The organism is Metapseudomonas phytobenefica (assembly GCF_043392685.1).
Classification (GTDB): Bacteria; Pseudomonadota; Gammaproteobacteria; order Pseudomonadales; family Pseudomonadaceae; genus Metapseudomonas.
The window spans coordinates 1-55,068 of sequence record NZ_JBHZGM010000021.1 but is presented as its reverse complement, the minus strand read 5'-3'; the positions used below and the strand labels follow the sequence as shown (position 1 = coordinate 55,068).

Sequence of the window (55,068 nt, the reverse complement as noted above, 5' to 3'; positions counted from 1 at the left end):
CGTGTTCGACGGTATCGATGCCTTGCTCGAACGCCTGCGCGAACAGGGCCGCACCCTGTTCATCGCCACCAGCAAGCCGACGGTCTTCGCCCGCGAAATCGCCCGGCACTTCGGCTTCGACCGGCACTTCAAGCACATCTACGGTAGCGAACTGGACGGTACCCGCACCAACAAGGTGGAGCTGATCGCCCACCTGCTGGAAGAGGAGCGCCTGGACCCTGCCGATACCCTGATGATCGGCGACCGCAAGCACGACCTGATCGGCGCGAGCCGCAATGGCGTGCACGGGGCGGGCGTGGGTTACGGCTTCGGCAGCCGCGAGGAATTGATGGGCGAAGCGCCGGCCTACTACTTCGCCAGCCTGGAAGAGCTGAGACGGGCGTTTGGGTGAAAAGGCCGACGACGAGAGGCCGCATTTTGTGGAAGCGATTTCAATCGCGATGCAGATCGAAGACCTGCCCAGGCAGATTTCAAGGAGGGGCCGCAACACGGCCTTTCGCGAATGAATTCGCTTCTACAAGGCGGTCCCCCGTGACGAATCAATCCCCATTGCGCTGGTAGATGATCTTTTTGGTGCCGTTCTCGCAGGAGCCGACCACCATGCTCTGGTCCTTCACTTCGGCGTTGGGGACTATCTCCAGGGTGTAGCTGGTGACCCCGGCGGCCTGGATCTTCACTTCGATTTCCTGCTTCAGCTCCTCGCAGGGCTTGGGTGCCGCCACGGCGGTGCCCGCCAACACGCCCAGCATCAGGACTACAGCCATTCTTCTCATCGCCGACTCCATTTCCTTGTTGTCCTGGCCGTTGGACTGACAGCCAGCCAGGCAAGTTCTAGCGGTTCGCCGCCAGGCTTTCCAGTGCTCGTGTGCGTTCCTGCTGAGGCATCTCCCCCAGCTCTGCAGCGCGCCGGTAGAAGGCTTGCCAGTTCCCACCCGCCTCGCGGAACAGCGCGGCGAAAGCCGGTATCCACTGGTCATAGAGCCCGAAGGGCAGCAGCTTGGCGTTGTTCATCGGCCCTTCCATCCAGGCATCGAAGCGGTTGTAGCCGCCCCAATCGCGGTCGCGCATGACGCGATAATCGCGGCGCAGGCGCTCGAATTCCTCGGCCTTGGCCTGGCGCATGCGCTCGGGCGGAAAGCCGCTGGCGTAAAGGCGTTGCAGGCGTTCGCGGGCGTCCAGCACCAGGCGGGTCAGGGCGTCCCGGCGCCGGGCATCCTCATCGCCCCGGGTAGCAAGACCACGGCTGGCGCGCCACTGGCTCAGGCCTTCACGCTCGACGAAGCTGGCGAAGGACTCGTTGAACGCCGTATCCCCCGGCACATAGAGCTGCTGGTGGGCCAGTTCGTGGAAGATCAGCGCCGCAAGGCGGTCGTCATTCCAGCGCAGCATGGTGTTGAGCAGCGGGTCGTCGAACCAGCCCAGGGTGGAATAGGCCTCGACGCCGCCGACCCAGGTCTCCAACCCTTGCTGCCGGAGCAAGGCGGCGGCGCCCCTGGCACGACCCAACTGGTAGTAGCCGCGATAGGCGACACAACCTGCAATGGGAAAGCAGTGGGTTTGCGGCTGCAGGGAGAACTCCGGCGTGGCGAACAGGTTCCACACCACGTAGGGCCGCTGGATATCGGCATAGACGCGGTAGCTGCCATTGTCCGGAAGCCCCAGCGAATCACTGGCGAAGGTCCGCGCCTGCTGGGTGAGTGCCAGGCGCTGACGCAGCACTTGCGGTTGCGCGGGATCGTCGATCAGCGCTTGCACCGGCTGGCGGGCGTGCAGCAGGGCGAGCTGCCCACGTGCCAACTGGCCGTAGTAATCCAGGCTGGAGCAACCGCTCAGCAGCGCGGCGCCCAGCAGGGGAACCCAGGGCCTGCGGATGCGGTCAAGCAGTTCGATAAGAAGGGTGGTCAGCATGCCGCGACACTAGCGCATCGGAGCCATCCACCACTACTGGCCTGTTGGAGCCTTCCATGCGCCCTCTGCTGCTTTTTCTGCCGCTTCTCAGCCTTGGCGGTTGCGCCCTGATGCTGCCCAGCCCCGACCCGAACCAGGCCTGGATCGCCCTGCACAAGCAGGAAGGCCAGAGCATCCAGGCCAGCCGGGTGGATGACAAGGCACTCTCCGACCCGCGCTACTTCCAGGTCACGCCGGGCCGGCACGAACTGGAGGTGCGCCTGGAGTTCGACGTGGGCGGCCACGACATCGGCCAGGGTAGTGAGAGTTATCGGCGCACCTGCCTGCTCAAGCTGGCCTTTACCGACTTCGCGGCAGGCGAACGCTATCTGCTGCATGCAGGTGGTATCGGTTTCCGCCCCTGGGCGCGGCTGTATGACGAACGCAACCAGGAAGTCGCCAAGGCACGGGAAAGTCGCTGCGGTGATGTCTGAACTCTCCGGCATGGGCGTATGCTGAACGCACCATACCCATCAGGAGTTTCTTCCATGCGCACGCTGTTGGCCCTGACGCTGCTGGCCAGCCTCTCCGCCTGCGCCAGCAAGCTGCCCGAACCCGATCCGCGGATGGCGTGGATCGACATCTCCCCCGAGCCCAGCGACACCCTCATGGCCAACCGCCTCGACGACAAGCGCTGGGGCGACGGCCGCTACTACCAGGTAATGCCCGGCAGGCATGAGCTGGAGCTGCGCTACCAGTTCGAGGCCGGTGGCGGCGGTGGCGGCTTGGGCATGAACGCCGAGCCCACCATCATCACCTGCTACATGGAGCTGCACTACGACAACTTCGAGGCCGGCAAGCGCTACCGCGTGGAAGCACGGAACGCCGCTAACCAGCCCAGGGCCTGGCTCTACGACGACCAGCGCAACGTGCTGGCGCGCCAGGAGATCTTCCCGCGCTGCGGCCCCTTCTGAATTGAACGCGGCTACCCTGGCCGCCAGCAGGTTTCAGTCGCGCAGGCTGGCGAGGATGTCGAATGCCCTGAGCCGGTGCTCGTGCTGGTAGAGGTCGCAGGTGAAGATCAGCTCGTCGGCATCGGTCTGCTCCAGCAGCACCTGCAGGCGCGCACGGATCTTCTCCGGACCGCCCACCATGGCCATGGCCAGGAAACTCCCCACCGCCTCCTTCTCATGGGGCAGCCAGCGACCCGCCATGCTTTCCACCGGCGGGCGCAATACCAGGCTTTCGCCGCGAATCAGCGCCAGGACCCGCTGGTACACCGTGGTGGCGAGGAATTCCGCCTCTTCGTCGGTGGGCGCCGCCACCAGCGGCACACCCAGCATCACATAGGGTTTATCCAGCACCGCCGAGGGGCGGAAGTGATTGCGGTAGACGCGAATCGCCTCATGCATGTAGCGCGGCGCGAAGTGCGAGGCGAAGGCGTACGGTAGGCCTTTCTGCCCGGCCAGCTGGGCACTGAACAGGCTGGAGCCGAGCAGCCAGATGGGCACATTGGTGTCCACGCCCGGCATGGCGATCACCTTCTGCTCCGGCTGGCGCGGGCCGAGGAGCATCTGCAGTTCTTCGACGTCCTGGGGGAAGTCGTCGGCGCTGCCCAGGCGGTCGCGGCGCAGGGCTCGGGCGGTGAGGTGGTCAGCCCCCGGCGCGCGACCAAGGCCCAACTCGATGCGGCCCGGATAGAGGCTGGCGAGGGTGCCGAACTGTTCGGCAACCACCAGTGGCGCATGGTTGGGCAGCATGATGCCCCCGGAACCCAGGCGGATGCGCGACGTACCACCGGCCAGGTAGGCGAGCAGCACGGCGGTCGCGGAACTGGCGATGCCTTCCATGTTGTGGTGCTCGGCCACCCAGAAGCGCGAGAAATCCAGGTTTTCGACGTGGCGCGCCAGCTCCAGGGAATTGTGCAGGGCCTGGGTGGCGCCGCCGTGGTCGCGCACGGGGGCCAGATCGAGGACGGAAAGGGGCAGCTTGGAGAGGACAGACATAAGCAAGACCTTGGCAGGGGAAAGGCGTGGAGCCTTATCCGAGTGAATCAGTAGGTCTTACTCTAGGGATTGGCGCCCAAGGCCGCCAGAAGGCACTTTTCGGTAACCAGGGCACCAGAAGGTAAGGATTGGGCCAGCCGGGAGCGAACGGCCAGGCCTGGCCGAATTCAGGAGCGGGAGAGCCGGCGTCACCTCGCTCTCCCGCGTGGGATCGGGCGACGCCTCAGCTGTCGCTGATGCGGAAGCCGATCTTCAGGGTCACCTGGAAGTGCGCCACCTTGCCGTTTTCGATATGTCCACGGGTGTCCACGACTTCGAACCAGTCCATGTTGCGGATCGTCCTCGACGCTTCGCCGATGGCATTGGTGATCGCGTCGTCGATGCTGGTGCGTGAGGAGCCGACTATCTCGATCTTCTTGTAGGTGCGGTGATCAGACATGGTGTATCTCCTGTGCCGGGCACGAGTGGGTTCCCCAGCAAGGCTAGCCAAGAATGCCGCTATCGGCCCGCCAACTCCTTGCGCAACCAGTCGGCCAGGCGTTCGGCGCGACGGTCCAGCTGCCGCGCCTGCACCCAGAGCGCCAGGCGCGCCGGGGTTTCGACGAAGCCCCAAGGCGCCACCAGGCGGCCGGAGGCGAGTTCGTCGGCGACCAGCTGCTGCGGGGCGATGGCCACGCCCAGTCCGGCCACAGCCGCCTCCAGCAGGTAGTAGAGATGCTCGAAGCCCTGGCCCAGGCGCAGGCGGGCCGGGTCCAGCCCCTGGGCAGCGGCCCACTGCGGCCACGCCTGGGGCCGCGACACCGTGTGCAGCACAGCCTCATCCAGCAACGCGGCAGGGGCGGCGCTGGCCAGCGCGTCGTAGTGGACATAGCGCGGGCTCAGCACCGGGCCGATGGATTCGGCGGCCAGCTCGAACACCCGCATGTCCGCGGGCCAGGGCGGCTCGGCGAAACACAGGGTGGCATCCACGCCAGGACGGCGCGGGTCCAGCTCGCCCTCGCTGGCCGAGAGCTGCAGACGCAGTTCGGGAAGTTCACGGTTGAGCCGGTCCAGGCGTGGAATGAACCAGCGCGCCAGCAGGCTGCCCGGGCAGCCGAGGACAAAGGGCGCCTCCTCGCTGCGTTTCTGCAGGTCGGCGTAGGCGCTGCGCAGACGCTCGAAGGCATCACCGGCGGCATCGCGCAGACGCTGGCCGGCATCCGTGAGTTTTACGCCGCGACCATCCTTGCTGAACAGGGCGATGCCCAGCTCTTCCTCGAGCATCCGCACCTGCCGGCTCACGGCGCCGTGGGTGACGTGCAGCTCTTCCGCAGCACGACTGATGCTCTGCAGTCGGGCGGCGGCCTCGAAGGCGCGAAGGGCATTCAATGGCGGCAGGTCGCGGCTCATGGTTATTTGTGAGTTTTTCTGACAGATAATGGCAATCTAATCGCTTTTCCGTCACCTCGCCAGGGGTAGAATGGCGCCATCAACCCTCTTCCCCAGCCCCTCGCCGAAGCGCGAAGGGTGCAGAAACAGGAGTCCAGCATGACCTCTCTGCGCACCGGCCCCGATACCAAGGGCCTCTTCGGCAGCTTCGGCGGGCAATACGTCGCCGAAACCCTGATGCCGCTGATCCACGACCTGGCCCGCGAATATGAAAAGGCCAAGGACGATCCGGAATTCCAGAAGGAGCTGGCCTACTTCCAGCGCGACTACGTCGGTCGCCCGAGCCCGCTGTACTTCGCCGAGCGCCTGACCGAGCACTTCGGCGGCGCGAAGATCTACCTCAAGCGCGAAGAGCTGAACCACACCGGCGCGCACAAGATCAACAACTGCATCGGCCAGATCCTCCTGGCCAAGCGCATGGGCAAGAAACGCATCATCGCCGAGACCGGCGCCGGCATGCACGGCGTGGCCACCGCCACCGTGGCCGCCCGCTTCGGCCTGCAGTGCGTGATCTACATGGGCACCACCGACATCGACCGCCAGCAGGCCAACGTCTTCCGCATGAAGCTGCTCGGCGCCGAAGTGATCCCGGTCACCGCCGGCACCGGCACCCTGAAGGACGCCATGAACGAAGCCCTGCGCGACTGGGTGACCAACGTCGACAGCACCTTCTACCTGATCGGCACCGTCGCCGGTCCGCACCCGTACCCGGCCATGGTCCGCGACTTCCAGGCGGTGATCGGCAAGGAAACCCGCGAGCAGCTGGCCGAGAAGGAAGGTCGCCTGCCCGATTCGCTGGTCGCCTGCATCGGCGGCGGCTCCAACGCCATGGGCCTGTTCCACCCGTTCCTCGATGACGCTTCGGTGAAGATCGTCGGCGTGGAAGCCGCCGGCCACGGCATCGAGACCGGCAAGCACGCGGCCAGCCTGAACGGCGGCGTACCGGGCGTGCTGCACGGCAACCGCACCTTCCTGCTGCAGGACGAAGACGGCCAGATCATCGACGCCCACTCCATCTCCGCCGGCCTGGACTACCCCGGCATCGGCCCGGAACACGCCTGGCTGCACGATATCGGCCGCGTCGAGTACACCTCGATCACCGACCACGAAGCCCTGGAAGCCTTCCACACCTGCTGCCGCCTGGAAGGCATCATCCCGGCGCTGGAGAGCTCCCACGCCCTGGCTGAAGTGTTCAAGCGCGCACCGAAGCTGCCGAAGGACCACCTGATGGTGGTGAACCTCTCCGGCCGAGGCGACAAGGACATGCAGACCGTTATGCACCACATGCAACAGGAGCAGAAAGCATGAGCCGCCTGCAGACCCGCTTTGCCGAACTGAAACAGCAGAACCGCGCCGCCCTGGTGACCTTCGTCACCGCCGGCGACCCGAACTACGACGCCTCCCTGGCCATCCTCAAGGGCCTGCCGGAAGCCGGTGCCGACGTCATCGAACTGGGCATGCCCTTCACCGACCCGATGGCCGATGGCCCGTCCATCCAACTGGCCAACATCCGTGCCCTGGCCGGCAAGCAGAACCTGGCCAGGACCCTGCAGATGGTTCGTGAATTCCGAGCCGGCAACCAGACCACTCCGCTGGTGCTGATGGGCTACTTCAACCCCATCCACTACTACGGCGTGGACCGCTTCATCAGCGACGCCAAGGAAGCCGGCGTCGACGGCCTGATCGTGGTCGACCTGCCGCCGGAGCACAACGAAGACCTCTGCCACCCGGCCCAGGCCGCCGGGCTGGACTTCATCCGCCTGACCACCCCGACCACCGACGACCAGCGCCTGCCCGTGGTGCTCGATGGCAGCTCCGGCTTCGTCTACTACGTCTCCGTGGCCGGCGTGACCGGTGCCGGCTCCGCCACCCTGGAACACGTGCAAGAAGCCGTCGCCCGCCTGCGTCGCCACACCGCGCTGCCGGTGGCCATCGGCTTCGGCATCCGCACCGCCGAACACGCCGCCAACATCGCCAAGCTGGCCGATGGCGTGGTGGTGGGCTCCGCCCTGGTGGACCGGATCGCCAATGCCGCAACCCCGGAACAGGCCGTGAACGACGTCCTCGGCCTCTGCAAAACCCTGGCCGAAGGCGTCCGCGGCGCCCGCGCCTGACGCCACCGAGCCAAGCTGAAGCCCCTCGTCGGGTGGGCTTCAGCCCACCTCAGCCGCACTCAGAGGTCGTACTCGATCTCGCCGTCTTCCAGGCAGGAAAGATCCAGCGGCCGCATCGCGCCCATCCACATGGGGTAGTCGCGGTGGTCGCGCAGGTCGCTGCCGGTGATGGGATGAACCAGCACCGTCAGACCGTTGCGGTGCAACGCCAGCCAGGGAATCACTTCACCGAACTGATCGGGTTTGAAGGCCAGCTGGCAGCTCCAGTCCGGATGCGGGCCAACGGGTTTTTCATGGACGCGCCCCATCTTCAGCGGAAAGCGCCTGGCGGCTTCCTCGCAGAGGGCGCGGGCCTGGTCGATGGTGCTGGCGTCGAAGTAGACGTGGGCGTGAAAGCCCTTGATGCGCGGCGTGGGCGTCTGGGTCATATGGCGACTCCTTCCCGATGCTTGATGAGCTGGGCCTGGCGCGCCTCATCGCCCAGCTCCTGCTGCAACCAGTCGACGAAGCAATTCATCAACCGCGCACGGCGCTTGCGCTCCGGCTGCACCAGGTAATAACCGAAATCCGAACGGACGCTGGTTTCCAGCACGGGCACCAGCAAGCCCTGGTCGAGCAGGTCGTCCACCAGGTAGCGCCAGCCGATGGCCACGCCCTGGCCGGCGATGGCGGCCTGGATCAGCAGGGTGTAGTTGTCGAAACGCAGCATCCCCGAGCCGGGCGGCTGGGCGATCCCCAGTTCGCGGAACAGCGCGTCCCAGTCGAACCAGCGGGTGCGCACTTCGGGTTTCAAGTGCAGCAGCGGCAGTTCCGTCAGGGCCGTCACCGGCAATGGCTTGTCGCGCCCGGCCAGCAGGCGCGGGCTGGCGATGGGGAAGACCTCTTCGCGGAACAGCAGCAGCGCCTCGCCGTGCTTGAAACGACCGTCACCGAAGGCGATGGCGATATCCACCTCCGAGCGCAGCATGTTCATGGTGCGATCGCTGGTGACGATGCTGACATCGATCTCGGGGTTCGCTTCATGGAAGCGGTGCAAGCGCGGCATCAGCCAGTAGGCGGCGAAGGCAAAATCGGTGGCCACCTGCAGCACCTCGTGCTGCGGCCGCGAGCCGATGGCTTCGAGCCCGGCGCTGATGGCCTGCAGGCCCTCCTGGACATGGAGGAACAGCAGCCGGCCGGCGTCGGTGAGTTCGATGCCGCGATAGATGCGGTCGAACAGGCGGGTTGCCAGTTGCTTCTCCAGGCGCTGGATCTGCTGGCTCACCGCCGGCTGGGTGGTACCCAGTTCCACAGCGGCAGCCGTGAAGCTGAGATGACGGGCGGCGGACTCGAACACCCGCAGCAGGTCCAGGGACAGCTCAGACTGTAGTTCTGCCATAAGTAACGCTTATCCGAGTCATGTTCCGCCATGCGGTTTACCGGGCTGATCGCTGGCGCAATCATCGTTCCCAGCACTTTCGCATAATTCGACAGTATGGATAAGCGAACGATGAAACGCCCCAACATCCTCTTCATCATGGCCGACCAGATGGCCGCGCCGCTGCTGCCCTTCTACGCGCCCTCGCCAATCAAGGTGCCGAACCTGTCGCGGCTCGCCGCCGAGGGCGTGGTATTCGATTCGGCCTACTGCAACAGCCCGCTCTGCGCGCCCTCGCGCTTCACTCTGGTGAGCGGGCAACTGCCGTCGAAGATCGGGGCCTACGACAACGCCGCCGACTTTCCCGCCGACGTGCCCACCTATGCCCATTACCTGCGCCGCCTCGGCTACCGCACGGCGCTGTCGGGCAAGATGCACTTCTGCGGCCCGGACCAGTTGCACGGCTACGAGGAGCGCCTGACCAGCGACATCTATCCGGCGGACTATGGCTGGGCGGTGAACTGGGACGAGCCGGACGTGCGCCCGAGCTGGTACCACAACATGTCCTCGGTGCTGCAGGCCGGACCCTGCGTGCGCACCAACCAGCTGGATTTCGACGAGGAAGTGGTGTTCAAGGCCCGCCAGTATCTCTACGACCATATACGCGAGAACACCGGCCAGCCCTTCTGCCTGACCGTGTCGCTGACCCACCCGCACGATCCCTACACCATTGCCGCGGAATACTGGGATCGTTACGAGGACGTGGACATTCCCCTGCCGCGCCAGCACTTCGCCGATGCCGAGCAGGACCCGCACAGCCAGCGCCTGCTCAAGGTCATCGACCTCTGGGGCAAACCGCTGCCGGACGAGAAGATCCGCGACGCCCGCCGCGCCTACTTCGGCGCCTGCAGTTACGTCGACGACCAGATCGGCCTACTGCTCAAGACCCTCGCCGACTGCCGCCTGGACCAGGACACCATAGTCGTGTTCTCCGGCGACCACGGCGACATGCTTGGCGAGCGTGGCCTCTGGTACAAGATGCACTGGTTCGAAATGGCCGCCCGCGTGCCGCTGCTGGTCCACGCCCCCGGGCGCTTCCAGGCGCACCGGGTGAGCCAGTCGGTATCCACCGTCGACCTGCTGCCCACCCTGGTGGAACTGGCCGGCGGCTCGCTGGAACGCAACCTGCCGCTGGATGGCCGCTCGCTGTTGCCACACCTGCGGGGTGAAGGCGGGCACGACGGCGTGCTGGGTGAATACATGGCCGAAGGCACCACCAGCCCGCTGATGATGATCCGCCGCGGCCCCTACAAGTTCATCTACTCGGAAGCAGACCCCTGCCTGCTCTTCGACCTGGCCAACGACCCGCAGGAACTGGAGAACCTGGCCGCCTCAGCGGACCACCAGGCACTGCTTGCGGCGTTCCTCGACGAAGCCCGCGTCCGCTGGGATATCCCGAAGATCGCCGAGGCCACCCTGGCCAGCCAGCGGCGGCGCCGCTTCGTCGCCGACGCCCTGGCCCAGGGCAGGCTGAAGAGCTGGGACCACCAGCCCTTCGTCGACGCCAGCCAGCAGTACATGCGCAATCACATCGACCTGGACGACCTGGAACGCCGCGCGCGCTTTCCCCAACCCTGACCCACTCTTGCGAGGATCCAAGGCATGAAGACGATCAATGCGGTGCTTGCCGGCGGCGTGCTGCTGACCGGCCTGACGTTCAACGTCAAGGCGGAGGACGCCAGTTGCGCGACGGTGAAGCTGGGTGATCCGGGCTGGAGCGATATCGCCGTGACCAACGGCGTGGCGCGCGTCCTGCTCGAAGGGCTGGGTTATCGCACGGAAACCCCGACCCTGGCGGTGCCGATCATCTTCGCCGGCCTGCACAAGGGACAGATCGACGCCTTCCTCGGCAACTGGATGCCGGCGCAACAGAGCAACTACGACAAGTTCGTCGCCGCCGGCAGCGTCGACAAGGTGGCGCAGAACCTCAGCGGCACCGAATACACCCTGGCAGTGCCGCGCTACGCCTTCGACGCGGGCGTGAAGACCTTCGCCGACCTGGACCGCTTCGCCGACAGGTTCGACAGGAAGCTCTACGGCATTGCCTCCGGCTCGCCGGCCAACGAGTCGATCCGGCAGATGATCGCCAAGGACGAATTCGGCCTTGGCGACTGGAAGCTGGTGGAGTCCAGCGAGCAGGCGATGCTGGTGCAGGTGGGCCGGGCAGTGAAACGCGAGCAGTTCGTGGTCTTCCTCGGCTGGACGCCGCACCCGATGAACGTGCAGTACGACATGGCCTACCTCAAGGGCGGCGAGCAGTACTTCGGCGCCAGCGGCAGCGTGAACACCCTGGCGCGCAAGGGTTACGCCGCGCAATGCCCGAACGTGGGCAAGCTGCTGGCCAACCTGCAGTTCACCCAGGACATGGAGAACTCGATCATGGATCAGGTACTCAACGGCAACACCAACAACGACGCGGCGGTGAAGGCCTGGCTCAAGGCCAATCCGGCAGTGGTCCAGGGCTGGCTGCAAGGCGTGACCACCCGCGACGGCGGCGATGCCGTGGCGGCGGTGCAGGCTAGGCTCTGACGGTTCGCACTCTGGGTACACATCCCTGTGGGGGCGAATTCATTCGCTAAGCAGGCCGTAGGCCTGCCCACAAATTTCCATGGGGCTGCGTCGCAGCCCTTAGCGAATGAATTTCCCCCCACAAGGCAGTAACAGCCCCATCGCCAGGCCCGAGATGAAAGCCGCCAACCTCTTCCCCTTCCTCTCCTGGCTACCCGCCGTCCGTCCCCGCAGCCTCGGCCGCGACGCGCTGGTGGGGTTGACCGGCGCCATTCTCGCCCTGCCGCAGTCCATCGCCTATGCACTGATCGCCGGGCTGCCGGCGGAGTATGGGCTCTATGCAGCCGTGGTGCCGGTGATTGTCGCCTGCCTCTGGGGGTCGTCGCGGCACCTGATCTGCGGGCCGACGGCGGCCATCTCGGTGGTGCTGTTCGCCAGTGTCAGCCCGCTGGCCCTGCCGGGCAGCCAGGACTACATCGGCCTGGTGCTGCTGCTGACCTTCCTCGCCGGCGCCTTCCAGTGGCTGCTGGGCGCCCTGCGCTTCGGCGCGCTGGCCAACTTCGTCTCGCAATCGGTGGTGCTCGGCTTCACCCTGGGCGCCACGCTGGTGATCGCCCTCGGCCAGGTACCGAACCTGCTGGGCCTGGCCCATCTGGAAGGGCGTGCAACGGCCTGGCAGAGTGCCCTGGAACTGGCGCGGCATGTGCGCGAAGTGCACTGGCCGTCGCTGCTGGTAGCAACCGTCACCCTGGGCCTGTCGATCCTGGTGCGCAACCTGTGGCCGCGGATGCCGGCCCTGCTGATCGGCATCATCGGCGGCAGCCTGCTGGTGCTCGCGCTGCCCGGCGCCTTCGCCGGGGTCCCGCTGGTGCAGCCGTTCAGCGGAAGCCTGCCGCCACTGGCCGCGATGCGCTTCGATGCCGAAGACATCCTGCGCCTGCTGCCGTCAGCGGTCGCCTGCGGCCTGCTCGGCCTGGTCACCAGCCTGTCCATCGCCCGCGCCCTGGCCTGCCAGTCGGGCCAGGTGCTGGATGCAGACCAGGAATGCCGTGGCCAGGGCCTGTCCAACCTGATCGGTGCCTGGTTCTCCGGCTACCTCTCCGCCGGCTCCTTTACCCGTTCCGGGCTGAATCTCCAGGCCGGCGCGCGGTCGCCCCTGTCGGGGGTCTTCTCGGCGCTCTGGGTAGCGTTGTTCGCCCTGCTGGGGGCCAGCCTGATCGCCCACATTCCGCTGCCCGCCATGGCGGCGAGCATTCTGCTGATCTGCTGGGGCTTGCTCGATGGGCGCGGCGTGCGCCAGCTCTGGCGGGTCAGCCGCGCGGAGTTCGTGGTGATGGCGCTGACCTGCGTCGCCACTCTGCTGCTGGAGCTGCAAACCGCCATCTACGCCGGGGTGCTGGCGTCGCTGTTCTTCTACCTCAAGCGCACCTCGCAGCCACGGGTGCTGCAGGCAACGGAAGAGGATGCCGAGGTCCTGCGCATCGAGGGGTCGATCTTCTTCGGCGCCTGTCCCTATCTGCAGAAGCTGATCCAGTGCAGCCGCGCCGGACGCCTGGTGCTGGATGCGCACCATGTGAACTTCATCGACTACGCTGGGGTGAGCATGCTTCACGAGGAGGCGCGGCGCCTGGGCGGGGAAGGGCGCAGTCTGGTGCTCCGCCGCGCCCGGCCACAGGTAGCGCGGGAGCTGCGCAAGCTGGAGGGCGAGGGCAGCCGGTTAGTTATCGAGGGATAAGTGGGAGCGAGTTCATTCGCGATCGAAATCGCTCCCACCGGGGAGGGAAGGATCAGCCCTGCGCCAGCTGGCGGCGCAGCTCGGCCAGCACCGGAGCGCTGTCCGGCAGCACGCCGCGCCACAGCAGGAAGGCTTCGGCAGCCTGCTCCACCAACATCCCCAGGCCATCGAGGGTGCGTGCGGCACCGTGCTCGGCAGCCCAGCGGTTGAAGGCAGTCATTTCCTTGCCGTACATCATGTCGTAGCAGACGGTGTAGCCCGGCTTGATCAGGCTCGGCGAGATGGGCGGCAGGTCGCCGGCAAGGCTGGCCGAGGTACCGTTGATGATCAGGTCCACCGGCTCTTCCAGCCAGTCGAAGCCACTGGCGGACACCGGGCCCAGATCGGCGAACAACCGGGCCAGGGCTTCGGCCTTTTCCACGGTGCGGTTGGCGATCACCAGGGCGGCCGGCTTCTCGGCCAGCAGCGGCTCGATCACCCCACGAGCGGCGCCACCAGCCCCCAGCAGCAGGATGCGCTTGCCGGCCAGCTCCAGCCCGGCGTTGCGGGTGAGGTCGCGCACCAGGCCGGCGCCGTCGGTGTTGTCGCCGAGCAGGCTGCCGTCATCCAGCTTCTTCAGGGTATTCACCGCACCGGCGCGCTGGGCGCGGGCGCTGAGGCTGCCGGCCAGCTGGTAGGCCTGTTCCTTGAACGGCACGGTGACGTTGCCGCCCTTACCCGTGGCGAAGAACTGCCGGGCGCAGCCGGTGAAGTCATCCAGCGGCGCCAGCACGGCTTCATAGGTGAGCTGTTGGCCGGTCTGTTCGGCGAACAGGCGGTGGATCAGCGGCGACTTGCTGTGGCCGATGGGGTTGCCGAAGACGCAGTAGCGATCAGTCACAACCCTGCCTCCCCGAGCCAGTCACGATCCTTGAGGAAGTACTCGGTCAGGCGCGCTTCCTCGCTGCCCGGCTCTGGCTTCCAGTCATAGCCCCAGCGCACATGCGGCGGCAGGGACATGAGGATGGACTCGGTGCGCCCGCCCGACTGCAGGCCGAACAGGGTGCCGCGGTCGAATACCAGGTTGAATTCCACGTAGCGGCCACGGCGGAAAGCCTGGAATTCGCGCTGCTGCTCGGTGAACGGGGTGTTCTTGCGCTTCTGCAGGATCGGCAGGTAAGCGTCCAGGTAGGCATCGCCGATGGCGCGCATGAAGGCGAAGCAGGTGTCGAAGTCCCACTGGTTCAGGTCGTCGAAGAACAGGCCGCCGATGCCACGCGGTTCATTGCGATGCTTGAGATGGAAGTAGCGGTCGCACCATTCCTTGTAACGCGGGTAGACGTCGGCGCCGAAGGGCGCGCAAGCGTCGCGGGCCACCTTGTGCCAGAACACGCAGTCTTCTTCGACGGCGTAGTAGGGTGTCAGGTCGAAACCGCCGCCGAACCACCAGACCGGCTCTTCGCCTTCCTTCTCGGCGCAGAAGAAGCGCACGTTGGCGTGGGAGGTGGGGACGTGGGGGTTTTCCGGGTGGATCACCAGGGATACGCCGAGGGCCTGGAAGCTGCGCCCGGCCAGTTCCGGACGGTGGGCGCTGGCCGACGGTGGCAGGTTAGCGCCGAACACATGGGAGAAGTTCACACCGCCCTTCTCGATCAGCGCGCCGTTCTCGATCACCCGCGTCCGGCCACCACCGCCGGCGGGACGGGTCCAGGCGTCCTCGTAGAAACCGGTCTTGCCATCCTCGGCCGCGAGCGCGGCGCAGATGCGGTCTTGCAGATCGAGCAGGTAGGCCTTCACGGCCTCGATACGGTCAGTCACGTGGTCAACCCTGGAAGCAGGTGGAATGGTGGAAAAATGAGCAGGCAAGGATACCACCGCCCGCGGGGCTCGGTTACTTGACGGGAATCAAGGCGAGGCGTTGGATGGGAGCTTTTCCGACCAGGAGGTTGCAAGCATGGCCAAACGCATCCAGTTCTCCACCTACGGCGGTCCGGAAGTCCTCGAGTTCGCGGACTACCAGCCGGCGGAGCCGGGGCCGCAGGAGGTGCGCGTGCGCAATCGCGCGATCGGCCTGAACTTCATCGACACCTACTACCGCAGCGGCCTCTACCCGGCGCCAGACTTCCCCACCAGCCTGGGCACCGAAGGCGCCGGCGAAGTGGAGGCAGTGGGCAGCGCGGTGACCCAGTTCAAGGTGGGCGATCGCGTCGCCTATGCCACCGGGCCGCTGGGCGCCTACAGCGAATTGCACGTGCTGCCGGCGGACAAGCTGGTGCGCCTGCCGGAGAGCATCAGCTTCGAACAGGCCGCGGCGGTGATGCTCAAGGGCCTGACCGTGCAGTACCTGCTGCGCCAGACCTTCCCGCTGCAGGGCGGCGAAACCATCCTCTTCCACGCCGCGGCCGGCGGCGTGGGGCTGATCGCCTGCCAGTGGGCCCGTGCCCTTGGCGTGAAACTGATCGGCACCGTCAGCTCGCCGGAAAAGGCAGTGCAGGCCAAGGCCAACGGTGCCTGGGCGACCATCGACTACAGCCATGAGAACGTGGTGCAGCGGGTGCTGGAGCTCACCAATGGCGCCAAGTGCCCGGTGGTCTACGACTCGGTGGGCAAGGACACCTGGGAAATCTCGCTGGACTGCGTGGCGCCGCGCGGCCTCCTGGTCAGTTTCGGCAACGCCTCCGGGCCGGTGACCGGGGTGAACCTGGGCATCCTGGCGCAGAAAGGCTCGCTCTTCGTCACCCGTCCGACGCTGTTCGGCTACGCCAGCACGCCGGAGCGCCTGCAGGCCATGGCCGATGAGCTGTTCGGATTGATCGCCGACGGCCGCATCAAGGTGGAGGTGAACCAGCGCTTCGCTCTGGCCGACGCAGCCAAGGCGCACACCGCCCTGGCCAGCCGCCAGACCACCGGTTCGACCGTGCTTATTCCCTGATCACGCGCCCGCTGGCCAGGTCGCGGATCACGCTGGGGTTGCGTCGCCCACCGAGCGCGCCCCCCAGCACCGCATCCAGCTCGCCGCCGAAGTACTGCTGGACACGCAGGCGCGAGCAGGCGGCCGGACGGGCTGAAGGGTTGGCGGAGGTGGAAACCAGCGGCCCTGTGAGGGCACAGAGATCGCGCACCAGCGGATGGTCGCTGACGCGCAGGGCGACGCTCTCGTGCCGGCCGGTGATCCACTCCGGCAGCAGGTCCTGATGGGGCACCAGCCAGGTGTTGGGGCCCGGCCAGGTGCTGGCGAGCTTGTCGACCCAGACCTCCGGCAGGCCTTCGAGGATGAAGTCGAACTGGCGGATGTTGTCCGCCACCAGGATCAGTCCTTTCTCGACCGGACGCTCCTTGAGCGCCAGCAGGCGATAGACAGCGTCCTCGTTCCAGGGGTCGCAGCCCAGGCCCCAGACCGCCTCGGTGGGGTAGGCGATGACCCCGCCTTCACGCACGATCCGCGCCACTCGCTGCACACGCCAACTGCTGACCATCACCCGCTCCCGCAATACTGAATCGCCAGAGTGTACAGGGCTCAACCTTGGCGATGCACCCAGCAACCCGACTCACGGGTGACGCGGCCCTGCAGTTCCAGGTCGGTGAGTTCGGCGAGCACGCGTGGCAGCTCCCAGCCGCTGGCAAGGGCCAGGCCTTCGCTGCTGTAGGGCGCCGCGCGCAACAGATCGAGCAGCGGATGATCCGCTTGAACAGGCGCTTCGACTCGCGGCGCGGACGCCACCATCTGCCAGCCGCGCAGCGCTTCGAGGATGTCTTCGACCTTCTCTACCAGGGTCGCGCCTTCACGAATCAGCTGGTGGCAGCCGCGAGCGCCGGGATGGTGGATGGAGCCGGGAATGGCGTAGACCTCGCGCCCCTGCTCCGCAGCCAGGCGCGCGGTGATCAGCGAACCGCTGGACGGGCTGGCTTCCACCACCAGGACGCCAAGGGAAAGCCCGCTGATGATGCGGTTGCGCCGCGGAAAGTTGGCCGGCTGGGGCGGACATTCCAGCGGCAGCTCGGACACCAGCGCGCCGCCTTCGTCGACGATGCGCGCAGCCAGGCCACGGTGGCGATTGGGGTAGACGTGCTCGAGCCCGGTGCCGAGTACCGCCACTGTCGCCCCCTTGACCTCCAGCGCGCCCTGGTGGGCAGCGCCGTCGATGCCCAGGGCCAGTCCACTGGTGATCACAAAGCCGCCACCGGCCAGGCTGCGGGCAAAGGCGCGGGCGGTATCCAGCCCGGCCGCCGAAGCGCGGCGGCTGCCGACCATGGCCAGCTGCGGACGCTCCAGCAGGGACGCATCGCCGGCGACATACAGCAGCGGTGGTGCGTTGCCGAGTTCGGCCAGCAGGGCGGGGTAGGCCGAATAGTCCCAGCACAGCAGCTGGTGGCCGGGCCGCTCCTGCCAGGCCAGGGCGCGTGCGGCCGCGTCACGAATCTCCGGGCTGCGCCGTGGGTCGGCCGAGGCCTCCGGCAGGCCCAGCGAACGCCAGGCAGAAGCCGGCGCGCTGAGGGCCGCTGAGGCGGAGCCAAAGGCTTCGATCAGACGACGGAAACGTGCGGGGCCGAGTTCGGGGAGGTGATGCAGGCGAAGGCGGGCTTCCAGCTCCGCAGGGGAGATTGATGGCATTCGATCGGTCCTTGATCGCGCCGCAATCGCGGCAGAACCGCCATCAATACAACAAGCCCCCGCATTGCGGGGGCCTGGAGGTGTTACGGGTTGTGTACCTTGTCCAGCACCGCCAGCTGGCGGGTGGCGGCGAGTACCAGGCCGTAGCTGAGCTTGTCGTAGGTGCGGAACACCATCAGCAGGCCGGCGCGCTCGTCCGGGACCTTGATGAACTCGTCGGTGATGCGGTCACGAACGGTTTCGCCGGTCTTGTAGACCGCCAACACGTTGCCTTCCACCAGCCCGTCGCGCCTGCCCTTGTTGATGGTGACCACATCGAACTGGCCGATCTGGGTCACGCCACGCGGCACATCGAGGATCACGCCGTTGATGTCGCGGTCCGGCGCGCTGGGCATGAAGGTGGAGTTGATCGCACGTTCCTCGGTGGGGAACAGGCGGTCGCCCAGGCGGACTTCCTGGGTGGAGCGGGTCAGTTGCAGGGTGGCGATGTCCCCCTCGTCGGCGATCATCTCGCCACCGCCGATATCATCGGCGTTGATGCCGAGGAATTCCTTGGTTTCCGGATCCAGGTAGGTCTTGCCCTGGCGGAAGATGCCGTAGGCCGGCTGCTCATGGGAGAAGTTGCCACGGGCATAGACGCGGTCACCGGCGCCGCTTACCACGCGTTCGGCGTTGCCGGCGACGACGTAGGGCGCGCCTTCGAATTCGCTGGGATCGTCGACGATGCGGTTGCTCAGCAGGAAGGCGTTGATGGCTTCCAGCGGAATGGCCGGGATGGCTTCGGCCATCGGCGTGCTGCGCACGGTCGGCGACAGTTTGATGGTGCCGCGGGACGCGCCGCGGTTCAGCATCAGGCGCGGCTGGCCATCGACATAGACCAGGCTGAGCACATCGCCCGGGTAGATCAGGTGCGGGTTTTCGATCTGCGGGTTGGCGTGCCAGATCTCCGGCCACTTCCACGGCTGGCTCAGGAACTTGCCCGAGATATCCCAAAGCGTGTCGCCCTTGACGACGGTATAGCGCTCCGGATGCCCTTCCTTGAGCTCCACCGCAGCCTGGGTCAGGCCACTGGCGGCCAGGAGCAGCAGGGCGAGTAGTGATTTCCTCATGCGGTGAATCCCTTTATTATGTTCATTCACATGAAACGCCCTGAGAGCCGCCCCAACCGGGCTCTGCAGCCGTTTTTCGATGCTGCTCACCATCTTAGCAGCGGATTTTCAACTTATTCCACAAGTGCATCACACAACGCATATGGCGATTCTGAACATTCTCGAATTCCCCGATCCGCGGTTGCGCACCATCGCCAAGCCGGTGGCGGTGGTCGACGAGTCCATCCGCAAGCTGATCGACGACATGTTCGAAACCATGTACGACGCTCCCGGCATCGGCCTGGCCGCCACCCAGGTGAACGTCCACAAGCGTGTGGTGGTGATGGACCTTTCGGAAGACAAGTCCGAACCACGGGTCTTCATCAACCCCGAGTTCGAGCCCCTGACCGACCAGATGGACCAGTACCAGGAAGGCTGCCTTTCGGTACCGGGATTCTACGAAAACGTCGATCGCCCGCAGAAGGTGAAGGTCAAGGCCCTGGACCGCGACGGCCAGCCCTTTGAACTGATCGCCGAAGGCCTGCTGGCCGTGTGCATCCAGCACGAGTGCGACCACCTCAACGGCAAGCTCTTCGTCGACTACCTGTCGTCCCTCAAGCGTGACCGCATCAAGAAGAAGCTGGAAAAGCAACATCGCCAGCAGGCTTGATTCCCCCGATCCCAAAGGCTTGCCCCGGCAAGCCTTTTCTTTTTGGTGACATCCCCATGACCGAGCCATTGCGCCTCGTTTTCGCCGGCACCCCCGAGTTCGCTGCCGAGCACCTCAAGGCCCTGCTGGATTCCCGCCACCAGGTCATCGCCGTCTACACCCAGCCGGACCGCCCGGCCGGTCGCGGCCAGAAGCTGATGCCGAGCCCGGTCAAGCAGCTGGCGGTGGCACATGGCATTCCCGTGCTGCAGCCGCCGACCCTGCGTGACCCGGCCGCCCAGGCCGAACTCAAGGCCCTTGGCGCCGACCTGATGGTGGTGGTCGCCTACGGCCTGATCCTGCCGCAGGTGGTGCTCGACACCCCGCGCCTGGGCTGCATCAACAGCCACGCCTCGCTGCTGCCACGCTGGCGCGGCGCCGCGCCGATCCAGCGCGCGGTGCAGGCGGGCGACGCGGAGAGCGGCGTCACCGTGATGCAGATGGAAGCAGGCCTCGATACCGGTCCGATGCTGCTCAAGGTCGCCACCCCGATCAGCGCCGAGGATACCGGCGGCAGCCTGCACGACCGCCTCGCACAACTGGGTCCGAAGGCGGTAGTGGAGGCCATCGAAGGTCTCGCCGCCGGCACCTTGCAAGGCGAAGTGCAGGACGACGCCCTGGCCAACTACGCCCACAAGCTGAACAAGGATGAGGCACGCCTCGACTGGAGCCGCCCGGCGGTGGAACTGGAGCGCCTGGTCCGCGCCTTCAACCCCTGGCCCATCTGCCACAGCAGCCTCGACGGCGAGCCGCTGAAAGTGCTCGCCGCCGCCCTGGCCGAAGGCAAGGGCGCGCCCGGCCAGATTCTCGCCGCCAGCAAGGACGGTCTGACCGTGGCCTGTGGCGAGGGCGCCCTGCGCCTGACCCGCCTGCAACTGCCCGGCGGCAAGGCGCTGAATTTCGCCGATCTATTCAACAGCCGTCGCGAGCAGTTCGCCGTGGGCAAGGTGCTGGGCGCATGAATCCACGTCTCGCCGCCGCCCGCGCGCTGGCCGCGGTGCTTTCCGGCAAGGCTTCCCTCGGCGGCAGCCTGCCGCCGCAACTGGACAAGGTGGAGCCCCGCGATCGCGCCCTCGCCCAGGACCTCGCTTTCGGTGCCGCCCGCTGGCAGCCGCGCCTCGCCGCCCTGGCCGAACGCCTGCTGCAGAAGCCTTTCAAGGCCGCCGACAAGGACGTGGAGGCCCTTCTGCTGGTCGGCCTCTACCAGCTCTTCCATACCCGCATTCCCGCCCACGCCGCCATCGGCGAAACCGTCGGCTGCGCGGACAAGCTGAAGAAGCCCTGGGCCAAGGGCCTGCTCAATGCCGTGCTGCGCAACGCCCAGCGCCAGGGCGACGCGATCTTCGCCGAGCTGGAACGCGATCCGGCGGCGCGCACCGCCCACCCACGCTGGCTGCAGAAAGCCCTCAAGGCCGCCTGGCCGGAACACTGGGAAGCAGTCTGCGCGGCGAACAACGCCCATCCGCCGCTGATCCTCCGGGTCAATCGCCGCCACGGCAGCCGCGACGCCTACCTGGCCGAGCTGCTGCAGGCCGGCATCGCCGCCGAGCCCTGCGCCTTCAGCCGCGACGGCATCCGCCTCGTCGAAGCCCGCGACGTGAAAACCCTGCCGGGCTTCGCCGAAGGCCGCGTCAGCGTGCAGGACGAAGCCGCGCAGCTGGCGACCGACCTGCTGGAGCTGGCCCCCGGCCAACGTGTGCTGGACGCCTGCTGCGCCCCCGGCGGCAAGACCTGCCATCTGCTGGAAGCCGAAGCGGGTCTTGCCGAAGTGGTGGCGGTGGACCTGGAAGAAAGCCGCCTGCTCCGCGTACGGGAGAACCTCGACCGGCTGGGCCTGGATGCGAAGCTGATCGCCGCCGACGGCCGCGACACCGCAAGCTGGTGGGACGGCAAGCCGTTCCAGCGCATCCTCCTCGACGCACCCTGCTCGGCCACCGGTGTGATCCGCCGCCACCCGGACATCAAGCTGACCCGCAAGGAAGAAGACATCGCCGCCCTGGCGCAACTCCAGGGCGAACTGCTGGACGCCCTCTGGCCGACCCTGGAAGTGGGTGGCGTGCTGCTCTATGCCACCTGTTCCACCCTGCCGCGGGAAAACAGCGACAACATCGCCGCCTTCCTCGCCCGTACCCCCGGCGCCCGCGAACTGGACATCCCCGGCCCCTTCGGACTGAAACAGCCCCATGGCCGCCAGTTGCTGGCGCAGGAACAGGGCCATGACGGTTTCTACTATGCCAAGCTGATCAAGATCGCCGCCTCCTCTCGCGGCTAACGGAGCTAGCAGTGAAGATCATCATTCTCGGCGCGGGCCAGGTGGGTGGCACCCTGGCCGAACACCTCTCGGGGGAAGCCAATGACATCACGGTGGTGGACACCGACGGCGACCGCCTGCGCGACCTCGGCGACCGCCTCGACATCCGTACCGTGCAGGGCCGCGGCTCCTTCCCCACCGTGCTGCGCCAGGCAGGTGCCGACGATGCCGACATGCTGGTGGCGGTGACCAATAGCGACGAAGTGAACATGGTCGCCTGCCAGGTGGCCTACACCTTCTTCCACACCCCGACCAAGATCGCCCGGGTACGCGAATCGGCCTACCTGACCCGCGCCGGCCTGTTCGACAACGAAGCCATTCCGGTGGACGTGCTGATCAGCCCCGAGCAGGTGGTGACCAACTACATCAAGCGCCTGATCGAATATCCCGGCGCCCTGCAGGTGATCGACTTCGCCGAAGGCAAGGCCCAGCTGGTGGGGGTCAAGGCCTATTACGGCGGGCCGCTGGTGGGCCAGGAGCTGCGCCAGATCCGCGAGCACATGCCCAACGTGGACACCCGCGTGGCCGCCATCTTCCGCCGCAACCGGCCGATCCTGCCCAAGGGCGACACCGTGATCGAGGCCGACGACGAAGTCTTCTTCATCGCCGCCAAGGGGCACATTCGCGCGGTGATGAGCGAGCTGCGCCGCCTGGAAGACAGCCACAAGCGCGTGGTGATCGCCGGTGGCGGCCACATCGGCGAGCGCCTGGCCGAAGCCATCGAGAGCCGTTACCAGGTGAAGATCATCGAAATGAACCCGGCGCGCTGCCGCCATCTCTCGGAAGTCCTGGACAGCACCATCGTGCTCCAGGGCAGCGCCTCCGACCGCGACCTGCTGGTGGAGGAGAACATCAACGACGCGGATATCTTCCTCGCCCTGACCAACGACGACGAGGCCAACATCATGTCCTCGCTGCTGGCCAAGCGCCTGGGTGCGCGCAAGGTGATGACCATCATCAACAACCCGGCCTATGTGGACCTGGTGCAGGGCGGCGATATCGACATCGCCATCAGCCCGGAGATGGCCACCATCGGCACCCTGCTGACCCACGTGCGTCGCGGCGATATCGTCAGCGTGCACTCCCTGCGCCGTGGCGCGGCCGAGGCCATCGAAGCCATCGCCCACGGCGACGCCAAGTCGAGCAGGGTGGTGGGCAAGAGGATCGAGGACATCTCCCTGCCACCGGGCACCACCATCGGCGCCATCATCCGCGACGAGGAAGTGCTGATCGCCCACGACAACACCGTGATCGAATCCGGCGACCACGTGATCCTGTTCCTCGTGGACAAGAAGTACATCCGTGACGCCGAGCGCCTGTTCCAGGTCGGACTGACCTTCTTCTGAGTCTGATGCGCCGAGGTGCGGAAGTGGTTTGCGGATAATTCGCAGACCATTTCGGCCTCAGCCTACATCCGGCCTGCGTGCCCCGGGGTTAGGGTTCGGCCCCCTGCATTTCCGAACCCGCCCGGTCCATGTCCAGCCTCAGTTCCCGGCATCGCTCACAACGCCCGACAACCTTCGCCCTGCCACCTTCCGCCTCGTGCGCCCCTCGCCACGCTGCCATCCGCCGCATCTTCGGCGTGCTGCTGATGCTGTTCAGCTGCACCCAACTGCCGCCGCTGCTGATCGACCTCTACTACGGCGAAGGCGCCTGGTCCGGATTCCTTCTCGCCCTGCTGATCACCCTGGCCACCGGCCTGCTCACCTGGCTGCCGGTGCGCGGCGCCCGCGAGGAGCTGCGGATCCGCGACGGCTACCTGATCACCGCGCTGTTCTGGATCGTGCTCGGCAGCTTCGGCAGCATTCCCTTCCTGCTGATCGACAACCCGCGCATGACGCCGGTGGATGCGCTGTTCGAGTCCGTCTCCGGCATCAGCACCACCGGCGCCACCGTGCTCACCGGCCTCGACCGGCTGCCCAGGGCGGTCCTCTACTACCGTCAGCAGCTGCAATGGTTCGGCGGCATGGGCATCATCGTGCTGGCGGTGGCCATCATGCCGATGCTCGGCATCGGCGGCATGCAGCTGTACCGGGCGGAAATGCCCGGCCCGCTGAAGGAGCAGAAGCTCTCGCCACGCATCGCCGAAACCGCCAAGACCCTCTGGCTGCTCTACTGCGGGCTGACCCTGGCCTGCGCCCTGGCCTACTGGGCAGCCGGCATGAGCCTGTTCGACGCCATCGGCCACAGCTTCTCGACCATCGCCATCGGTGGCTTCTCCACCCACGACGCCAGCATCGGCTACTTCGACAGCCCGCTGATCGAGCTGATCTGCATGTTCTTCCTGGTCGTCTCCGGGATCAATTTCGGCCTGCACTTCCTCGCCTGGCGCAGCCGCAGCCTGCGGCATTACCTGCGCGACGCGGAGTGCCGCAGCTACCTCCTGCTGCTGTTCGCGGTGTTCCTGATCTGCGCGACCACGCTGATGATCCACCAGCACTACGAGCAGCCTTGGCAGTCGCTGCGTTATGCGGCCTTCATGGTGGTGTCCATCGCCACCACCACGGGCTTCGGCCTGGCCGACTTCAGCACCTGGCCGACGCTGCTGCCGTACCTGCTGCTCTACACCACCTTCATCGGCGCCTGCGCCGGTTCCACCGGCGGCGGCATGAAGGTGATGCGCATCCTGCTGGTCTATCGCCAGGGGATCAGGGAGTTCCAGCGCCTGCTGCATCCCAACGGCGTGTTCAGCGTCAAGCTGGGTCGCCGGCACATCCCGGACCGGGTGATGGAATCGGTCTGGGGCTTCTGCTCGATCTACCTGCTGACCTTCGTCGTGCTCCTGCTGGTCCTGCTCGCGCTCGGCCTGGACCAGCTGACCGCCTTTTCCGCCCTGGCCTCCTGCATGAACAACCTCGGCCCCGCCCTGGGCGACGCCGCCCTGCACTATGCCAACCTGCCCGACAGTGCCAAGCTGGTGCTGAGCCTGGCCATGGTGCTGGGCCGGCTGGAAGTGTTTTCCCTGCTGATCCTCCTCAGCCCTGCCTTCTGGCGCTTCTGACCGGCACAATGGCGAACCACACGCAGGAGAGGACGGGGCATGATCGAATCACTGGAAAAGATGCTGGCCAGGGGCGTGGACAATCCGCTGCTTCGCTTCGGCCTGGGCAAGGGTTACCTCGACCAGGGTGACGCGGCCAAGGCCGCCGAGCACCTGCGCCGCTGCGTCGAACAGGACCCGAAATATTCGGCCGCCTGGAAGCTGCTGGGCAAGGCGCTGGAGGCCGAGAGCGACTTCGCCGCCGCCCGCGCGGCCTGGACCGAAGGCCTGGCGGCCGCCCAGGCCCACGGTGACAAGCAGGCGGAGAAGGAAATGACCGTGTTCCTCAAGCGCCTGGACAAGCGCGCTTAGGTCTTGATGTAGCACCGTAGGGTGGGTTTCAGCCCACCAGCTCTTTACCGCCTGGGCTGAAGCGGAGCGCCGCCCGGCCCACCCTGCACCAGCGGCCCCGCCGGGAGGCGGGGCCGTTTTTTCTCAAAGCACTTCCGACGCCACCTGATCCACCGCCGCCTTGGCGATGGCGACGACCTCGTCGGCCTCGGCGCGGGTCAGAACCAGCGGCGGGGCGAAGCCGAGGATGTCGCCGTGGGGCATGGCGCGGGCGATCATGCCGCGCTCCAGGCAGGCCGCCGAGACCCGCGGCCCCACCTTGAGGCTGGCATCGAAGGGCGTGCGCGCCTCGCGGTCGGCCATGAACTCCAGGGCGGCCAGCATGCCGTCGCCGCGCACCTCGCCCACCAGCGGATGGCCTTCGAAGGTCTGGCGCAGCCGCTGGTTCAGGTAGCCACCCACCTCGCCGGCATTGGCGGTGATGTTCTCCCGCTCGAGGATGTCCAGGTTGGCCAGAGCCGCCGCCGCGCAGACCGGGTGGCCGGAATAGGTCCAGCCATGGCCCATGGCGCCCTGGGTGGTGGAGGCGTTGTCGATCACGTCCCACACCTTCTCGCCGACGATCACCGCCGACAGCGGCGCGTAGGCGCTGGTCAGGCCCTTGGCGGTGGTGATCAGGTCCGGCTTGATGCCGTAGCGCTGGCTGCCCATCTTGTCGCCCACGCGGCCGAAGGCGCAGACCACCTCGTCGGCGATCAGCAGGATGTCGTACTTCGCCAGCACCGCCTGGATCGCCTGCCAGTAGCCCTTGGGCGGGACGATGATGCCGCCGGTGCCCATCACCGGCTCGCCGATGAAGGCGGCCACGGTGTCCGGGCCCTCGGCGAGGATCAGTTTCTCCAGCTCCTCGGCGCAGTAACGCACGAAGGCTGCCTCGTCCATGCCTGCCGGCGCCTTGTAGAAGTGCGGGCAGAGGGTGTGCTTGACGCCTTCCACCGGCAGGTCGAAGTGCTGATGGAAGCTCGCCAGGCCGGTGAGGCTGCCGGTGACCAGGCCCGAGCCGTGGTAGCCGCGCTGGCGGGAGATGATCTTCTTCTTCTGCGGGCGGCCGAGCACGTTGTTGTAGTAGCGCACCAGCTTGATCTGGGTCTCGTTGGCGTCCGAGCCGGACATGCCGTAGTAGACCTTCTTCATCCCGGCCGGCGCCCAGTCGATGATGCGCGCCGAGAGCTCGATGATGGCCTCGCTCGAGTGGCCCACGTAGGTGTGGTAGTAGGCCAGTTGCTTGGCTTGCTCATAGATGGCCTCGGCCACCTCGGTGCGGCCGTAGCCGATGTTCACGCAGTACAGGCCGGCGAAGGCATCCAGCAGCTCGCGGCCCTGGTGGTCGCGGATGCGCACGCCCGAGGCGCCGGTGATGATGCGGCCGGGCAATGCTCCGCTGGCATGGTCATGGGCGTGGGTGGACGGGTGCATGAAGTGCGCGCGGTCCTGCTCGAAGAGTTTGGCGTAGTCGCTCATGTCGGATTCCTCGCTGGCTCAGAATTGCCCGTGGTGCAGGCAGAAGTATTTGGTTTCGACGAAGGGTTCGAAGCCTTCGCTGCCGCCTTCGCGGCCCAGGCCCGAGGCCTTCATGCCGCCGAAGGGAATAGGGTGGCCGGTGAACTTGGCGCCGTTGACCGCGACCATGGCGAACTCCAGCTGGCGCATCAGCGGCCAGATGCGGTCCACGCGCTGGGAGCAGATGTAGGCAGCCAGGCCGTACTCGCTGTCGTTGGCCAGGGCGACGGCTTCTTCCAGGCTGTCGTAGGGAGTGACCCCGGCGATGGGGGCGAAGTTCTCCTCGCGCCAGATGCGCATCTCGGGGGTCACGTCGGCCAGCAGGGTCGGCTGGTAGAACCAGCCGCCCAGGGCATGGGGTTCGCCGCCGGCCAGCAGGCGGGCGCCCTGATCGAGGGCGTCACGCACGCGGGCGTCGGTGCTGTCGAAGGCGGCCTGGTGCATCAGCGGGCCGATCTGGCTGCGCTCATCGAGGCCGGGGCCGACCCGCAGTTCGCGCACGGCGCGGGCGAAGCGTTCGAGGAAGGGCTCATAGAGCTCGCGCGCCACCAGGATGCGGTTGGCGGCGCAGCAGTCCTGGCCGGAGGTCTGGAACTTGGCGTCGATGGCGAATTTCACCGCCTGCTCCAGGTCGGCATCGGCGCAGACGATGAAGGGCGCGTTGCCACCCAGCTCCAGGGCGACCTTCTTCACCTCGGTCGCGGCGGCCTGAAGCACCAGCTTGCCGACCCGGGTCGAGCCGGTGAAGCTCACCGCGCGCACGCGGCTGTCGCGCACCAGGGTCTCCATGGCCATCTGCGGTTCGCCGAGCACGACGTTGAACACGCCGGCGGGGAAGCCCGCCTCCTCGGCCAGCTGGGCCAGGGCGAAGGCGGAGTAGGGCGTCTCGTGGGCCGGCTTGACCACCAGGGTGCAGCCGGCGGCGAGGGCGGCGGCGGCCTTGCGGGTGATCATCGCCGAGGGGAAGTTCCACGGCGTCAGCAGGGCCACCACGCCCACCGGCTCCATCACCGTGCCCAGGTGGGCGCCGGGGATGTGACTGGGGATGGTGCGGCCGTCCAGGCGCCGGGCCTGTTCGGCGAACCAGGGGATGAAGCTGGCGGCGTACTCGATCTCGCCACGGGCCTCGAACAGCGGCTTGCCCTGTTCCAGGCTGAGGATCTGGGCAAGGTCTTCCTTGTGCTCGAGGATCAGCTCGGCCCAGCGGCGCAGGTGCTGGGCGCGCTGGTCCAGGCTGGCGCGGCGCCAGGCCGGGAAGGCCTTCTCGGCGGCATCCACGGCGGCGCGGATCTGCGCCGGGTCGAGCAGCGGGACATGGCCGATCAGGCTCTGGTCGGCGGGGTTGTGCACGGCAATGCTGGCGCCGCTCTCGCTATGGACCCAATGGCCATCGAGGTAGCAGAGCGACTTGAACAGCAGAGGATGATTCAGCGGCATGGCCTGGGCCTCCGTTCTCGTTGATCTGGGCTCCATGCTAGGGAGTCGCGGCCTGCGGGGTTTTCGCTTTTCGGGGGGTGGCGCTGGGTGTTTTTTCGGTTGATCGGGGGTGTGGAAGAAAAACATGCGGCGGGCCTGTAGGAGCACGCGCGGTATGTCGATTCAGGCTTGTAGGATGCGGTGGAGCGGAGCGATACCCATCAGCCCCGTCCGCATGGGTATCGCTCCGCTCGCGGAACGCCGCCCGACCCATCCTACGAACTACGGTCCTTTCGCGAATGAATTCGCTCGGAGCCTTAGCCGAAGTAACCCTCCGGCACCAGCGGTTCCGCTTCGCCGGCCTTGATCGTCTTGGTGACGATGTAGGTGAAGTAGCGCTCGATGCCGAGGTCTTCCAGCAGCAGCTGGTCGACGAAGCGCTGGTAGTGGTCGATGTCGTGGGCCTGGATCATGGCGATGTAGTCCACGCCGCCACCGGTTGCATAGCAGTGCACCACTTCCGGTGCGTCGCGCAGGCGCTGCTCGAAGCGGCGCATGTCCTGGGCGGTGTGGCGGGCGAGGGTGATCTCCACCAGGACCTGGCTGGTCTTGAACAGCGCGGCCCAGTCGATCACCGCCCGGTAGCCCTTGATCAGCCCGGCTTCCTCCAACTTGCGTACCCGCTCCCAGGCGGGGCTGACGGAGAGGTTGATCTCCTCGGCCAGGCGCGACTTGGTGATGCGCCCGTCCTCGGCCAGCAGGCGGAGGATCTTCAGATCGTAGCGATCGAGCTTGTACATGGAGCCTCCCGTCGGCCCGAAGCGCCGCCCGGGTGGGCGGCGCCGCTGTTTCAGCCCAGAACGTCGGCGATTACCGCGAGGGTGTCGCCACTCTGCACCAGCCCGGGGAAATGCCGGGCCGCGAGCAGGCCGCTGCGCTTGGCGCGGTATTCAACGGCCGGCGTGCCGGTGCGCTGCACGTCATGCACGCGGGCGATCACCTCGCCCTGCTCCACCCGCTCGCCGAGGTCGCGGCACATCTCCAGCAGGCCGCTGTGGGTGCTCGACACGAAGCAGTCGCCGTCGGGCATGTCGAGCAGCACCGACTCGGCGGGCGCGGGCTCGCCGGCGAGGATGCCGGCATGGATCAGCACATTGCGCACCCCGCGCTCGGCGATGGCGACGGTGCGCGCGCTGCTGGTGCCGCCGCCACCCAGTTCGGTGGTGATGAAGACCTTGCCCTGTTCCTCCGCCGCGGTGTCGTACATGCCCACCGCGTCCAGCTCCAGCATGCGCATGCACCAGGGCGCGCCGAAGGCCTGCATGGCCGCTTCGGCACACTCCTGCTGGGCCTTGTCCGGCAGCACGTGGCAGGCGGCGAAGGGCAGGAAGTCCAGGGTCTTGCCGCCGGAATGGATATCCAGCACCAGGTCCGCCAGCGGCAGCAGGTAGCGCTGGAAGTAGTCGGCGATCTTCTGCGTCACCGTGCCGTCCGGCTTGCCGGGGAAGCTGCGGTTGAGGTTGCCGGCGTCGATGGGCGAGGTCCGCCGGCCGGCGAGGAAGGCCGGCGTGTTCATGAACGGCACGATGATCACCCGGCCCCGCACCTCGCTGGCCTGCAGCTGCTGGGCCAGCTTGGCCAGCGCCACCGGGCCCTCGTACTCGTCGCCGTGGTTGCCGCCGGTGAGCAGCGCGGTGGGACCCGCGCCGTTCTTCACCACGGTAATGGGGATCATCACCGCGCCCCAGGCGGAATCGTCGCGCGAGTAGGGCAGCTTGAGGTGACCGTGCTGCACGCCGTCGCGCGCGAAATCCACGGTCGGGCTGATGGGGTTGTCCCGCAGGGCTGCGTTCATGGCTCAGTCCTTCACGAAGAGTTGGCGCGGATAGTTGCAGAGGGTTTCCACGCCGTTGTCGGTGATCAGGATGCTTTCGGTGATCTCCAGCCCCCAGTCGTCCAGCCACAGGCCCGGCATGAAGTGGAAGGTCATACCCGGCTGCAGCACGCTGTTGTCGTTCGGCCGCAGGCTCATGGTGCGCTCGCCCCAGTCCGGCGGATAACTGATCCCGATCGGGTAGCCGCAGCGGCTGTCCTTGTGGATGCCGAACTTGGCCAGCACGCCAAAGAAGGCGCGGGCGATATCGCCGGTGGTGTTGCCCGGCTTGGCGGCGTCCAGGCCGGCGGCGATGCCTTCGACCACGGCCTTCTCGCCGTCGAGGAAATGCTGCGGCGGCTTGCCCAGGTAGATCGTGCGCGACAGCGGGCAGTGGTAGCGCTTGTAGCAGCCGGCGATCTCGAAGAAGGTGCCGGCGCCGCGTTCGAAGGGCGCGTCGTCCCAGGTCAGGTGCGGCGCGCTGGCGTCCACCCCGGTGGGCAGCAGCGGCACGATGGCCGGGTAGTCGCCGCCGTGGCCGTCGGCACCACGGATGCCGGCGTCATAGATCTCCGCCACCAGTTCGTTCTTGCGCATGCCCGGCTCGATGCGTTCGAGGATGCGCGTGTGCATGCCTTCGACGATCCGCGCAGCGATGCGCATGTACTCGATCTCGCGGGGCGACTTGATCGCCCGCTGCCAGTTGACCAGCGCCGTGGCGTCCCGGAAGCGCGCCTTCGGCAAGTGCTTGTGCAGCGACTGGTAGGCCGCCGCGCTGAAGTAGTAGTTGTCCAGCTCGACGCCGATGGTCAGGGCGTCCCAGCCGCGCGCGGCGATCACTTCGAGCGCCAGGTAATCCATGGGGTGGCGTTCGGTGGACTGCACGTAGTGGTCGGGGTAGCCGACGATATTGGCCGGGTCCATGAACACGGTGCGGCGCGCGCCGTTGGCGTCCTGGCCCCGGCCGAACCAGACCGGCTCGCCGTCCAGCGCCAGCAGCACGCACTGGTGGACGTAGAAGGACCAGCCGTCATAGCCGGTGAGCCAGGCCATGTTGGACGGGTCGGAAACCAGCAGCAGTTCCAGGCCGCGCTCCTGCATGGAGGCGCGCACCTTGGCCAGGCGCTGGGCGTATTCCGAACGCTCGAAGGGGAGGTTCGGCTGGATCGGTGGTGCGGACATGGCGATGCCCTCGTTGGGTGGTAGGCGTGGATCAGCTGTGGAAGGTGAAGCCCTTGCCCATGCGCTGGGCGCGGTGGTACGCGAGCCCGGCGATGGCGGTGTCCTGGGCCCCGGTGCCGGTGAGGTCACAGAGCGTGATGTCACTGGCCGAGCGGCGCCCCGGCTGCTGCCCGGCGATGACCTGGCCGAGCTCGGCGAAGTTGGCGTCGGGCGCCACCAGGCCGGCGGCGATGGCGTGGTGCAGTTCGCCGAGGACGCGGGTCTGGCTGAGGCGGTCGGCGACGTAGCGGTCCACCGCCACCAGGGCGTCGGCGGCGATCTCGTTCTTGTGCTCGGCGTCCGAACCCATGGCGGTGATGTGCAGGCCGGGATGCAGGTGGCGGCGCTTGATCAGCGGTTCGCGGCTGGGCGTGGTGGTGATGGCGATGTCGGCGCCATCCAGGGCGGCGTCGACGCTGGCGGCTGCCTCCACCGGGAGGCCCAGGCTGCAACTCAGCTCGGCGGCGCACTCGCGGGCCTTGTCCGCGTCCCGCGCCCAGACGGTCGCGCTGCGGATATCACGCACCAGGCACAGGGCCTTGAGCTGCAAGCGCGCCTGCTCGCCGGCGCCGATCAGCGCGGCGCGGCTGGAGTCCTCGCGGGACAGCCAGCGCGCGGCCACTGCGCCCGCGGCGGCGGTGCGCACGGCGGTGAGGTAGCCGTTGTCCAGCAGCAGCGCATCCAGCAACCCGGTGCGCGAATTGAGCAGCATCATCATGCCGTTGAGGCTGGGCAGGCCGAGCTTGGGGTTGTCGAAGAAGCCGGGGCTGACCTTGATGGCGAAGCGCGGCAGGCCGGGCAGGTAGGCGGTCTTCACGTCCACCTCGCCGTTATGTTCGGGCACGTCCAGGCGCAGGATCGGCGGCATGGCCACCGGCGCCGTGGCCAGCAGGCGGAAAGCCTGTTCCACGGCGTCGACGCTGTCCGGGTCGATGGCCACGCAGGCGCGCAGGTCGGTTTCGCTGAGCAGGATGACGTCAGCCATGGCAGGGGTCCTCTGTGATGACTCGCAGGTGTTGTTCGATGGCGATGTTGCGGCCGCTGACCACCACCACCACCGGCCCCTCGGGCTCGATCAGGCCATCCAGCAGGGCGGCGATGCCCACCGCGCCGGCGCCTTCCACCACCTGCCGCTCCTCGCGGTAGGCGTGGCGGATGCCGGCGGCGATGGAGGCTTCGTCGAGCAGGTGGACCTGGTCGCAGAGCGCGCGGGTGATGGCGAAGGTGTAGCGGTTGTCCAGGCCGATGCCGCCGCCCAGGGAGTCCGCCAGGGTCGGCAGTTCCTCCACTTCCACCGGGTGGCCGGCGGCCAGGCTGGCGTGCATGGCGGCGCCGCGGCGCATGCTGATGCCATGCAGGCGGATGCTCGGGTCGGCGTAGTTCATGGCCAGGGCGACGCCGGCGAACAGGCCGCCGCCGGAGAGCGGTACCAGCACCTGGCGCACCTCGGGCAGCTGCTCGAGGATTTCCAGGCCGAGGGTGCCCTGGCCGGCAATGATGTGGGGATGGTCGAAGGGCGGCAGCAGGGTGGCGCCTTCCTCGCGGGCGATGCGCTCGGCTTCGGCCTGGGCGTCGTCCTGGCTGTCGCCGACTATCACCACGCGGGCGCCAAGATCGCGGATCGCCTGCACCTTGTTCTGCGGCACCAGGCGCGACAGGCAGATGGTGGCCTGCACGCCCTGGGCGGTGGCGGCGTGGGCGAGGGCGCGGCCATGGTTGCCGGTGGAGGCGGCCACCACGCCCCGGGCCTTCTGCGCGTCATCGAGCAGGGCCACGGCGTTGCTGGCGCCACGCAGCTTGAAGCTGCCGGTGATCTGTTGGGATTCGAGCTTCAGGTAGACCGGCACGCCCAGCCGGGCCGACAGGCTCGGCGAATACTCCAGCGGCGTGCGGCGTACCAGGTGGCGGATGCGCTGGCGGGCATGGAGCAGTTCGCGCAGCAGGATGCTGGGCTGGGCCTGGGACATGGTCGTCTCCCCGAAGTGGCAGTCGGGGCGAGTCTAATGTCCTGCTTTTGTCGTGTTTAATGTCCTAGGACGGTTTCTCATCAACCGCCCATCTCTTACATGTGCATGCCGCCCAGGTCGTGGATTTTCGGGTACTGCCCGAAGAGTTCGTGCATGTTGCGCAAGGCGCCGGCCAGGCGCTTCTCGCTGCAGTCGGCGCCAAGGCACAGGCGCACGGCACGGGGCCGGGGCGTTCCGCGCACCATGAAGGGGTCGGGCGAGGTGACCGCGATGCGCCGGTGGCGCAGCTCGCGCACCAGGCTGTCCAGCTCCCAGTGCGACGGGATGCCGACCCAGGCGTTGAGGGCGTGGGGATGCTGGCCGAGCACGTAGTCGCCGAGGTGCTCGCTGACCAGGGCGTTGCGCCGCACCAGCAGGTCGCGCTGGCGCTCCAGCAGGGCCTGGGCCTGGCCGCCGAGGACCCAGCGGCTGGCTACTTCGGCCATCAGCGGAGTGGCCATCCAGCTGTTCACCCGCAGGATGCTCTCAGTGCGCAGGGCCAGGCGCCTGGGCATCACCAGGTAGCCGATGCGCAACCCGGTGAGTACCGACTTGGTGAAACTGGTGCAGTAGAAGGACTGCTCCGGCAGGTAGTGGCTGATGGGTGGCGCGCGGCGCTCGTCGAGCAGCGGACCGTAGACGTCGTCCTCGATCACGTAGACGCCATAGCGCCGGGCGATCTCGGCGATCTCGCGGCGCCGCGAATCGGGCATCAGGCTGCTGGTGGGGTTGTTCAGGTTGGGGGTGCAGACCAGCGCGGTGATCCGCTCGTTACCGCAGAGGTCCTCGAAATGCTCGGGGTCGATGCCCTCGCGGTCGTGCTCCAGCCCCTTCAAGGTGAAGCCGAGCACCTGGGAGCTGCCGATCACGCCGTGGTCGGTGAGGTTCTCGCAAAGCACCACGTCATCCGGGCCGGCCAGCGAGGCGAGGGCGAGGAACAGGCCGTGGGCGGCGCCATTGGTGATCAGCAGGTCGTCGCGCTGTACCGCCATGCCCTGCCGGGCCAGCCAGTGCACGGCTGCATCGCGGTGCGCCTCGAAACCGGCGATCGGCCGGCAGGCGCGCATCCAGGGCTGGTCATCCTCCTGCGCCAGCTCGCGGCAGGTCTCACGCCACAGGCGGTCGTGCTCATGGGTGTGAACGATGCTGGCGATGGAGAGGTCCACCAAGGAACGTTCCGGGTGATCGAGCATGTAGCGCGAGACACCCTCGGTCATGCGCCGGGACACGAAGCTGCCGCGCCCCACTTCGCAGCGCACCAGCCCCTGGCGTTCCAGCTCCTTGTAGGCGTTGGTCACGGTCTGCACGCTGATGGCCAGACGGTCGGCGACCTGGCGTTGCGGCGGCAGGCGCTGGCCGTCGCGCAGCTCGCCCTGCTCGATTTCGCGGGCGATGGCCTGGACCAGTGACTTGTACTTGGATTCGCCGCCCCGCAGGGCGGCCAGGGCCTGACGCCAGGATTCCATGTTCATCGCGGACTCGAAAGACGGTGAAAGTGATTGTCCTAGTGCAATTAGCCTCGCACCAGCGCTTTTGTATGCTCGACTACAGCTTAACGGCTATGCGGCACCCCGGCCGGCGCGCTCCGGCAGAACAGAAAATTCTGCAAGATCGCCGCCGCCAAACGGTGTTTTTTCCCGTCGATCCATCCGGCTTCAGGAAGAGCCGAAAGCAGGCGTTGCTAGGCTGGAATACAGCAAAAGGCAATGCCCTGGCACACCGAGGCAATGTCGCGGGACATCCCCGACAGCGCCTCGGGGCGGCACCGGCCACGGTACGGCCAACGCCTCGCACAGAACAACAACAACGCTGCACTGATACCTGCCGTCCACCGCCTGGCCCACAACTACAAAAGGCCGGCTCGAGAAGAACAGGAGATCCGACGATGAGTACCGCAACCCCTCCCTTCCACCATCGCCTCTTGGCCGCTTGCCTGTTGCTGGGGGCGCTCGGCGCTTCAGTAGCCCAGGCCGAGACGTCCCTCGAGCGGATCAAGTCGAGCGGAACCATCCGCATCGGCTATGCCAACGAGGCGCCCTTCGCCTTCACCGACACCTCCGGCAAGGTCACCGGCGAATCCCCGGAGATCGCCACCCAGGTGTTCAAGCAGATGGGCATCGACAAGGTCGAGCCCGTGCTCACCGAATGGGGCGCGCTGATTCCGGGCCTGCGCGCCGGGCGCTTCGACGTGATCGCCGCCGGCATGTACATCACCCCGCCGCGCTGCAAGCAGGTGCTCTTCACCGACCCGCACTACCAGATTCCGGACACCCTGCTGGTGCCCAAAGGCAATCCGAAAAACCTGCATAGCTATGCCGATATCGCGAAGGACCCGAGCCTGCGCCTGGCCGTGATGTCCGGTACCGTGGAACTGGGCTACGCGCGGCAGTCCGGCGTGAAGGACGAGCAGATCGTCCAGGTGCCCGATACCACCGCGCAGCTGCAGGCGGTGCGCGCCGGCCGTGCCGACGCCAGCGTGGGTACCGCCCTGACCATGAAAGGCCTGGCCGCCAAGGGCGGCGAGCAGGTGGAAGCGGTCACCAACTTCAAGGACGACCCGGCCCATACCGGCTACGGCGCCCTGGCCTTCCGCCCGGAGGACAAGGACCTGCGCGACGCGGTGAACCAGCAGCTCAAGACCTGGCTGGGCAGCGAGGAGCACCTGAAGACCGTTGAGCCCTTCGGCTTCGATCGCTCCAACCTGACCGACAAGACCGCCGCGGCGCTCTGTTCCCAGTCCTGATCGCTGTCGAACGGGATGGCCGGCGTCTCCCGCAGCGCCGGCCCCCCGCAGATATCCACCCGACCTTGGTATCGCATCATGGGTGAATTGCTTCCGCTGTTGCTGCAGGGCGCCTGGGTTACCGTCCAGATAACCGTCTTCGGCTCGCTGCTCGCCATCCTCACCGCCATCCTCGCCGCGCTCGGGCGCATGTCGCCCATCGCGCCGCTGCGCTGGCTCTCTACCGGCTACATCGAACTGTTCCGCGGCACCTCGCTGCTGGTCCAGCTGTTCTGGCTGTTCTTCGTTCTGCCGCTGCCCCCCTTCAACCTGGAAATGACGCCCTACAGCGTGGCCATCCTCGGCCTGGGGCTGCACATCGGCGCCTATGGCGCAGAAGTGATGCGCGGCGCCATCGCCTCGGTGGCCAAGGGGCAGTACGAAGCCGCCATCGCCCTGAACATGTCGCCGGCAACGCGCTTTCGCCGGGTCATCCTGCCGCAGGCGCTGCTCTGCGCCATACCGCCGGGCACCAACCTGCTGATCGAGCTCTTGAAGAACACCTCGCTGGTGTCGCTGATCACGCTGTCGGATCTCACCTTCCGCGCCCGCCAGCTGGATCAGGCGACCTTCCAGACCCTGGAGATCTTCGCGCTGTCGCTGGTGCTCTACTTCATCCTCGCCCAGGCCATCGCCTTCCTGATGCGTCGCATCGAGCGCCGCCTGAGCCACGGCCGCATCCGCGGAGGTCTGGCATGAACCTGTTCGACTGGGACTTCACCCTGCAAATCCTGCCGCAGCTCGTGCAGGCCTCGCTCAAGACCATCGGCATCACCCTGGTGGCCTTCGCCCTGGCCGTGGTCCTGGGCCTGTTCCTGGCGGTGGCACGGCGCAACCGGCACTTCTGGCTGTCATGGCCGGCCGCGTCGGTGATCGAGTTCATCCGCAGCACCCCGCTGCTGATCCAGGTGTACTTCCTGTTCTACGTGCTGCCCAGCTACGGCCTGAACATGACCGCGCTGGTGGCCGGCACGCTGGGCATCGCCCTGCACTACGCCTGCTACACCGCCGAGGTCTACCGCGCCGGCCTGGACTCGGTGCCGCGTGGCCAGTGGGAGGCGGTCACCGCGCTGAACCTCTCGCCCTGGAAGGCCTACCGCGACGTGATCCTGCCCCAGGCCATCCGGCCGATCCTGCCGGCGCTGGGCAACTACCTGATCGCCATGTTCAAGGACACCCCGGTGCTCTCGGCGATCACCGTGGTGGAAATCATGCAACAGGCGAAGAACATCGGCTCCGAGAGCTTCCGTTACCTGGAACCCATCACCCTGGTGGGCCTGTTCTTCCTGACCATCAGCATCGTCCTGGCCTTCGGGGTCAGGCAGGTGGAATCGCGCACTGCGCTGCGCTGAACCCCGGAGGATCTATGACTGCCATGTCCCTAACCACTGATACCCTGCGCGACAGCGACAACCGCGCCATCCCCCAGCTCGACAGCCCCATGGTGCGCTTCCAGGGCGTGCACAAGAGCTACGGCAGCTTCACCGTGCTCAACGACCTCAACCTGGAGGTGAAGGCCAACGAGAAAGTAGCGATCATCGGCCCCAGCGGCTCGGGCAAATCCACCCTGCTGCGGGTGCTGATGACCCTCGAGACCATCGACAAGGGCCTGATCGAAGTCGACGGCGAACCGCTGACTCACATCCCTCGCAACGGCCGCCTGGTCCCCGCACCGGAAAGCCACATCCGCCGCGTGCGCGGCAAGATCGGCATGGTGTTCCAGAGCTTCAACCTGTTCCCGCACATGAGTGCGCTGCAGAACGTGATGGAAGCACCGGTGCAGGTGCTCGGCCTGGGCAAGGCCGAGGCGCGTGAACGGGGCGTCCAGCTGCTGGACATGGTCGGCCTGGGCAACAAGCTGGATCACTACCCCTCGCAGCTCTCCGGCGGCCAGCAGCAGCGCGTGGCCATTGCCCGGGCGTTGGCGATGCGACCCAAGGTGATGCTCTTCGACGAAGTGACCTCGGCCCTCGACCCGGAGCTTTGCGGCGAGGTGCTCAATGTGATCCGCAAGCTGGGTGACGAACACAACCTGACCATGCTGATGGTGACGCACCAGATGGGCTTCGCCCGCGAGTTCGCCGACCGTGTGTGCTTCTTCCACCAGGGCCGGATACTCGAGCAGGGCACGCCGGAAGCCTTCTTCGGCAATCCTCGGGAAGAACGTACCCGCTGCTTCCTCAGCGCGGTGAAGGAGGCCAACTGAGCCGACGTCGCATCGTGTCATGATGACTACGCGATAGGTCCTTATGACTGCGCCGTTTTGCGGTCATAAGGACAGCATTCCTTGCACGTAGTTGATTTATAAGACTTAAAATTCTGGCGCAGTTCTTGTTGAAGAGGGCAGGTCGCGGCCGAGCCCGACGCTGCCCTTCACAACAGGAACCCTGTCATGTCCCAACACGAATTCGAGAATCGCCTTGCCGTGGTCACTGGAGCCAGCTCCGGCATCGGCCTGTCCGTCGTCGAGCTGCTCCTGGCCCGTGGCGCCCGCGTACTGGCCATGAGCCGGAGCGCCGGAGCGCTGGACGGCCTCAAGGCGCGCTACGGCGACGCCCTGCGCTGGCAGCCCGGAGACGTCACCCGCGCCGCCGACCTGGCTGCCCTTGCCGAAGTGGCCGGCAGCCTGGGGCCGGTGGATTGTCTTGTACCCAACGCTGGCATCGCTCGCCTGGCCGATGGCCTGGATACCGCCGCTTTCGCGGCCCAGTGGGCGGTCAACGGGGCCGGCGCCCTGGATACCCTCGCGGCGCTGCGCGACCGGTTGGCGCCGTCCGCGTCCGTAGTGTTCATCGGTACCTTCCTGTCCCGGGTGACCTTCCCCGGCCTCGCCGCCTACATCGCCTCGAAGAGCGCGCTGAAAGCCCAGGTGCGCACCCTGGCGGTGGAAATGGCGGCGCGTGGCGTGCGCCTGAACCTGGTGTCCCCCGGCCCCACCGCCACACCCATCTGGTCGACCCTGGGCCTGGGCGATGAGGATCTGGCCGCGGTAGCCGGTACGGTGAACCAGCGTCTGCTGGGCGGCCGCTTCCTCGAGCCCGAAGCAGTCGCCGAGGTCATCCTGTTCCTGCTCTCGCCGGCCGCGCGGGGCCTGTACGGGCAGGATCTGGTGGTGGACAGCGGCTATACGCTGCGCTGAGCGCCGCTCGTCCCGCCGCCCGCAGGTGGCAGGATCGAGGGTCAGGCGCCACGCCGGTAGCCGAGGGTCTGCTCGGTGGTCCACAAGGCGTCGGCGAAGCGCGGGAGTTGCCACCGGTGACGGCGCGCCCGTGCCCGGAGGAAGATCAGCCGGTCGGCAGGAAGCTGAACCCGGCCCCTTCGGCATCCACCCGTATCACTTCCATTTCCAGGATGGGCGCCTCCATGGGCAGGTCCTGGACCTGGCCAGTGACGACGGTCCCGAGGGGCAGTCTGGCCAGGTCGGGATGCCGGACATAGACGCCGCCATCGGACAGGTCGCGGGTTTGGGCAATCAGCTCACCGAAGCCCGGGAGGCTGATCCTGATCCTGCATTTCATCGGAGTTCGGGGAAATTGCCGCTGGTTCGCCATGGGATCGCGTCGTCCTGAGCCGGTTTGCAGCCGTCGTTAATACGGTTTCTCGCGTTCCGGCACAACCCTTCGACGAAAGGGTTGAACCCTGCCCATGAAAAAGGCGCCCTTCGGCGCCTTCCTCGTCAGTACCACTTCTTCTCGCCCTCGGGGCGTTTCTTGAAGCGTTTCATGCTCCACATGTACTGGGTCGGGTAGGCCCGTACGTACTTCTCCACCACCTGGCTCATGGCCGCGACGGCTTCTTCGACGTTCTCGCTGTACATGCCTTCCGGCGCGGCTTCCAGGATCACCTTGAAGCCCGAGCCATCGGGCAGTCGCAGGGCGTGCAGGAACACACCGCGGGCCTTGTGGCCTGCGAGCATGCCGGGAACGAACTTGCTGGTCAGCGCCTGGGTGCCGAGGAAGGGCACGAAGATACCGGCCGACAGGCTCGGCTCCGGGTCGGCAGGAATGCCCACCGCGCCGCCCTTGCGCACTTCCTTGATGACGCTGAGGATGCCTTCCTTGGTGGAAGGCGCCACGCGGTTGCCCAGCTGCACGCGCTGCTTCTGCAGCAGGTCGTCCACCGCCTTCAGCTTGGGCGGACGGTAGAAGATGATGGGTTTGCACTGGGCGCAGTAGAAGTGATTGAGCACTTCCCAGTTGCCTAGGTGGCTGGTGATGCCCACCACGCCCTTGCCACTGGCCAGGGCCTCATGCAGCACGTCCAGGCCTTCCACTTCGCGTACCAGGCCGATGGATTTCTCTGCCGGCCAGATCCAGGCGCAGGCGCTTTCGGTGAAGGTCTTGCCGATATCCTTCAGGCTCTGGCCGACACGCTGTTCCAGTTCCGCCGGCGACAGCTCGGGAAAGCATTTGGACAGGTTGATCCGCACCACCTCGCGGGACCGGTTCGGCAGTTTCCACATCAGCCAGCCGATGGCGGCGCCGACCGCTTGCACGGCGCGCCACGGAAGCAGGGCAAAGAGGCGCAGGAAACCGACGACCAGCGCGCCTTTCAGCTTATCCACAGGCATCTCCAGTAGATCGAAAAGCGCGCATTCTACCCTCGCCGCGTGAACGATGCCGCCTCAGGCGGTCAGTTCAGGGTAGCGGTCACAATCGGTGGTGTGATCCATGACCATGCCGGCGGCCTGCATGAAGGCGTAGCAGATGGTCGGGCCAACGAAGGTGAAACCGGCTTTCTTCAATGCCTTGCTCATGGCCTCGGCCTCCGGCGTGACCGCTGGCACCTGGCTGCGCTCGCTGAAATGATTGATCTTCGGCTTGCCGCCGACGAACGACCAGAGCAGCGCCACCGGGTCTTCCTGGCACAGCCAGGCCTGGGCGTTCTGCCGGACGGCCTTGAGCTTGAGGAAGTTGCGGATGATGCCCGGGTCCTGCATCAGCGCGTCGATTTCCTCGTCGCTCATCACCGCCAGGCGCTTCGGGTCGAAGCCGAACAGCACCTTGCGGTAATGCTCGCGCTTCTTCAGCACGGTGATCCACGAAAGGCCGGCCTGGAAGCCCTCCAGCAACAGGAGTTCGAAGAGCGCCGCCGGGTCCTTCAGCGGTACACCCCATTCGGTGTCGTGGTAGGCGATGTAGAGGGGGTCGTCATTGCACCAGAAGCAGCGTGGCATAAGGCTTTCCATGCGGTTTTCGCGGTGCCGGATCGGGTATACTCCGACATTTTCCGTCGAAGACCCAGCACAGGTGAATTTCGTGAGCCAGACTACGCCCGCCGTGCGCACCTTCCAAGACCTGATCCTCGCCCTGCAGCAGTACTGGGCCGAGCAGGGCTGCGTGGTGCTCCAGCCCTACGACATGGAAGTGGGCGCCGGTACTTTCCACACCGCCACCTTCCTCCGCGCCATCGGTCCGGAAACCTGGAACGCCGCCTACGTGCAGCCGTCCCGCCGTCCGACCGACGGCCGCTACGGCGAGAACCCCAACCGCCTGCAGCACTACTACCAGTTCCAGGTGGTCCTCAAGCCCAACCCGGAGAACTTCCAGGAGCTGTACCTCGGCTCGCTGAAGGCCATCGGCATCGACCCGCTGGTACATGACATTCGCTTCGTCGAGGACAACTGGGAATCGCCGACCCTCGGCGCCTGGGGCCTGGGCTGGGAGATCTGGCTGAACGGCATGGAAGTCACCCAGTTCACCTACTTCCAGCAGGTGGGCGGCATCGAGTGCTACCCGGTCACCGGCGAAATCACCTACGGCCTGGAGCGCCTGGCCATGTACCTGCAGGGCGTGGACTCGGTCTACGACCTGATCTGGACCGACGGTCCGTTCGGCAAGGTCACCTACGGCGACGTGTTCCACCAGAACGAAGTGGAGCAATCCACCTTCAACTTCGAGCACGCCAACGTGCCGAAGCTGTTCGAACTCTTCGACTTCTACGAGAGCGAAGCCAACCGCCTGATCGAGCTACAACTGCCGCTGCCGACCTACGAGATGGTCCTCAAGGCTTCCCACACCTTCAACCTGCTGGACGCCCGCCGCGCCATCTCGGTGACCGAGCGCCAGCGCTACATCCTGCGCGTGCGCACCCTGGCCCGCGCCGTGGCGCAAAGCTACCTGCAGGCGCGCGCGCGCCTCGGCTTCCCCATGGCCACTCCCGAACTGCGTGACGAAGTACTGGCCAAGCTGGAGGCTCAAGAATGAGTGCACAAGATTTTCTGGTAGAGCTGGGCACCGAAGAGCTGCCGCCGAAAGCCCTGAAATCCCTTGGTGACGCCTTCCTCGGCGGCATCGAACAAGGCCTCAAGGCCGCCGGCCTGGGCTACGCCAAGGCCCAGGTCTTCGCCGCCCCGCGCCGCCTGGCGGTCCTGGTCGAGCAGCTCGCTACCCAGCAGCCCGACCGCAGCGTGAACCTCGACGGCCCGCCGATCCAGGCCGCCTTCGACGCCGAAGGCAAGCCGACCCAGGCGGCCCTGGGCTTTGCCCGCAAATGCGGCGTCGACCTGGAGCAGATCGACAAGAGCGGTCCGAAACTGAAATTCAGCCAGACCATTCCCGGCCAGCCCGCCATTGGCCTGCTGCCCGGCATCGTCGAAGCCTCCCTGGCTGCCCTGCCGATCCCCAAGCGCATGCGCTGGGCTGCCCGCCGTGAAGAGTTCGTGCGCCCGACCCAGTGGCTGGTGATGCTGTTTGGCGAAGACGTGGTGGAGTGCGAGATCCTCGCCCAGAAGGCCGGTCGCGAATCCCGCGGCCACCGTTTCCACAACCCGGACAACATCCGCATCAGCAAGCCCTCCACCTACCTGGAAGACCTGCGCAGCGCCCACGTGCTTGCTGACTTCGCCGAGCGCCGCGACATCATCGCCAAGCGCGTGGAAGAGCTCGCCGCCGAGCAGAAGGGCACCGCCGTGGTTCCCGCCGACCTGCTGGACGAAGTGACCGCGCTGGTCGAGTGGCCGGTACCGCTGGTGTGCTCCTTCGAGGAACGCTTCCTCGCCGTTCCCCAGGAAGCCCTGATCTCAACCATGCAGGACAACCAGAAGTACTTCTGCCTGCTGGACGCCAACGGCAAGCTGCTGCCGCGCTTCATCACCGTGGCCAACGTGGTCAGCAAGGACCCGGCGCAGATCATTTCCGGTAACGAGAAAGTGGTTCGCCCGCGTCTCACCGACGCCGAGTTCTTCTTCAAGCAGGACAAGAAGCAGAAGCTGGAAAGCTTCAACGAACGCCTGATGAACGTGGTGTTCCAGGCCCAGCTCGGCACCGTGTTCGAGAAGGCCGAGCGCGTTTCCCGCCTGGCCGGCTTCGTGGCCGAGCAGATCGGCGCCGACCCGGCCCGCGCCGCCCGTGCCGGCATCCTCGCCAAGTGCGACCTGGCCACGGAAATGGTCGGCGAATTCCCGGAAATGCAGGGTATCGCCGGCTACTACTACGCAATCAACGATGGTGAGCCGGAAGACGTCGCCCAGGCGCTGAACGAGCAGTACATGCCCCGTGGCGCCGGCGCCGAACTGCCGCAGACCCTCACCGGCGCCGCCGTGGCCGTAGCCGACAAGCTGGATACCCTGGTGGGCATCTTCGGCATCGGCATGCTGCCCACCGGCAGCAAGGACCCCTTCGCCCTGCGTCGCCAGGCCCTGGGTGTGTTGCGCATCCTGATCGAGAAGCAACTGGACCTCGACCTCGCCGCGGCCGTCGCCTTCGCCATCGACCTCTACGGTTCCAAGGTGAAGTCCGAAGGCCTCGCCGAGCAGGTGCTGGAGTTCGTCTTCGACCGCCTGCGCGCCCGCTATGAGGACGAAGGCGTGGATGTGGCCGTGTATCTCTCGGTACGCGCTCTGCAGCCGTCCTCGGCCCTGGACTTCGACCAGCGCGTGCAAGCCGTCCAGGCCTTCCGCAAGCTGCCGGAAGCCGCCGCCCTGGCTGCCGCCAACAAGCGAGTGTCCAACCTGCTGAGCAAGGCCGAAGGCAGCGTTCCGGGCAGCGTCGACAGCGCCCTGCTGCAGGAAACCGCCGAGCAGGCCCTGGCCAAGGCCGTGGCCGACGCCGAACAGGCCCTGGCGAACGCCGGCAGCTACCGTGAAACCCTGGAACGCCTGGCCAGCCTGCGCGAGCCGGTGGACAGCTTCTTCGAGACGGTGCTGGTCAACGCTGAAAACGCCGCCGTTCGTGGCAACCGCTATGCGCTGCTGGCCAAGCTGCGCGGCCTGTTCCTGGGCGTAGCGGACATATCGGTACTGGGCTGAGGCAAGCCCGTGGGCCGGAGCCTCGAGGCAGTGCGCTTCGGGCGCTCCGGTTCCACGCTTCAGGCGTCGTTCATGAAACTACTGATTCTCGACCGCGACGGAGTCATCAACGAGGACTCCGACGACTACATCAAATCCCTCGAGGAATGGATCCCCATCCCCAGCGCCATCGCGGCCATCGCCCGTCTGAGCAAGGCCGGCTGGACCATCGCCGTGGCCACCAACCAGTCCGGTATCGCGCGCGGTTACTACGACCTTGCCACCCTGGACGCCATGCATGCCCGCCTGCGCGAGCTGGTGGCGGAGCAGGGCGGTGAACTCGGCATCATCCAGTACTGCCCGCACGGCCCCGACGATGGCTGCGATTGCCGCAAGCCGCGCCCGGGCATGCTCAAGCGCATCGCTTTGCACTATGGCGTGGAGCTGGCCGGAATCTGGTTCGTCGGCGACAGCAGTGGTGACCTGGAAGCCGCGCTGGCCGTCGATTGTCAGCCAGTTCTGGTAAAGACCGGCAAGGGCGGACGCACCCTGGCCAAAACCTTGCCAGCGGGCACCCTGGTATTCGACGATCTTGCGGCGGTTGCCGCACATCTCCTTCAGTAAGGTCAACAGCTCCCATGACGACAGTGCAGGCCATCAGAACCTTCATCTTCTACCTGCTGCTGTCACTGAGCGCGTTCATCTGGGGCACGCTAAGCCTCTTTTTCGCGCCTTTCATGCCATTTCGTGCGCGTTACCGCTTCATCGTCTGGCGCTGGTGCCGGTTCGCCGTCTGGCTGGCGAAAGTGATGGTCGGCATCCGCTATGAAGTGAAAGGCATGGAGAACGTGCCGGCGCAGCCCTGTGTGATCCTCGCCAAGCATCAGAGCACCTGGGAAACCTTCTTCCTCTCCGGCGCGTTCGAGCCCCTCAGCCAGGTGGTCAAGCGCGAGCTGCTGCGCGTGCCCTTCTTCGGCTGGGCCATGGCGCTGATGAAGCCCATCGCCATCGATCGCAGCAACCCCAAGGCGGCCCTCAAACAGCTCGCCGCGCAAGGCGACGAGCGCCTCAAGCAGGGCGCCTGGGTGCTGATCTTCCCCGAAGGCACCCGCGTTCCGGTCGGCCAGATGGGCAAGTTCTCCCGCGGCGGCGCGGCCCTGGCAGTGAACGCCGGGCTACCGGTGCTGCCGGTGGCACTCAATGCCGGCCACTTCTGGCCGAAGGAAGGCTGGGCCAAGTATCCGGGCACCATCCAGGTCGTCATCGGCCCGGTGATGCACGCCGAAGGTGAGGGTCCGAGGGCCATCGCCGAGCTGAATGACAGGGCTTTTTCCTGGGTGGAAGCGACCCAGCGCGAGCTGGAAGGTCCGCAAGCCACCACCAAGGTCGAGACCCCGGCCTGACCTGTGGATAAGCTGTGAACCAATTTTTGGCGAATCGCCGAAATAACAGCTCAAGCCCACGATTCATCAGGCTTTGCGTTTCACAATGAAGCTCGGCGAGAAAGTGCATAACGACTTCTCGCAGAGCACCGGCGTTACCCCTTCAGGTACTTCGAATCGAGGGCGTTGAAGCAGCGGATGATCCGCTCGCGCGCAACGCCCGGGAAGTTCTTCTCGGTCAGCACCACCAGCACCGACGCCTTGACCCGACCCGAGCGCAGCTGCCGCATCATGTAGGCACCAATCTCTTCATCGGTGACGCTCGGTACATCGTCCTGGTTCTCATCCATCCTGCCGCTCCGCTATGGCCTCTAGGGCCTCTGCAAGCCGTTCCAGATTACGCTTCCCAGCCACGCACGCCCATGCCCCACCCCGATAGCAGGACGAGCGAAAGCACGCTATGTGGATGCGCCAGGAAACGGGAAAAGGGAAATTTACAAAAGCCGGAAAGCACTGAGGGGAGCCGAAGCTCCCCTCAAATGGTTTTTCATTCTTGTTGTTGTTCTTATTGCGTGTTCGTTGTTGTTCTTCGCTACTGGCTGCTAGCGAGCCAGAATTGGCTGGTCCCAACATGGACCGAGGGCAAACGGATTTTTTTGGACGCTGATCATGCCATCGTCATTTCTGAACCAACCAGAGCGCCGCTACCTTGAGGTAGTTTTATTGTTCTATTGCTCCAGTCACCGGGTGAGGAACGGCACACCCTGTCCAAAAAAATCGGTTTGCTTCTTCTCTGGGCTGTTGTTGTTGTTTTGTCAGAGTCGAAAACTTTCTTTTTGAAGCTTCTTATTGTTGTTGTGCCAGATATAGAGCATACCTCGTGCCAACTTTTACAAACCCCTTATAAATCAATAGCTTAATAAAATTTCTCGTTTCAGGATCACGCTCCAGCGCCCTGAAATGTTCCCTTACGACCCGTCCGGATACTCGTGAGCCGTGTCATGGGTAACACTCGACGCCCCCTTCCCCGGGCAAAGTGTTACCCCCTGTTTCCAGCATGTAACTCATTGCTGTAGAAAGAATTTTCTCTCCCGACCAACCATTCATGCAGCCTTGAGCAGTGCCTTGATCCAATCCAGGGGCGCTTGTTCTCCGAGCGAATCGAAGACGAACTCCTGGCCTCGATATGCACTGTTCAGCATGCAACGATCACCAGCGACGGTCCATCGATTCGGATTCCGGTGAAAGCTCAATCCGGGTCGCCCTGCAGCGGGTGCAAACCAGGCCGGCAACTGCCAGCGTGTCTGCAGTTTCGAATCAGGTGCAGTCAGCACCAGGCGCTCGTCCAGCAATCGAAAGCTGCCAGCTCCCGGCACGCACTCCAACAGGCCATCCAGGCAAAGCCTTTCCGTCGCGACATACAGGGTATTGCTGGCGTCCTCCCCATAGGCAAAGTGAGGATGGTAGCGCGCCCAAGGCATCGCGTCGGCGGGTATATCGTCAACCTTGAGAATCTCCCCAACCTGTAGCCATCCCCAGATCACCTGACACGCGGGCTGGCCGGGGCGGAAATGCCATACACCAGGCCCTGTTTCTTCGACTGGGCGAAAGGAGCCGAAGAAGAGGAACAGGTCACCCACGGCCACGCCCTCATTACGCAAATGCCCTTGGGCGCCGCCGCTTTGGCCCAGTGTCGGCCGCCAGCCGGGTAGGCGGGGCAGGGCGTCGGCTCGCAGATCCGGATCCAGATGTGCGCGTCGGCGATGCCAGCCCGCCTTCCGATCCAGTCCGCTCACCAGGTCACCCAGATTGATGCCGTCAAAGGCGATATCACCAAAGCAGATGGCCGACTCGGGGTCTGGGATGGGTAACGAACAGAGCCGGCCATCCGGCAGGATCGGGCTCGGACAACCGCCAGCGGATGAATCGAAACCCTTGCGGCTCAGGATGATGCGCATCGCTGGTTTTCCTCCCTATACGCTGCACAGTTTGCCCACGAGCCGTGGGTATGCACCAACGCTGACCCGAACATGGGAAAGGGCAGATTTCCTCCCCTTCCAGAAGCAAAAACCCCCGGCGAGTGGCCGGGGGTTTTCTTCTTCTGGTGACTGGAGGTGGGAAAAGTAAACCGACTTTGACGCTCCCGAAAAACTGGGGTAGACAGCCGTTCGGACAAAGAAAATTTCTCCTTTGGCCAAAGTTATCCGCCCATTTCCCACCTTCGGCCAAAGTTATCCGCTCGCAAAATTGACAAAAAGTCAAGACATATGAATAGGTTACGCTAAAACGCTCAATATTCAAGGGCCCGCTAGACTCTCCCCCAAACGCTATCTGTTACCACCCTTTCGGGATACACCCCCCTAGCTGGGTAAGCACCTCCCTCGCACGCGGTGGCGTTCATCCTACGCATTGGCCGTTCACCAGTCCTGCAGTGTCTGCACATCCTCCAGACAACAAAAAACCCGCCGAAGCGGGTTCTTTGCAACGATCCGACATCCTGTCGGCACATCCGTGTTTATCGTCCTTGATTCTGAGCGACTCCTTCGCTCAGTGGATGCCTAAAGGTTACAAATGAGGCGTAAGGTTCGGTAGCAGTCGTTACCTTCACCTGATGTAAGCCATTCGCTATACCTGTCGGCGGATCAGTCAACCGCCGCCACGTGAGGGCAGTCTGCCCAGCTGGGAGTGGGCTGGCGGACAACTCATAGCTATTGAGTGATCCTGCGAAATAGCTGTTCTGCTAGCTGCCTAGCCTCCTGCTCCTGCATTTCACTGATTGCCAGCAAGTCGACCCCCTCATCACCCGCCACGTACAACGGCCCCCCCTGGTCATCGTCGTAATCCTGGTCGGCATACAGTCCGCCATCATGATAGGCCCTCAGCGAGCTCTCCCGGAGGTCATGCCCCAGCAGTTCGGATAGGAAGACCCACACCCAACTCTGAAACAGGTTGTGCTCGTCGTATTCGTCAATCAAAGCCCGCATGGCGATATCGCCCAGGGTGGCGGCCTCGCTGTACCAACGCTTGGCACTCTCGAAATCGCCTTGCGCCTCGGCCTGCTGCGCAGCATCCAAGGCGAGCTCCAGTTGTGCTGCGCCGTAACCAAGACGCGCGGCCTCCTGGAGATGGAACGTTTGGCGCTCTTCTTTCGAGGTGTTCTCTTTGTATGCCAGCGCCCATTCCAGCTCGATTCCGGTCAGCTCGCGACCCTGCGCCAACAGGGAGTGCCAGTACTCGGAGCCTTCGACTTCCTCGAACTCATCTCCTCTATATAGAAGCACAAGGGCAAAATGAGCCTTGGCATCCCCGCGCTGGGCCACCTCAGCCAAACTGTGCATGAGCAGCTCCACCTGGCGGAGATCTATACACGGCGTACTTTGCGCATGCGATGCCAGCTCATCATCTTCCCAGTCCCAATCATCCTGATCGGGCCAGTCATCGCCGTTCAGCGACGCGAGTACCTCGTCCAGGGAAACCGCACCGAGCCGTCGGTCTTGGATGAGCTGCAACAACACAGCACCTGCCGAGTCTGCGACATGCGAGTAACCAAGCTCACTCAGTCGGCCATTGAGGCAAAGGAGATGCTCAGCCGGAATTACTGGCTTGGCGTCGAGTACAGCCAGCAGATGGTGCGAATGAAGGTAAGCGTCTGCTGATCACGCCTTGCGGTGTTGGGCGTTAGCGGACGCTACTCATTGGAAAGAAATCGCTCTGTGATCAATGCCACAGCCGCCGCCGGCGACATCAGGGCCGTGTCTACTGTAAACGGAGCCTCATCCCACGCCGCATATTCATGGCCCAATACGGACTGCCAGGTTGGCGGTGTTAGCCCAGGAATATCAATCACCCTCGTCTCTACCCGGCGCTGGTGCTCATGCTTGTCAGAGCAAACGACCTGAACATTCACTAATGGAGCATCAGCACGCTTTGCGATTTCGCTCCATGCCTTTCGGCTTTCGATTACCGGGTTCACGCAGTCGACTATGACCGTGTTGCCAATACGGAGATTGCTCAGAGCAAGCTCATTGGCCACCAGATACCCGCTCCGCCCCACGCCTCGCGCCAGAGCTTCTGAATTTCGAATCGCTTGCTCAATCGCGTCGATCCGCAGATACACCGCGGTTAATCGGGTCGCAAGGTCTCTTGCGATGGTCGTCTTTCCGGTACCTGGAAGGCCGCTGAAGACAATGAGCATTCCCTGTCCCTCGATTGGTGAGTCAAGCCAGCAGGCGGTTGCCAGTTATGCGGTAGCAATTGCCTAATCTCAATCGCCCGCTGCTTCGGCAGTCGTGTGAGCACATCCTTGAGATAGGCATACGGATCGTGCCCATTCATGCGGGCCGACTGGATCAGGCTCATGATCGCCGCCGCCCGCTTGCCGCTGCGCAGCGACCCGGCAAACAGCCAGTTCGAGCGACCCAGCGCCCACGGCCGGATCTGGTTCTCCACCCAGTTGTTGTCGATGGGCACGGCTCCGTCATCAAGGTAGCGCGTCAGTGCCGTCCACCGCTTCAAGCTGTAGTCGAGCGCCTTGGCAGTCGCTGACCCTTCAGGCACCAAGTCGCGCTGGGCCAGCATCCAGGTATGCAGTGTTTCGAGGATAGGCGCTGCGTTCTCCTGCCGTATTCGCCGGCGATCTTCATCGCTCAAGTCGCGCGCTTGCCGTTCGATTTCGTAGAGGCCGGCCATTGCGTGCAGCGCCTGCTCGGCCAGCTGGCTTTTATTCGCCACGTGCAGGTCGAAGAACTTGCGCCGGGCGTGGGCCATGCAGCCGATTTCGGTGATGCCTTGCTCGAACCCGGCCTTGTAGCCGGCAAAGTCGTCACAGACCAGCTTGCCGTTCCATTGGCCGAGGAAGTTGCGCGCATGCTCGCCGGCGCGGCTGGGGCTGAAATCGTAGACTACGGCGCGCAGGTCGGCGAAGGGCGTGGTGCTGTAGGCCCAGACGTAAGCCCGGTGAGTTTTCTTCTCGCCTGGAGCAAGCATCTGTACCGGGGTTTCATCGGCGTGGATCACGTCTTGGGCCAGCACTGCTTCGCGCAGCGCATCGACCAGCGGCTGAAGCTGTACGCCGGTTTGCCCAACCCACTGGGCTAGTGTCGAGCGAGCGATGGCCAGGCCGGCACGGCCAAAGATCTTCTCCTGCCGGTACAGCGGCAGGTGGTCGGCGAATTTGGCCACCATCACATGCGCCAGCAGGCCGGCGGTGGGGATGCCCTTGTCGATCACCTGGGCCGGCACTGGCGCCTGGATCAGCGTTTCGCATTGGCGGCAGGCCCATTTCCCACGCACGTGCTGTTCGACGGTGAACACGCCCGGCGTGTAGTCGAGCTTTTCGCTGACATCCTCACCCACGCGCTGAAGCTGGCAACCACAGGCGCATTGGGTGTTCTCCGGCTCGTGGTGGATCACGGTGCGCGGGAATTGCGCTGGCAGCGGTGCGCGCTTGGGCTGCTGGCGCGGCTCAGCCGGGGCGGTCGGCGGGTTGACCGCCTTCAGCTCGGCCTCGATAGCGGCGATGTCGGTGTCGAGCAGGTCTTCCAGCAAGCTGCCTTGGGCAGGACTCAACTGCTCGCTGCGCTTGGCGAACTTGTGCCGTTTGAGCAACGCGATCTCGTGGGTCAGCTGTTCGTTGACCGTTTCGATGCGCTGGATCTTCTTGCCCATCAGGTCGACCTGCGAGAGCAACTGCGTCGCCAGTGCGCGCAGTTGGTCAGGAGTCATCTGGTCGAGGTTGGGCGAGGCAGTCATGCCGCTGATTGTGCCAGAGCAGGCGGTCAGCGGAGATAAACCGATGGGCTAATGGCCGGTGCTACAGCACTGTGATCGCGCCGGCTGCACCGACCCGCTGCCAGGGTAAACCCAGCACCAAAGCCTGAAACTGCTCGGCGTCGAGTTCGACCTCCGAGCCGTGCCGGATGCCTGGCCAGTGAAACTTGCCCTGGTGCAAGCGTCGCGCGGCCAGCCAGATACCCACACCGTCATGCACTAGGACTTTCATGCGGTTGGCGCGGCGATTGGCGAAGAGATAGGCGCAGTGCGGCTTCGCCGCACCGAACACCGCGATCACGCGGGCCAGCGCGGTCTCGGTGCCGGCGCGCATGTCCATCGGTTCGGTGGCGAGCCAGATAGCATCGATGCGGATCACTGGGCGAGCCCACGGACAAAGCGGGCGCAGCCTTCAGGATCGGAGACTGGCCATTTCACTGTGACCGCTTGCTCGCCAAGCGGTAGCTCAATAATCACCGATGCTTCAGCCGGCCGTTTAGGTGTAGCCCGCAAGGGAACGAAAGCCGGCAACGCCGCCGGTGGCTGATCTCGGTAAAGCGGTAGCCACTTGCGAATGACGTTGGCGTTGATGCCGTGGCTGATGGCAACGCTGGAGACGGTCGCACCGGGTTGCAGGCACTCCTGAACAACCTGGGCCTTGAACGGTTTGGGGTAAGAGCTTCGTTGGCGCATAGGATTCCCGGCGATAAGGGCTATCGCGTCCGCTTAAAAATACGCGGACACCATCGCCCTTAATGCTGGAGTTCGGAAGGTGACTTGGCTGGACGCTTACGAATGAAGTGCGGCACTGGACTTGAATCCGAAGCACGCCGCCAGCAGCTCATGAACATGCGCGTGCCGGAACGACTGCTGGGTTGCAGACTCCAGCTGACGCTTGGCGGTATAGGCGAGTTCTTTCATAGCCATGAAACCATCCTCGTAACCTGGCCGTATGGAGCACGCGGCACACGTTTAAGCCCCAGACGATCAGGCGTTGGAAGGTTTCAGACAGCAGGGAGGAGGGGTAACACGCCTTTTTTAACTCGTGTGCAAGTTGGGCGGGCGCCTGCGCAAGATTCTAGCGAGCGGGAACAAGTCGAGTCCAGTGCGCAGAAGCTGACTTGTGAATCGGCCCGAGTTTCTACACTCCGACGGTACTGACTAGGACAAATAGGCAGATTGCGGGTCATGCAGCGCATCCTTGGCTACTCGTTTGACTCAAGCAACTCCATTGAACTCGACGGATCCGCGAGGCGATAGCCCATTGCCCGGTAGCCGGCCTGACGCTTGTTCCACATCCGTAACAAGGCAGGATGTCCGGCATCGACGAAGTCGACAATGCGTACGTCGGCTTTGCTCGCATGCTCCCGGTGCAGTCGCCCGGCATACTGTTGAAGGTTGCCCTTCCAGGAAATCGGCATGGCCAGGATCAAAGTGTCCAACGGCGGATGGTCGAAACCTTCACCGACCAGTTTGCCGGTAGCCAGGAGTACTCGTGGGGCATCGGGTGGTAACGCTTCCAGCTCTCCAATCAGCGCAGCCCGTTGCTTCTTGGATAGCCGGCCATGCAGCGCGAACAAGTTTTCCACCCGCCCAACCAGTAGTTCTTCGATAGCACCCAGGTGGTCGGTACGCTCCGTCAGTACCAGGATCTTCCGACCTTGCCTGAATGCCGTCTCGACCGCCGCAATGATTCTGTCTGTTCGCTCTCCATCGTCAGCGAGCTGCCGGAAGACCTCCTGAATGCCGACGTTCTCGGCCACCACCATCGGCTGACGCAACCACTGAGGCATTACCACCAGATCAACGGGAGCGCTCGCCGGCCTCGACGCAATGTGCCGTATGGGCCCGCATTGCATGAAGATAATCGGATGCTGGCCATCCCGGCGCATCGGCGTAGCGGTCAATCCGAGCACATATCTGGCGGCGGAGCTCTTTAGGATGGCTTCGAATGAAATGGCTGACAGGTGATGGCACTCATCGACGATGATCTGTCCGTATTTTTTCACCTGCTCACTGACTTCACCCTGGCGCGACAACGACTGCATCACCGCGACATCGATGAGCCCGCTCGGCTTGGCTTTACCGCCCCAGATGGTGCCGATCATTCCTTTCTCAACACTTAGGAATGTCTGCAAGCGCTCCTTCCATTGCTGGAGCAGCTCAGTGCGATGCACCAGCACCAGTGTATTCACGCCTCGCCTGGCAATCAGCGCAGCGGCTGTCACGGTTTTACCAAAGGCCGTCGGCGCACACAGGATTCCGGTTTCATGCTCCAGCACGGCCTCAAGGGCAGTCTCCTGATCCGGCCGCAACGTTCCCGCAAAGCGGATATCGATAGGCTCACCCAAGAAGCGCTCATCGTGCAGCACCAGGGCAGTGCCGTTTTCCTGTAACAGTTCTTGGGCAGCACTCAGGCAGCCACGCGGCAACGCAATGTGCCTGGGAAAGTTCTCGGCACAACCAATCACGCGTGGCTTGTTCCACACCGGTAGGCGCATGGCCTGAGCCTGGTAGAACTCCGGATTTTGAAACGCCGCCAACCGGATGAGCTGATTGGCCAACGGCTGGGGCAGTTCGGATTTGTTGAAATAGACCTGATTGGCCAAGGTCACATTCAACGCGGCGGGCAGCGGACAGGTCAGTTTCCGTGACTTGGGCGCCTGCTGCTCCCAGGGCTGTCGGTCTTCAGTATCGTCACCGATCACATCCAGGGGATGGCGGTGCCCAATGGCCCTGACTATTGCCGGCTCGATGTCGTCGCGGTGCATCGGACAAATGCTCGCGAGGAAAGCCCACTGGTCGGGATAAGGAATCAGCTCCTCATCGACAAAAACGCTGGCATTTCGCGCACGCGCTTGCTTCTGCAATGGCAAGGCAATCAGATTTCCGAAGCCTCCTTTCGGCATGCTGTCCTGGTTCGGAAAAAGCCGATCATAGGAGGTCAGGGCCAGCTGCCGGGTGCGTTCGCAGGTATGGCTGATGATCGCGGTACCCAGGCGACGCGCCTCAGACGCTAGTACATAGCTCGCGAAGAAAATCCAAGCATGTGCCCCATGACCGGAGCGTGAAATTTCCACCGCAACCGGTACACCCAACTCTCGGCATGACTTCGCAAAGGCTCGGACATCATCCCGCCAGTCAGCCTCGTCAAAATCCACGGCCAGGAAATGGCAGGTGTCGTCCGGCATCAGTGGATAGACGCCAATGACGATCTCACCGGCCAGATGCCGATACAGCACCTGGTCGCTCAGCGGTATCAGCTGACGATGCGGACACTCGCCGCATTTGATCCGGGGTTTCTCGCAAACGCCGACACGCCACTCGTTGGCACAGGCCGGGGAATACCCCGATTTGCCCGCCTTGCTTTCCCAGCGCAGCGGAAACACATCGGCTCGGCCCTGGAACAAGCGCCTGAACAGCTCCAGCTTCGCATCGGTGCCCAGCATCACCGGCGCTGGTTCGGCTAAGGGGACTTCAGCCGCCTTGGTAGGCGCGACAGGTAGACGCCACTCGATACCGTTGGTTTCCAGTAATGCAATCAAGCGGGCGTTTTCAGCCTGTAGTTGCGCCAGCAGATGTAAGCGCTCCATAAATCCCGTCCGCCTGGACGGGGTTTGTTTTCAGGAAGCCGGGACAGAAGCTGGCGAGCAGTTCCACGGCAGCAGTGCTTCGTAATCCTCAACGCTGCTGGCGGTTGGCAGGCG

The 55,068-nt window shown here is 65.3% G+C and carries 55 protein-coding genes and 1 pseudogene (1 of these 56 only partly in view); 24 read left to right on the top strand and 32 right to left on the bottom strand.

Going from position 1 to position 55,068, the window contains the following annotated elements; translation table 11 throughout:
* On the top strand, window positions 1–391 hold the 3' portion of the coding sequence (locus ACFW0B_RS17190) for an HAD family hydrolase (protein ID WP_449150205.1). 254 nt of this gene lie to the left of the window's left edge; the window shows 391 of its 645 coding nt (coding positions 255–645); its start codon lies beyond the left edge, outside the window; it ends in the stop codon at window positions 389–391.
* 148 nt (window positions 392–539) lie between these two features.
* Here ACFW0B_RS17190 and ACFW0B_RS17185 read toward each other — a convergent pair whose 3' ends face one another.
* Both ACFW0B_RS17185 and ACFW0B_RS17180 read right to left on the bottom strand, forming a co-directional pair.
* Entirely contained in the window at window positions 540–773 is a 234-nt protein-coding gene (locus ACFW0B_RS17185) for a DUF1161 domain-containing protein (RefSeq protein ID WP_449150203.1), read from the bottom strand.
* A gap of 58 nt (window positions 774–831) precedes the next feature.
* Window positions 832–1,908 carry an aminopeptidase gene (locus tag ACFW0B_RS17180; protein ID WP_449150201.1) on the bottom strand — a complete coding sequence of 359 codons (1,077 nt, stop codon included), beginning with the start codon at window positions 1,906–1,908 and terminating at the stop codon, window positions 832–834.
* A 56-nt stretch (window positions 1,909–1,964) separates the two neighbouring features.
* Here ACFW0B_RS17180 and ACFW0B_RS17175 point away from each other — a divergent pair, with 56 nt between their 5' ends.
* Together ACFW0B_RS17175 and ACFW0B_RS17170 are read left to right on the top strand one after the other, a co-directional pair.
* Window positions 1,965–2,381 (top strand): PA0061/PA0062 family lipoprotein, encoded by a 417-nt coding sequence (locus tag ACFW0B_RS17175; RefSeq protein ID WP_449150199.1) that lies wholly within the window; start codon window positions 1,965–1,967, stop codon window positions 2,379–2,381.
* A gap of 54 nt (window positions 2,382–2,435) precedes the next feature.
* Entirely contained in the window at window positions 2,436–2,861 is a 426-nt protein-coding gene (locus tag ACFW0B_RS17170) for a PA0061/PA0062 family lipoprotein (RefSeq protein WP_449150197.1), read from the top strand.
* A gap of 33 nt (window positions 2,862–2,894) precedes the next feature.
* Here ACFW0B_RS17170 and ACFW0B_RS17165 read toward each other — a convergent pair whose 3' ends face one another.
* From ACFW0B_RS17165 to ACFW0B_RS17155, 3 genes are all read right to left on the bottom strand, one after another.
* Window positions 2,895–3,893, bottom strand: a complete 999-nt coding sequence (locus ACFW0B_RS17165; RefSeq protein ID WP_449150195.1) for an LLM class flavin-dependent oxidoreductase — start codon at window positions 3,891–3,893, stop codon at window positions 2,895–2,897.
* Between the two features lie 223 nt (window positions 3,894–4,116).
* A complete protein-coding gene (locus ACFW0B_RS17160) occupies window positions 4,117–4,332 on the bottom strand; it encodes a dodecin (protein WP_120653800.1) in 216 nt (71 codons plus the stop codon).
* Between the two features lie 59 nt (window positions 4,333–4,391).
* Window positions 4,392–5,282 carry a LysR family transcriptional regulator gene (locus ACFW0B_RS17155; RefSeq protein WP_449150193.1) on the bottom strand — a complete coding sequence of 297 codons (891 nt, stop codon included), beginning with the start codon at window positions 5,280–5,282 and terminating at the stop codon, window positions 4,392–4,394.
* A gap of 138 nt (window positions 5,283–5,420) precedes the next feature.
* On the opposite strand from ACFW0B_RS17155, the gene trpB reads away from it, so the two are divergent.
* Complete coding sequence (gene trpB, locus ACFW0B_RS17150) at window positions 5,421–6,629, top strand: tryptophan synthase subunit beta (protein WP_449150191.1); 1,209 nt, start codon at window positions 5,421–5,423, stop codon at window positions 6,627–6,629.
* Window positions 6,626–7,435 (top strand): tryptophan synthase subunit alpha, encoded by an 810-nt coding sequence (trpA, locus tag ACFW0B_RS17145; protein WP_449150189.1) that lies wholly within the window; start codon window positions 6,626–6,628, stop codon window positions 7,433–7,435. Before trpB ends, trpA begins: the two co-directional genes overlap by 4 nt.
* A gap of 59 nt (window positions 7,436–7,494) precedes the next feature.
* On the opposite strand, the gene ACFW0B_RS17140 is transcribed toward trpA, so the two are convergent.
* Together ACFW0B_RS17140 and ACFW0B_RS17135 are read right to left on the bottom strand one after the other, a co-directional pair.
* Window positions 7,495–7,863: a DOPA 4,5-dioxygenase family protein gene (locus tag ACFW0B_RS17140; RefSeq protein WP_449150187.1), complete on the bottom strand. Its 369-nt coding sequence runs from the start codon at window positions 7,861–7,863 to the stop codon at window positions 7,495–7,497.
* Window positions 7,860–8,813 carry a choline sulfate utilization transcriptional regulator gene (locus tag ACFW0B_RS17135; RefSeq protein ID WP_449150185.1) on the bottom strand — a complete coding sequence of 318 codons (954 nt, stop codon included), beginning with the start codon at window positions 8,811–8,813 and terminating at the stop codon, window positions 7,860–7,862. Before ACFW0B_RS17135 ends, ACFW0B_RS17140 begins: the two co-directional genes overlap by 4 nt.
* Window positions 8,814–8,924: 111 nt before the next feature.
* Between ACFW0B_RS17135 and betC the strand changes: the two genes are divergently transcribed.
* The 3 genes from betC (at window position 8,925) to ACFW0B_RS17120 (ending at window position 13,095) form a co-directional block, all read left to right on the top strand.
* Window positions 8,925–10,430 carry a choline-sulfatase gene (gene betC, locus ACFW0B_RS17130; protein WP_449150183.1) on the top strand — a complete coding sequence of 502 codons (1,506 nt, stop codon included), beginning with the start codon at window positions 8,925–8,927 and terminating at the stop codon, window positions 10,428–10,430.
* Between the two features lie 24 nt (window positions 10,431–10,454).
* Window positions 10,455–11,381, top strand: a complete 927-nt coding sequence (gene choX, locus ACFW0B_RS17125; RefSeq protein ID WP_449150181.1) for a choline ABC transporter substrate-binding protein — start codon at window positions 10,455–10,457, stop codon at window positions 11,379–11,381.
* A 154-nt stretch (window positions 11,382–11,535) separates the two neighbouring features.
* Window positions 11,536–13,095, top strand: coding sequence for a SulP family inorganic anion transporter (locus ACFW0B_RS17120; RefSeq protein ID WP_449150179.1), 1,560 nt, complete (start codon window positions 11,536–11,538; stop codon window positions 13,093–13,095).
* 52 nt (window positions 13,096–13,147) lie between these two features.
* On the opposite strand, the gene aroE is transcribed toward ACFW0B_RS17120, so the two are convergent.
* Both aroE and hemF read right to left on the bottom strand, forming a co-directional pair.
* The gene (aroE, locus tag ACFW0B_RS17115) at window positions 13,148–13,975 is read right to left on the bottom strand and encodes a shikimate dehydrogenase (RefSeq protein ID WP_449150177.1); all 828 of its coding nucleotides are present in this window, start codon (window positions 13,973–13,975) and stop codon (window positions 13,148–13,150) included.
* Window positions 13,972–14,892: an oxygen-dependent coproporphyrinogen oxidase gene (hemF, locus tag ACFW0B_RS17110; protein ID WP_449150175.1), complete on the bottom strand. Its 921-nt coding sequence runs from the start codon at window positions 14,890–14,892 to the stop codon at window positions 13,972–13,974. The genes aroE and hemF overlap by 4 nt, the downstream gene beginning before the upstream one ends.
* A gap of 136 nt (window positions 14,893–15,028) precedes the next feature.
* On the opposite strand from hemF, the gene ACFW0B_RS17105 reads away from it, so the two are divergent.
* Window positions 15,029–16,006, top strand: coding sequence for an NADPH:quinone reductase (locus ACFW0B_RS17105; RefSeq protein ID WP_449150173.1), 978 nt, complete (start codon window positions 15,029–15,031; stop codon window positions 16,004–16,006).
* On the opposite strand, the gene ACFW0B_RS17100 is transcribed toward ACFW0B_RS17105, so the two are convergent.
* From ACFW0B_RS17100 to ACFW0B_RS17090, 3 genes are all read right to left on the bottom strand, one after another.
* Entirely contained in the window at window positions 15,996–16,550 is a 555-nt protein-coding gene (locus ACFW0B_RS17100; protein WP_449150171.1) for an L-threonylcarbamoyladenylate synthase, read from the bottom strand. The two genes, ACFW0B_RS17105 and ACFW0B_RS17100, sit on opposite strands and share 11 nt — an antisense overlap.
* A gap of 41 nt (window positions 16,551–16,591) precedes the next feature.
* On the bottom strand, window positions 16,592–17,686 hold the full coding sequence (gene dprA / locus ACFW0B_RS17095; protein WP_449150169.1) for a DNA-processing protein DprA: 1,095 nt from the start codon (window positions 17,684–17,686) through the stop codon (window positions 16,592–16,594).
* An 83-nt stretch (window positions 17,687–17,769) separates the two neighbouring features.
* The gene (locus tag ACFW0B_RS17090) at window positions 17,770–18,795 is read right to left on the bottom strand and encodes a LysM peptidoglycan-binding domain-containing protein (RefSeq protein ID WP_449150167.1); all 1,026 of its coding nucleotides are present in this window, start codon (window positions 18,793–18,795) and stop codon (window positions 17,770–17,772) included.
* A gap of 142 nt (window positions 18,796–18,937) precedes the next feature.
* Here ACFW0B_RS17090 and def point away from each other — a divergent pair, with 142 nt between their 5' ends.
* From def to ACFW0B_RS17060, 6 genes are all read left to right on the top strand, one after another.
* The gene (gene def / locus ACFW0B_RS17085) at window positions 18,938–19,444 is read left to right on the top strand and encodes a peptide deformylase (protein WP_449150165.1); all 507 of its coding nucleotides are present in this window, start codon (window positions 18,938–18,940) and stop codon (window positions 19,442–19,444) included.
* 56 nt (window positions 19,445–19,500) lie between these two features.
* Complete coding sequence (fmt, locus tag ACFW0B_RS17080) at window positions 19,501–20,445, top strand: methionyl-tRNA formyltransferase (RefSeq protein WP_449150163.1); 945 nt, start codon at window positions 19,501–19,503, stop codon at window positions 20,443–20,445.
* Window positions 20,442–21,755, top strand: coding sequence for a 16S rRNA (cytosine(967)-C(5))-methyltransferase RsmB (gene rsmB, locus ACFW0B_RS17075; protein WP_449150161.1), 1,314 nt, complete (start codon window positions 20,442–20,444; stop codon window positions 21,753–21,755). The genes fmt and rsmB overlap by 4 nt, the downstream gene beginning before the upstream one ends.
* An 11-nt stretch (window positions 21,756–21,766) precedes the next feature.
* A complete protein-coding gene (gene trkA / locus ACFW0B_RS17070; protein ID WP_449150159.1) occupies window positions 21,767–23,140 on the top strand; it encodes a Trk system potassium transporter TrkA in 1,374 nt (457 codons plus the stop codon).
* A 128-nt stretch (window positions 23,141–23,268) separates the two neighbouring features.
* Window positions 23,269–24,795, top strand: a complete 1,527-nt coding sequence (locus ACFW0B_RS17065; RefSeq protein ID WP_151131078.1) for a TrkH family potassium uptake protein — start codon at window positions 23,269–23,271, stop codon at window positions 24,793–24,795.
* A 39-nt stretch (window positions 24,796–24,834) separates the two neighbouring features.
* On the top strand, window positions 24,835–25,146 hold the full coding sequence (locus ACFW0B_RS17060; RefSeq protein WP_151131077.1) for a tetratricopeptide repeat protein: 312 nt from the start codon (window positions 24,835–24,837) through the stop codon (window positions 25,144–25,146).
* A gap of 123 nt (window positions 25,147–25,269) precedes the next feature.
* Here the strand turns inward: ACFW0B_RS17060 and ACFW0B_RS17055 are convergent, their stop codons facing one another.
* The 8 genes from ACFW0B_RS17055 to ehuR form a co-directional block, all read right to left on the bottom strand.
* Window positions 25,270–26,646, bottom strand: a complete 1,377-nt coding sequence (locus tag ACFW0B_RS17055; protein WP_151131076.1) for an aspartate aminotransferase family protein — start codon at window positions 26,644–26,646, stop codon at window positions 25,270–25,272.
* An 18-nt stretch (window positions 26,647–26,664) separates the two neighbouring features.
* On the bottom strand, window positions 26,665–28,122 hold the full coding sequence (locus ACFW0B_RS17050; protein WP_151131075.1) for an NAD-dependent succinate-semialdehyde dehydrogenase: 1,458 nt from the start codon (window positions 28,120–28,122) through the stop codon (window positions 26,665–26,667).
* A 296-nt stretch (window positions 28,123–28,418) separates the two neighbouring features.
* Complete coding sequence (locus ACFW0B_RS17045; protein ID WP_151131074.1) at window positions 28,419–28,901, bottom strand: Lrp/AsnC family transcriptional regulator; 483 nt, start codon at window positions 28,899–28,901, stop codon at window positions 28,419–28,421.
* Window positions 28,902–28,951: 50 nt separating this feature from the next.
* Window positions 28,952–29,956, bottom strand: a complete 1,005-nt coding sequence (gene doeB, locus ACFW0B_RS17040) for a N(2)-acetyl-L-2,4-diaminobutanoate deacetylase DoeB (RefSeq protein WP_151131073.1) — start codon at window positions 29,954–29,956, stop codon at window positions 28,952–28,954.
* A gap of 3 nt (window positions 29,957–29,959) precedes the next feature.
* Complete coding sequence (doeA, locus tag ACFW0B_RS17035; protein ID WP_151131072.1) at window positions 29,960–31,156, bottom strand: ectoine hydrolase DoeA; 1,197 nt, start codon at window positions 31,154–31,156, stop codon at window positions 29,960–29,962.
* Between the two features lie 31 nt (window positions 31,157–31,187).
* Complete coding sequence (gene eutC / locus ACFW0B_RS17030) at window positions 31,188–32,180, bottom strand: ectoine utilization protein EutC (RefSeq protein WP_151131071.1); 993 nt, start codon at window positions 32,178–32,180, stop codon at window positions 31,188–31,190.
* Window positions 32,173–33,162, bottom strand: a complete 990-nt coding sequence (eutB, locus tag ACFW0B_RS17025) for a hydroxyectoine utilization dehydratase EutB (protein WP_151131070.1) — start codon at window positions 33,160–33,162, stop codon at window positions 32,173–32,175. The genes eutC and eutB overlap by 8 nt, the downstream gene beginning before the upstream one ends.
* A gap of 95 nt (window positions 33,163–33,257) precedes the next feature.
* Complete coding sequence (gene ehuR / locus ACFW0B_RS17020) at window positions 33,258–34,667, bottom strand: MocR-like ectoine utilization transcription factor EhuR (protein ID WP_151138615.1); 1,410 nt, start codon at window positions 34,665–34,667, stop codon at window positions 33,258–33,260.
* 419 nt (window positions 34,668–35,086) lie between these two features.
* Here ehuR and ehuB point away from each other — a divergent pair, with 419 nt between their 5' ends.
* The 5 genes from ehuB (at window position 35,087) to ACFW0B_RS16995 (ending at window position 39,122) form a co-directional block, all read left to right on the top strand.
* On the top strand, window positions 35,087–35,944 hold the full coding sequence (gene ehuB, locus ACFW0B_RS17015; RefSeq protein WP_151131069.1) for an ectoine/hydroxyectoine ABC transporter substrate-binding protein EhuB: 858 nt from the start codon (window positions 35,087–35,089) through the stop codon (window positions 35,942–35,944).
* Window positions 35,945–36,022: 78 nt separating this feature from the next.
* Window positions 36,023–36,682: an ectoine/hydroxyectoine ABC transporter permease subunit EhuC gene (ehuC, locus tag ACFW0B_RS17010; protein ID WP_151131068.1), complete on the top strand. Its 660-nt coding sequence runs from the start codon at window positions 36,023–36,025 to the stop codon at window positions 36,680–36,682.
* Window positions 36,679–37,335 carry an ectoine/hydroxyectoine ABC transporter permease subunit EhuD gene (gene ehuD, locus ACFW0B_RS17005; protein ID WP_151131067.1) on the top strand — a complete coding sequence of 219 codons (657 nt, stop codon included), beginning with the start codon at window positions 36,679–36,681 and terminating at the stop codon, window positions 37,333–37,335. Before ehuC ends, ehuD begins: the two co-directional genes overlap by 4 nt.
* An 89-nt stretch (window positions 37,336–37,424) precedes the next feature.
* Entirely contained in the window at window positions 37,425–38,189 is a 765-nt protein-coding gene (gene ehuA, locus ACFW0B_RS17000; protein WP_178119410.1) for an ectoine/hydroxyectoine ABC transporter ATP-binding protein EhuA, read from the top strand.
* 186 nt (window positions 38,190–38,375) lie between these two features.
* A complete protein-coding gene (locus ACFW0B_RS16995) occupies window positions 38,376–39,122 on the top strand; it encodes an SDR family NAD(P)-dependent oxidoreductase (RefSeq protein WP_151131065.1) in 747 nt (248 codons plus the stop codon).
* Window positions 39,123–39,267: 145 nt separating this feature from the next.
* Here the strand turns inward: ACFW0B_RS16995 and ACFW0B_RS16990 are convergent, their stop codons facing one another.
* The 3 genes from ACFW0B_RS16990 to ACFW0B_RS16980 form a co-directional block, all read right to left on the bottom strand.
* Window positions 39,268–39,534, bottom strand: a complete 267-nt coding sequence (locus ACFW0B_RS16990; RefSeq protein WP_151131064.1) for a PilZ domain-containing protein — start codon at window positions 39,532–39,534, stop codon at window positions 39,268–39,270.
* 125 nt (window positions 39,535–39,659) lie between these two features.
* Window positions 39,660–40,547 (bottom strand): lysophospholipid acyltransferase, encoded by an 888-nt coding sequence (locus tag ACFW0B_RS16985; protein ID WP_449150152.1) that lies wholly within the window; start codon window positions 40,545–40,547, stop codon window positions 39,660–39,662.
* A gap of 60 nt (window positions 40,548–40,607) precedes the next feature.
* Complete coding sequence (locus ACFW0B_RS16980; RefSeq protein WP_449150150.1) at window positions 40,608–41,159, bottom strand: DNA-3-methyladenine glycosylase I; 552 nt, start codon at window positions 41,157–41,159, stop codon at window positions 40,608–40,610.
* 82 nt (window positions 41,160–41,241) lie between these two features.
* Here ACFW0B_RS16980 and glyQ point away from each other — a divergent pair, with 82 nt between their 5' ends.
* The 4 genes from glyQ to ACFW0B_RS16960 all read left to right on the top strand — a co-directional run bounded on the left by glyQ (window position 41,242) and on the right by ACFW0B_RS16960 (window position 45,613).
* Window positions 41,242–42,189, top strand: coding sequence for a glycine--tRNA ligase subunit alpha (gene glyQ, locus ACFW0B_RS16975; protein ID WP_449150148.1), 948 nt, complete (start codon window positions 41,242–41,244; stop codon window positions 42,187–42,189).
* Window positions 42,186–44,231: a glycine--tRNA ligase subunit beta gene (glyS, locus tag ACFW0B_RS16970; protein WP_449150146.1), complete on the top strand. Its 2,046-nt coding sequence runs from the start codon at window positions 42,186–42,188 to the stop codon at window positions 44,229–44,231. The genes glyQ and glyS overlap by 4 nt, the downstream gene beginning before the upstream one ends.
* A 72-nt stretch (window positions 44,232–44,303) precedes the next feature.
* Window positions 44,304–44,834, top strand: a complete 531-nt coding sequence (gene gmhB / locus ACFW0B_RS16965; protein ID WP_449150144.1) for a D-glycero-beta-D-manno-heptose 1,7-bisphosphate 7-phosphatase — start codon at window positions 44,304–44,306, stop codon at window positions 44,832–44,834.
* 14 nt (window positions 44,835–44,848) lie between these two features.
* Complete coding sequence (locus ACFW0B_RS16960) at window positions 44,849–45,613, top strand: lysophospholipid acyltransferase family protein (RefSeq protein ID WP_449150142.1); 765 nt, start codon at window positions 44,849–44,851, stop codon at window positions 45,611–45,613.
* Window positions 45,614–45,747: 134 nt separating this feature from the next.
* On the opposite strand, the gene ACFW0B_RS16955 is transcribed toward ACFW0B_RS16960, so the two are convergent.
* The 9 genes and pseudogenes from ACFW0B_RS16955 to ACFW0B_RS16915 all read right to left on the bottom strand — a co-directional run bounded on the left by ACFW0B_RS16955 (window position 45,748) and on the right by ACFW0B_RS16915 (window position 54,954).
* Window positions 45,748–45,942, bottom strand: coding sequence for a hypothetical protein (locus ACFW0B_RS16955; protein WP_449150140.1), 195 nt, complete (start codon window positions 45,940–45,942; stop codon window positions 45,748–45,750).
* Window positions 45,943–46,695: 753 nt separating this feature from the next.
* On the bottom strand, window positions 46,696–47,550 hold the full coding sequence (locus ACFW0B_RS16950) for an Nmad3 family putative nucleotide modification protein (protein ID WP_449150138.1): 855 nt from the start codon (window positions 47,548–47,550) through the stop codon (window positions 46,696–46,698).
* A gap of 750 nt (window positions 47,551–48,300) precedes the next feature.
* Window positions 48,301–49,104, bottom strand: coding sequence for a hypothetical protein (locus ACFW0B_RS16945; RefSeq protein WP_449150136.1), 804 nt, complete (start codon window positions 49,102–49,104; stop codon window positions 48,301–48,303).
* Window positions 49,105–49,280: 176 nt separating this feature from the next.
* Complete coding sequence (locus ACFW0B_RS16940) at window positions 49,281–49,787, bottom strand: AAA family ATPase (protein ID WP_449150134.1); 507 nt, start codon at window positions 49,785–49,787, stop codon at window positions 49,281–49,283.
* Between the two features lie 35 nt (window positions 49,788–49,822).
* A pseudogene (gene tnpC, locus ACFW0B_RS16935) lies at window positions 49,823–51,343 on the bottom strand (IS66 family transposase); the annotation flags it as partial.
* Window positions 51,344–51,404: 61 nt separating this feature from the next.
* On the bottom strand, window positions 51,405–51,740 hold the full coding sequence (tnpB, locus tag ACFW0B_RS16930) for an IS66 family insertion sequence element accessory protein TnpB (RefSeq protein ID WP_449150132.1): 336 nt from the start codon (window positions 51,738–51,740) through the stop codon (window positions 51,405–51,407).
* Window positions 51,737–52,054: an IS66-like element accessory protein TnpA gene (gene tnpA / locus ACFW0B_RS16925; RefSeq protein ID WP_449150130.1), complete on the bottom strand. Its 318-nt coding sequence runs from the start codon at window positions 52,052–52,054 to the stop codon at window positions 51,737–51,739. Before tnpA ends, tnpB begins: the two co-directional genes overlap by 4 nt.
* 96 nt (window positions 52,055–52,150) lie before the next feature.
* Complete coding sequence (locus tag ACFW0B_RS16920) at window positions 52,151–52,288, bottom strand: hypothetical protein (protein ID WP_449150128.1); 138 nt, start codon at window positions 52,286–52,288, stop codon at window positions 52,151–52,153.
* A 278-nt stretch (window positions 52,289–52,566) separates the two neighbouring features.
* The gene (locus ACFW0B_RS16915; RefSeq protein WP_449150126.1) at window positions 52,567–54,954 is read right to left on the bottom strand and encodes a TOTE conflict system archaeo-eukaryotic primase domain-containing protein; all 2,388 of its coding nucleotides are present in this window, start codon (window positions 54,952–54,954) and stop codon (window positions 52,567–52,569) included.
* Window positions 54,955–55,068 lie beyond the last annotated feature (114 nt).

Coding starts and splice junctions, on each gene's coding strand:
- tnpA (WP_449150130.1), bottom strand. CDS start 52,054: ATGCGCCAACGAAGCTCTTACCCCAAACCGTTCAAGGCCCAGGTTGTT.
- ACFW0B_RS16980 (WP_449150150.1), bottom strand. CDS start 41,159: ATGCCACGCTGCTTCTGGTGCAATGACGACCCCCTCTACATCGCCTAC.
- ACFW0B_RS17180 (WP_449150201.1), bottom strand. CDS start 1,908: ATGCTGACCACCCTTCTTATCGAACTGCTTGACCGCATCCGCAGGCCC.
- def (WP_449150165.1), top strand. CDS start 18,938: ATGGCGATTCTGAACATTCTCGAATTCCCCGATCCGCGGTTGCGCACC.
- ACFW0B_RS17185 (WP_449150203.1), bottom strand. CDS start 773: ATGAGAAGAATGGCTGTAGTCCTGATGCTGGGCGTGTTGGCGGGCACC.
- ACFW0B_RS16960 (WP_449150142.1), top strand. CDS start 44,849: ATGACGACAGTGCAGGCCATCAGAACCTTCATCTTCTACCTGCTGCTG.
- doeB (WP_151131073.1), bottom strand. CDS start 29,956: ATGAACGCAGCCCTGCGGGACAACCCCATCAGCCCGACCGTGGATTTC.
- eutB (WP_151131070.1), bottom strand. CDS start 33,162: ATGTCCCAGGCCCAGCCCAGCATCCTGCTGCGCGAACTGCTCCATGCC.
- gmhB (WP_449150144.1), top strand. CDS start 44,304: ATGAAACTACTGATTCTCGACCGCGACGGAGTCATCAACGAGGACTCC.
- ACFW0B_RS17060 (WP_151131077.1), top strand. CDS start 24,835: ATGATCGAATCACTGGAAAAGATGCTGGCCAGGGGCGTGGACAATCCG.
- ACFW0B_RS16950 (WP_449150138.1), bottom strand. CDS start 47,550: ATGCGCATCATCCTGAGCCGCAAGGGTTTCGATTCATCCGCTGGCGGT.
- ACFW0B_RS17170 (WP_449150197.1), top strand. CDS start 2,436: ATGCGCACGCTGTTGGCCCTGACGCTGCTGGCCAGCCTCTCCGCCTGC.
- ACFW0B_RS17050 (WP_151131075.1), bottom strand. CDS start 28,122: ATGCCGCTGAATCATCCTCTGCTGTTCAAGTCGCTCTGCTACCTCGAT.
- ACFW0B_RS17105 (WP_449150173.1), top strand. CDS start 15,029: ATGGCCAAACGCATCCAGTTCTCCACCTACGGCGGTCCGGAAGTCCTC.
- ACFW0B_RS17100 (WP_449150171.1), bottom strand. CDS start 16,550: ATGGTCAGCAGTTGGCGTGTGCAGCGAGTGGCGCGGATCGTGCGTGAA.
- ACFW0B_RS17055 (WP_151131076.1), bottom strand. CDS start 26,646: ATGAGCGACTACGCCAAACTCTTCGAGCAGGACCGCGCGCACTTCATG.
- ACFW0B_RS17175 (WP_449150199.1), top strand. CDS start 1,965: ATGCGCCCTCTGCTGCTTTTTCTGCCGCTTCTCAGCCTTGGCGGTTGC.
- ACFW0B_RS17160 (WP_120653800.1), bottom strand. CDS start 4,332: ATGTCTGATCACCGCACCTACAAGAAGATCGAGATAGTCGGCTCCTCA.
- ACFW0B_RS17120 (WP_449150179.1), top strand. CDS start 11,536: ATGAAAGCCGCCAACCTCTTCCCCTTCCTCTCCTGGCTACCCGCCGTC.
- ACFW0B_RS17045 (WP_151131074.1), bottom strand. CDS start 28,901: ATGTACAAGCTCGATCGCTACGATCTGAAGATCCTCCGCCTGCTGGCC.
- ACFW0B_RS16920 (WP_449150128.1), bottom strand. CDS start 52,288: ATGGCTATGAAAGAACTCGCCTATACCGCCAAGCGTCAGCTGGAGTCT.
- ehuA (WP_178119410.1), top strand. CDS start 37,425: ATGGTGCGCTTCCAGGGCGTGCACAAGAGCTACGGCAGCTTCACCGTG.
- ACFW0B_RS17165 (WP_449150195.1), bottom strand. CDS start 3,893: ATGTCTGTCCTCTCCAAGCTGCCCCTTTCCGTCCTCGATCTGGCCCCC.
- ehuB (WP_151131069.1), top strand. CDS start 35,087: ATGAGTACCGCAACCCCTCCCTTCCACCATCGCCTCTTGGCCGCTTGC.
- ACFW0B_RS16940 (WP_449150134.1), bottom strand. CDS start 49,787: ATGCTCATTGTCTTCAGCGGCCTTCCAGGTACCGGAAAGACGACCATC.
- ACFW0B_RS17155 (WP_449150193.1), bottom strand. CDS start 5,282: ATGAGCCGCGACCTGCCGCCATTGAATGCCCTTCGCGCCTTCGAGGCC.
- ehuR (WP_151138615.1), bottom strand. CDS start 34,667: ATGGAATCCTGGCGTCAGGCCCTGGCCGCCCTGCGGGGCGGCGAATCC.
- betC (WP_449150183.1), top strand. CDS start 8,925: ATGAAACGCCCCAACATCCTCTTCATCATGGCCGACCAGATGGCCGCG.
- ACFW0B_RS17090 (WP_449150167.1), bottom strand. CDS start 18,795: ATGAGGAAATCACTACTCGCCCTGCTGCTCCTGGCCGCCAGTGGCCTG.
- ACFW0B_RS16915 (WP_449150126.1), bottom strand. CDS start 54,954: ATGGAGCGCTTACATCTGCTGGCGCAACTACAGGCTGAAAACGCCCGC.
- dprA (WP_449150169.1), bottom strand. CDS start 17,686: ATGCCATCAATCTCCCCTGCGGAGCTGGAAGCCCGCCTTCGCCTGCAT.
- glyS (WP_449150146.1), top strand. CDS start 42,186: ATGAGTGCACAAGATTTTCTGGTAGAGCTGGGCACCGAAGAGCTGCCG.
- ACFW0B_RS17135 (WP_449150185.1), bottom strand. CDS start 8,813: ATGGCAGAACTACAGTCTGAGCTGTCCCTGGACCTGCTGCGGGTGTTC.
- ACFW0B_RS16955 (WP_449150140.1), bottom strand. CDS start 45,942: ATGGATGAGAACCAGGACGATGTACCGAGCGTCACCGATGAAGAGATT.
- choX (WP_449150181.1), top strand. CDS start 10,455: ATGAAGACGATCAATGCGGTGCTTGCCGGCGGCGTGCTGCTGACCGGC.
- ACFW0B_RS17065 (WP_151131078.1), top strand. CDS start 23,269: ATGTCCAGCCTCAGTTCCCGGCATCGCTCACAACGCCCGACAACCTTC.
- trpB (WP_449150191.1), top strand. CDS start 5,421: ATGACCTCTCTGCGCACCGGCCCCGATACCAAGGGCCTCTTCGGCAGC.
- trpA (WP_449150189.1), top strand. CDS start 6,626: ATGAGCCGCCTGCAGACCCGCTTTGCCGAACTGAAACAGCAGAACCGC.
- ehuD (WP_151131067.1), top strand. CDS start 36,679: ATGAACCTGTTCGACTGGGACTTCACCCTGCAAATCCTGCCGCAGCTC.
- ACFW0B_RS17140 (WP_449150187.1), bottom strand. CDS start 7,863: ATGACCCAGACGCCCACGCCGCGCATCAAGGGCTTTCACGCCCACGTC.
- rsmB (WP_449150161.1), top strand. CDS start 20,442: ATGAATCCACGTCTCGCCGCCGCCCGCGCGCTGGCCGCGGTGCTTTCC.
- doeA (WP_151131072.1), bottom strand. CDS start 31,156: ATGTCCGCACCACCGATCCAGCCGAACCTCCCCTTCGAGCGTTCGGAA.
- ACFW0B_RS16990 (WP_151131064.1), bottom strand. CDS start 39,534: ATGGCGAACCAGCGGCAATTTCCCCGAACTCCGATGAAATGCAGGATC.
- ehuC (WP_151131068.1), top strand. CDS start 36,023: ATGGGTGAATTGCTTCCGCTGTTGCTGCAGGGCGCCTGGGTTACCGTC.
- fmt (WP_449150163.1), top strand. CDS start 19,501: ATGACCGAGCCATTGCGCCTCGTTTTCGCCGGCACCCCCGAGTTCGCT.
- eutC (WP_151131071.1), bottom strand. CDS start 32,180: ATGGCTGACGTCATCCTGCTCAGCGAAACCGACCTGCGCGCCTGCGTG.
- ACFW0B_RS16995 (WP_151131065.1), top strand. CDS start 38,376: ATGTCCCAACACGAATTCGAGAATCGCCTTGCCGTGGTCACTGGAGCC.